Source organism: Corynebacterium ciconiae DSM 44920, from assembly GCF_030440575.1.
Classification (GTDB): domain Bacteria; phylum Actinomycetota; class Actinomycetes; order Mycobacteriales; family Mycobacteriaceae; genus Corynebacterium; species Corynebacterium ciconiae.
Map to the genome: position 1 here is coordinate 575,936 of NZ_CP047189.1, position 57,671 is coordinate 633,606.

Here is a 57,671-nt window from a genome sequence, read left to right on the forward strand (position 1 = left end):
AACTACCCAGGGGAGTATCGACAACAGTGGCACGCAATATTGAGGACATTCAGCGCGACATCGAGCGCACTCGCAAGAACCTCGCGAACACCCTCGATGAGCTTGCCGAGCGCAGCCAGCCTAAGAACCTCGTCAACGACGCGAAGAAGGAAGCTACCTCCAAGCTTCAGGACCCGAAGGTGCAGAAGATTCTCGCCGGTGTCGGCGCCGTGGTCGTTGGAGCGGTCGTGGTTGGCGTACTGCGTTCCCGCAAGCACAACAAGGATCTCAAGGAGATCCAGAAGCTGCTCGCTTCCCGTTAATCTTTGTCGCTTTTCGCTTGTCGACGCCCCGTTGCGCCGAGTCTTCCTCACCGAAGATCGGTGTGGCGCGGGCGTTTTCATGCGTGAGAGCCCAGTGTCTCCTAGGTGCCCATAATGAGTAGCGATCGTCCGGAGCGGCTGACCGTCACCTCCCGCCACTACAACGTGGTGGGGCTGATCGGCGTGGCTCTCTTTTTTGCTGCCGCCTACACGCCGTCGCTGCTGCCGCGTACGTGGTACTACCAGGGCATTGTCTCGGGGCTCACTGCCAATGTGGGCTACTGCGTCGGGCTGGGCCTCAGCCACGTGGGGTGGTTGGTGCTGCGGCGGCTCGGTCCCCGTGTGGCGCCTCTTAAGCTGAGCTATCGGCATCGGCGGATGGTCGACTATATCGGCATCGCTGTGCTGGGGGTGGTGGCTGTAGCAGTGGTGTGGGCGTCGGTGTCTTGGCAGGAACAGCTCGCCGCCGTGCAGGGCTTACCCACCCCGCACCTGAGTCGATTCTTGCCGTTGTCTGCGGCGCTCGGTTTGGCTGTGTGTTTCGGGTTGATCTGGCTGTGGCGGCTGTTGGCCGCGTGGGCAGAGTCCACCGCGGAGGCCCTCGAGCATCGAGGCATGCCCGCTGGGGCGGCAGCGGTGGTGGCCAATGTGTTCGTTGTAGTGATCATGGCGGCCAGTGTGGGCATCATCATCCCGAACACTGGCCTGACCATCATTGAGCGCCAAGCCGCCGACCGCAATGCCACCTATCGCGAGGACATCGCCCCGCCCACGGTGGCATATCGCTCAGCTGGGCCAGGCAGCGATATTGAGTGGGAAGGTTTGGGCTATGAAGGCTCCCGCTTCATCGCCGATGGCGCTACCAAGGAGGAGCTGGAGGCGGTCACCCACCGGCCCACCCGTGAGCCCATTCGCCTCTACGCGGGGGTGGGCAACGGCGCGAATATGCAGGAGCGCGTGGATAAGCTCGTAGCGGAGCTGGACCGTACCGGTGCGGCGGATCGCCAAGCGTTGCTCATCGTGCCAGTCACTGGCACCGGCTGGGCCAATCCTGTTGCGGCCCAGGCCTTTGAGTTGCTTTTCGACGGCAACACCGCGATAGCCAGCGCCCAGTTTGGCGTGCTACCTTCTGCCGTGTCATTCCTCAGCGATTCCGATGCGGCGGCGCAGGCGGGGAGCGAATTGATCCACACGGTGGCTCGGTGGTGGTCAGATCTTCCGGCCGATCACCGTCCCCAGCTCTATCTTTATGGTGAATCTCTCGGCACTAAAGGGGTCGAAGCAGCCATGGAATCCTTGCGGGCGATGAGCGTGGAACCGGACGGAGTCTTCATGGTGGGCCCGCCGCGGAGCAATGAGTTGCACCGCTGGCTCACATCTAATCGCGAACCTCATAGTCCGGAATATCAGCCGGTGATGCCTGATTCATCCGCCGTGCGCTTTGCTGCAACCGGCCGGCACGCTCGCCAGTTAGGGACCGAGTCGAGTTGGGGTGAGCACCGGCTGCTGTATCTGCAGCACGCCACCGACCCTGTGGTGTGGTGGGAACCGAATCTGTTGTGGAAACGTCCTGATTGGCTTCTTGAATCACCAGGACCAGGCCGAGCCCCGCAGATGGCGTGGTATCCCGTGATCACTTTTTGGCAAGTCAGTGCTGACCTCGGTGGAGCGGCTGATGTGCCGGACGGGTTTGGCCATAACTACGCTACAGAGCTTCTCGATGGCTGGATCGCCGTGACCCGCAGTCCTCGATCCAGTGACGCCGACACCGCAGCATTGCGCGCAGAGCTGAACACCCTGCTTGCGGCACAAGGGCCGGAGAAGGGCCATATTAGCCACGTCAGTGGTGAACATTACGCGCGGAATGCGGGCACATCACATTAAGGTAAAAAAACCTTTTTCCTCTAGCATCCCCGTAAGGGGGGAGTAAGGTTTTGGTTATGAAATCTCAGACTCAAAAACTAGCTCCCACGTCCCTCATTGTCGCCTATTGGGCAGCGGCCATCTCGGTGGTGGCATCGATCATCATCATGGTGCTGCTCTACGCGGTAGCCTCCAGCGCTGCTGAAGTCCCCATGTTCATCTCCGTGATTGCGATGAACCTTTCCGCTCTTATTGCCCTCGTTGCCGCGATCGTGGCGGCGGTGCAGTACTCGGGTCCAGTACGAACCCACGCCGTGGTTCTCATCGCGGCCATTGTGCTTGGGCGCATCATTCTCGGCGTTGGCGGGGCCATCGACAGTGCGGGGGTGCTCGCGGCCCTCCAAGTCTTGAGCATCGTGCTCTTGCTGGGTGCGGTGGTGTACTTAAGCTCTGGGCTGAAAAAGGGGATTGCCGCCGCCTAAGAGGGGGCCCGGAGATCATCGCCGGGCTTGCGCCGGGGTGTGACCCGTAGAACGAGACAACCCCCGTTGGGAAAGATCCCAACGGGGGTATACTGTGCGCCATCAGGGACTCGAACCCCGAACCCGCTGATTAAGAGTCAGCTGCTCTGCCAATTGAGCTAATGGCGCAAGTTGTGCGTTCCCGCCGTAGTGGCCGGTGCGCTGTGCAACGAGATGTTATATTACAAACAGTTCTATACCTTGTAAAATCGCCAGCTCACGCACCATTTTGTGGTGCGATGAGTGTAGGTGTGTGGTGCTGGCTTTCTTGTGTGGCTGCGGGGCTACTGGCAGATGTGCGGGCTCGGGCGCGAGGGCGGCGGGTGTCTTAGGCTGCCGAGTAGGGTGGGGCGAAGCGTCTTCTGGTGGCGAGGGCTTCGAAATTGTGTGTAATGCTGCTGACCTCGGTAAATGTGATATATCAACAATCGGTGTCATTTTCGGTGCGCAACAGTTTGGTCACGGTTTTGTGAACAGCACTTTTCGAGGCGATCTAGGTGGGTGGCCCCGTGTAGAATCCAGCGAGACTATGGTTTTTCGACGGAGTGAAATGGTTAGCACAGGACAGTTCTTCTTTGATGGTCAGGCGGGCGCAGTCCGCGGGGGTTTTTCGGCTCGTTCTCGGCTGCTGCGCGCGCTCGTGGCGATGCTCGCCGCGTGTTCGCTGGTTCTTGCGGGATGCACGATTGATGATGGCAAGGCGGATGAGGAAGCAGCGGAATCTTCTCAGGCGGCCAAGGCCCGTGAAGAGGAAAAGCCCACGCTGAATGTGGGGGATGAGGCCACGGATGTTAATCCCACCGATCCCATCGAGGTCACTGTGGAGCACACCAAGCTGAAGTCGGTGACCATGACAAATGAGTCCGGCAAGGTGGTGGAAGCCGAGATCACTGACGGTGGCAAAAAGTGGCACACCACCGAGCCGCTCGGCTACTTCCGTACCTACACAGTGGATGCCAAGGCTGAAAACGGCCAATCCCTCGAGACGAGCTTCACCACCGTCGCTCCCGATGGTCAAGCAGACGTGTACTTGGCCCCGGCTGATGGCTCCACGGTGGGCGTCGGTCAGACCATTTCCTTCCGCTTCAATGCGCCGATTAAGGATCGCCACGCCGCTCAGGATGCGATCACCGTGAAGACCACCCCCGAGGTCGAGGGTGCCTTCTACTGGCTCAACAATTCTGAGCTGCGCTGGCGCCCTGCCGAGTTTTGGCCGGTAGGTACCGAGGTGGAGGTGAAGGCAGACATTTATGGTGTCGATTTGGGCAATGGCATGTACGGTAATGCCGACAACGAGACCTCATTCAGCATTGGCGACGAGATCATCAGTACTGTCGACGACTCCACCAAGACCATGACCGTGACCAAGAATGGGGAAGTGGTGAAGACGATGCCGGTGTCTTTGGGTGATTCTCAGTTCCCCACTCCGAACGGCACCTACATGATCGGTGATCAAAACCCCTCGATGATCATGGACTCTTCCACCTTCGGTCTGGCCGTGGACAGCCCTCGCGGCTACCGGCAGAACGTGGATTGGGCTACTCAGATGTCTTGGTCGGGTATCTATGTGCACTCCGCCCCGTGGTCGCTGTGGGCCCAGGGCAGCACCAATACCTCCCACGGTTGTGTGAACGTCTCGCCGGAAAACGCCAAGTGGTTCCAAGAGTTCGTGAAACGCGGCGACGTGGTGAAGGTGAAAAACACCATCGGCGGCGAGCTCTCCGGCTATGACGGTCTCGGCGACTGGAATATTCCTTGGGAGACATGGAAGAAGGGCAACGCAGACGAGACCTCCGCCTGGTAGCCCAAACCGAGTCGTCGGAACATGCCACAAAGGCCCAGCCATCACGCTTGATGGCTGGGCCTTTGACCTGTGTCGAGCCGCCAATTACCGGGCCGGTGCAGCACCCGGCAGCTGCCAAGCGGTGGAGAGGATCTCCATGGCATTGAGCATTGCCTCGTGCGAAGGGGATTGCAGCGAGATCATCAGCTCATTGGCGCCGGTGCGCTCCTGAAAATCCGTGAGATAGCTGTGTACCTTATCGGCGGTGCCGATCGCGGTATAGCGCATCATGGTGCTCACCTGTTGTCCCGCATAGGATCCCATGAGCTCGTCGAGCTGTTCATCGCTGATCTCACGTCCCCGTGCGGCTAGGGACCTCACGCGACTGCGCCGTACCTGGGCGAAGTCCTCATGGGCGCGGTCGGTGGTATCGGCGGCTGTCACATTGACCGCCGCGATCACGTAGGGCTCGGGGTGCTGCGGGCTGGGCTGGTAGCGCTCACGGTAGACGGCGATCGCCTCATCGAGGTGCTGGGGTGCGAAGTGCGAGGCGAAGGCGTACGGCAGTCCGAGTTGCGCGGCCAGTTGGGCCCCAAAGAGGGAGGAGCCAAGGATGTACAGCGGCACCTCGGTGCCGGAGCCGGGAACAGCCTGCACGCCGGGGATCCGGCTGGCCCCAGAGAGGTAACCCTGCAGTTCGGCGACATCCTCGGGAAAGCGTTCGGCGGAGCGAGGGGAGCGTCGTAAAGCCTGCACCGTGCGCTGATCGGTGCCGGGCGCGCGCCCCAAGCCCAGCCCGATGCGCCCAGGATACATCTCCTCGAGGGCTCCGAATTGTTCGGCGATCACGAGCGGAGCGTGGTTCGGCAGCATCACCCCGCCGGCGCCGAGCTTGATGGTAGAGGTGTGGGCGCCAACATGGGCGATCAGCACCGCAGGGCTAGAGGAGGCGATGCGGGGCATGTTGTGGTGCTCCGCGTACCAGATGCGCTCATAGCCCAGCTGTTCTGCGCGCTGCGCGAGGTGGACCGAACGGGCGAAGCTGTCGCGGGGCCGTTCCCCGTCATAGACGAGGGCGAAATCAATGAGTGACAGCGGAATCATGCGTGCCTTTCTCATACGGCGGTTGTACCCCACCCACTGTAGAGAAAAGGCCCACACGCGGTGGGCCTGTCTCGGTGCTTATCTCCTAGCGCGCGGTGGCGGCGCGGTGCAAGCGTGGGTTTAAGACTTTGTGGACTCCTCGGAGCCGTTATCGAGCACACGATCGGCGTCTTCTTGGCTGAAGTCGATGGAATCGTCCTGCACGAGGGAGTCGGTGACTTCCTCGTTTACTGCATCGGAGAGGTAGCCATCAGAGATCTGGGAGTCACCCACCAGCTTCTTCATCTCCTTGGCGTGCTCGTCGGTGAACTCCTCGTCCGGGTGGTGCTTGCGGTAGGCGAGGGAACGAATCTTGCTGCGTCGCTCAGACTCGGAGGCGATCTTCGAACGATCACGCAGGTAGAAGATCACCAGCACCGCGATGAGGATCAGGCCCAGGTAGCCGAGAATCGGATAGACCTTCGCCATCAAGGAACCGAAACCGATGAAGGAGATGGCATAGCCGATCAGGGTGGCGATGATGAAGTAGAGACGGAACTTGGACTGCTTACCGGCGGATAGGCGGCGGCCCAGGGCATAGAACATGCCGATCGCCGAGTTGTAGATCATGGCGTAGACGATGAACACCGCGATCACGGCCATCACTGGGTGGATGTGCTCGAAGAGAGTGAGGTTGGGTACCGAGGAGCCCTCCACCTTGTCAGCGCCGAGGAAGAGCGTCACCGAGATCATCACCAACAAGATGGTGTAAGTGATACCGCCCACCAGTCCGCCGAGGGAGGACTCGCGCGGGTCGAGGTAGCTGCCGCCGATCACAAGCACCATGGAGATCGCCATGATCTCCACCAAGCCTGCGTAGTTAATAGCCGAGAGCCACCAGGGGTGGATGGGGGACTCTGCCTGCACAGCGACATCGTTGAGGCTGGACATATCGTCCGGCAGGTTGAACATCATGTAGACGAAGGCGATGATCACCGCGATAATCATGGCCGGAGTGAGGGCACCGATCACGTTGGAGACCTTGTTGATGTCCAAGAAGCCGGAGGCCAGCACCAGCACCAGCATGACGGTGGAGCCCACCCAGGTAGGCCAGCCGAATTGCTGGTCGAAGGTGGAGCCCGCGCCGGCGAGCATCACAAAACCAAGGCTGAACAGGGTGATCATCACCGAGATGTCCATGAAGCGGGCTACCCACTTCTTGGAGATGTCTTCAAAGACCTCGTTGTGCTCATCAGCGAGGAAGTAGCTGCCCAGCTGCAGCGAAAGCATACCGCCGACTGAGATCAGCAAACCTGCCAGCACCGCGCCGGCGATACCGATGCCGCCGTGGGAGACAAAGTATTGGATCGTTTCTTGGCCGGTGGCGAAGCCGGCACCCACAAGCAGGCCAATAAAGGCCAGCGTGATGGATATGACGCGTTTAACCATGAATCTGTTCAGTCCTTAGGGGAATACGAGAGTAAAAAATGCGCAACGACGCCGCCTAGGTGTAGAGCTCGGGCGCGTCGTGCGAGTCTCACTAAGACTAAGAAAGCGCTCTCAGCATGCAAACGAGAAGCGGCCCTGAGCAGTGTAAACGCCCATAGTTGTTATAGGATTGTTATTAAACAAGGAGAAAGTGTGACGTGGCTTTCTTGTTAGTTCTGGGTATCTAATAGGCTGCCGACTGTTGGTGTATTAGCTTGCTTCCCACATGCGCAGGCGGGTGCGAAGAAGCACCACCTGTGGGCCTGAAGGGGCGGCGAACGCTGCGGTGAGTACCTCGGCCAGTGACTCTGGAGTGGCCTCGGTGGCGGGGACACCGAAGGATCTGGCGAGGGCGAGGAAATCAGGGCCCGTGAGTTCGGTGGCGGTGCTGCGCCCGAAACGGCCCTCCATGTATTCCCGCAGAATTCCATAGCCGCCGTCATCAATAATCAACCACGTCACTGCAAGGTCGTGCTGGACGGCTGTCGCCAGTTCAGCAATGGAATACATAGCGGAACCATCGCCCGTGACAGCCAGCACTCTGCGGCCGGAGCCGATCGCTGCGCCGCAGGCGGCAGGGAAGGCGAAACCCAGCCCGCCGGCGCCTTGGGCGCTGTGCATCGCGCCCGCGCGAACATCCCAGATATTCCACGCCCAATAGGCGGCGATCGTCATATCCCAGAACGTCTCTGCCGTATCGGGGATCGCTTGCCGAATAGCCGCCATGATTGCCCGCTCATGGGCCAAGTCCTGGGTGTCGAGCCGCGCTGAAACCCGCCGAGACAACGCGGCCACGGTGGCGGCCGCGTTGTGTGAAGCGGCAGGAACGAGCGGCAGCAGGGCCAGGGGGAACTCCGAGATATCCGCACAGATTCCAAGACAAGAATGATTCGAACCTAGCACCAGCGGATCGGCATCCACATGGATGAGCTCTCCTTGCGGGTGGAGTGAGTAGTAATTGGAGCTCACCTCACCCAAGGAAGAGCCCAGGACCAAAAGAGTCTCGGCCTCGGCAAGCAGCGTGCTCACATGCCTATCCTCGATAAACCCCACCCGCAGCGGATGCGCGGCCGGAAGCGCGGACACCCCACCGGCTGTGCACACCACGGGAGCGTCAAGGCGCTCGGCAAGGGTACGTAGGAGGCTCGAAGCCCCGGACCGGCAGACCCCGCCGCCGGCAAGAATCACCGTGGATGTTTCGCTCATGAGTTCCGCGGCGCGCTCGACGAGGCCGGGGAATGGGCGGCGAGGGTCGATGCTCACCGCTAGATCAGTCACCGGCGGCAGTGCGCACGCATAGTCGAGCTCTTCCAGCAGCACATCCTGTGGAATCTCCACCCACGCGGGGCCCTGTGGGGCAGTCAGGGCTGCCGTGTAGGCGTCGACAAGCACGGCAGGAATCGCAGCGGTATGGCGAACGGTGCGCTGGTAGCAGCTGACATTGCGCACAGACTCGAGCTGGTTATCTAACTCATGCAGCATGCCTTTGCGGCGCGCCCCCAGGCCATCACGGGGAATCTGGGAGCAGATCACGAGCATGGGCACCCCAGTGGCATTCGCCTCCTGCAATCCCGCGAGAGCAGTAAGCGCCCCTGGCCCAGTGGAGAGAAACAGCGCCGCCGGCCGATCTGTGCTGCGGGCATAGCCATCGGCGGCGAAAGCGGCACTATTTTCCACTCGGCTGGAGTGAAAGATCATGGGGCCTCGCGCGAGGGCATCGAAAAGCCCTAAAGCATGCTGGCCCGGGATGCCGAAAGCGTGAGTGATACCAAGGGCAGTGAGGCATTCGATCACTACGTCCCCGCCCGTACGCTTCGTCATCATGATGCCCCTTATCCCTCGCCAGCGCTTGCTCGTCGATCCGCCATGAGACAAATGAGGTCATAGACCACATGGGCGGCGGCAATGCCGGTGATGTCCGCGTGATCGTAGGCGGGGGAGACCTCCACCACGTCCGCGCCCACGAGGTTCAAGCCCCGCAGTCCGCGAATGATCTCGAGGATTTCTCGCGAGGTGAGCCCGCCAGCCTCGGGGGTGCCGGTGCCAGGGGCGTGCGCCGGATCCAACACATCGATGTCCACCGAAACATAGAGCGGACGATCGCCTACGCGTTGGCGAAGCAGCTGGACAACCTCGCCCACCCCGCGAGTGAACACATCTGCGCTAGTGATGATGCCAAAACCCAGACGGCGATCATCCTCGAGGTCCTCCGCGCCATAAAGCGGCCCCCGCGTGCCCACATGGCACAGCGCATCGGTATCAATAATCCCTTCTTCCACCGCGCGCCGAAACGGCGTGCCATGGGTATAGTCCGCGCCGAAGTAGCTGTCCCAGGTGTCCAGATGCGCATCGAAGTGCAGCAAAGCCACCGGGGCGCCGGCGCGTGCCGTGGCTGCTCGCAGCAATGGCAGCGCGATGGTGTGATCCCCACCGAGTGCGACCAGCGAGGCCCCCTCGCGGGTCAGCTCCAGCGCATCCTGTTCGATGGATGCAAGGGCGTCTTCGATAGCGAAGGGATTGACCGCCATGTCGCCCGCGTCAGCCACTTGCACCTGCGCGAAAGGCGAGGTGGACGTCGCCGGATTGAAGGGGCGAAGCAAACGAGAGGAGTGGCGAATATGGTTGCAGCCGAAGCGCGCGCCGGGTCGATAGGACACGCCAGTATCAAAGGGCACACCAACGATGGCGATATCGGCGCGCCGCCCCTCGGCTGTCAGATCCCGCAGCCGGGGTAGGAGTGCGAAGGTGGATTCCCCGCCATAGCGGGGAACGCGGGAAGAGTCCACGGGGCCGATGTGTCCCCCGTCATTCACGCGAGGCGAGTCAAGCACAATGATCACGGTCCTTTCCACAACGAGCTCAACCACGTCGGTGCGCGTGAGAGCCGGCGGAGGGGCGGGGTGGATATGCAGGGCACACGACCGATCTATCCCTACACGTGGGCGCCCTCATGCTCACGCTATGCTGCCTTAGAGGCCGCTATGACGAGAGTGTACCTACCTTAAATGTGAGGTGCAGTACATTTTTTGCGCTCACGCGACCCCAGTCACTACCGGGGTGGGCTGCAGGCGGCCGTGTACATACACGCTCCCGCAAGGAAAGTAGCAATGGACTGGATCAACGTCGCGGTGCTTATCGCCTATCTCCTCATCATGATCGGATTCGGGGTGTGGGGTAAGCGACGCATTGCTACCTCCTCGGATTATCTGGTGGCGGGCCGCAACCTCGGCGGCATTCTCTACACCGGAACGATGGCCGCGGTGGTTCTCGGCGGCGCCGCCGCCGTGGGCGGAGTGGGCTTGGGCTATCAATACGGAATCTCCGGCATGTGGCTGGTGATTTCTATTGGTATCGGCGTGGGGCTGCTGTGCACCATGTTCGCGCCTATCATTCAACGCCTGCGCATCTTCACCGTCTCCCAGATGCTGACGCTGCGCTATGGCTCGGAGATCACCCAAGCCTCCTCGGTGGTGATGCTCGCCTACACGCTCATGATCGCAGCCACCTCCACGGGGGCCTACGCTGCGGTGTTCGCCGTGCTCTTCGGGTGGGATCGCTGGCTGGCGGTGCTCGTGGGCGGCTCCGTGGTGCTCATCTACGCCACCGTGGGCGGCATGTGGTCCATCACGCTCGCCGATATGGCCCAGTTTATTCTCATGACTATCGGCACCTTTGGGCTGATGCTGCCGATCTCGCTGCATCACGCTGGGGGATGGGAGGGGCTGAGCCAGCGCCTCGACGCCGAATTCTTCGATATCGGCGGCATGGGCTTGCAATCCATCATCACCTATTTTGTTGTCTACACTCTTGGCCTTCTCATCGGCCAAGACATCTGGCAGCGTGTGTTCACTGCGCGCACCCCACGTATCGCCCAAATCGGTGGGCTTTCTGCTGGGGTGTATTGCATTCTCTTCGGAATAGTGGGCGCGATCATTGGCATGGGCGCCGCCGTGGTGCTGCCTGGAATCGAGGTGCGGGACGACGTCTACGCCCGTGTCGCCCTCGACATGTTGCCCGTGGGGCTCGGCGGACTGGCGCTCACAGCCGGGGTGGCCGCCATGATGTCCACCGCCTCGGGCGGGCTGATCGCCGCGGCCACCGTCATGCAATCGGATGTCATGCCGCTGCTGCGATCGATCGCAGCAGGCAAGCGTCCCAATCACCTCAGCCCTATCGACATCGCCCACATCGCCGACGAAGCTGCCGCCCACACCGAGGTGGCTGAGCAAGACGTGGAGTTCAACCGCCGCTGGGTGCTGGGGCTCGGGGCAGTGGTCATGGTGATCGCGCTCGTCGTGCCCGATGTGGTGGCGGCGCTGACTATCGCCTACGACATTCTCGTCGGCGGACTACTGGTGCCCATCGTGGGCGGTTTGATGTGGAAGCGCGGCACTGGAATGGGTGCCACTTCGGCGATGGTGGCCGGCTCTGTGGGCACGATGCTGACCATGGGGTATCTAGAAATCACAGCGGAACAGCGCTTCGATGGGATCTTTGCCAATGAGCCCATCTATGTCGGACTCGTGTTGTCCTTAGTGGTATTCGTGGGGGTTTCGCTGGCGGGCGCGCCGACTGACCGAGCGGTGATGGATGCGTGGCAGCGTCGCTCCCGCGGTGAGCGCGTCAACTATGCCGAATTGAGCAAGCAATACTCTCAGATACCCGCTGAAGCGCGCCGCTAGGACGAGACACAATCGCCGGCCCGCCTCCGTGACGTAGATCATCCTCGTCAGGGGTGCGGGCCGGCGCTATGCGGGAGTCGGTGATCCTGAAAGCGGTGCTCGCGTGGCCCAAACGATTGTCAGACACGCCCTAGTCGGCGCTGATGTAGTACATCTGCTTATTCACAAACTCGTCCATACCCAGCGGCCCCAACTCGCGGCCGAAGCCGGAGCGCTTCACGCCACCGAAGGGTAGCTCGGCGCCCTCGCCGGCTGGGGTATTCACATTGGCCATGCCGCACTCGAGGCGCTGCGCCACCGCCACCGCGCGTTCGCGGTCCTCGGAGAACACAGCGCCACCCAGTCCGTACTGGGTGTTATTCGCCAGATCCAGGGCCTCCTCATCGCTGGAGACCTTAAACACGCTAGCCACCGGGCCGAACAGCTCCTCGTAGTAGATGTCCGAACCCACGGGAATACCGGTGAGAACGGCAGGGGAGACGTACGCGCCCGTCTCGGAGAGCTCGCCACCGGCGCGCAGCTGAGCGCCTTCCTTCACGGCGCGCTGCAGCTGATCATGCAGGTTTTCTGCCGCTCCACGCGAGGAAAGCGGGCTGTAGGTGCCCTCACCCTCCTCGTCCGGGGTGGAGGGGCGGGCAGCGTCGGCAAGCGCCACGAGCTCCTCAACGAACTCATCGTAGATATCGTCCATAACGATCATGCGCTTATTGGAGTTGCAGGCCTGGCCGGTGTTATACATGCGGGTCTCCCACGCCTGGCGGGCGGCTGCGGCGACATCATCGGTATCCAGCAGCACATAGGGGTCCGAGCCGCCCAGCTCCAGCACGGCCTTCTTCAGATGAGTACCGGCAAGGGCACCCACGGCAGAACCGGCGCGCTCGGAACCGGTGAGCGAAACACCCTGGATGCGTGGATCTGCGATAATCGACGCCACCTGGTCGTGGGTGGCGAAAATGTTGGTGTAGACACCCTCGGGCACGCCGGCTTCATCCATGATCTTCTGCACAGCCAGTGCCGAGCGGGGGCAGATCTCGGCATCCTTCAGCAGGATGGTGTTGCCCAGCACCAAGTTGGGGCCGATGAAACGGGCAATCTGGTAGTAGGGGAAGTTCCACGGCATGATGCCCAGCAGGGTGCCCAAAGGCAGGCGCCGGACCACGGCCTGATCTTTCGACGGGGTGGGCAGGGCGACATCCTTGGTAAATTCGGCGCCGTGATCGCAGTAGTACTGGATGATCTCGGCAGAGAACTCCACCTCTTCGATGCCTTCGGAGATAGGCTTGCCCATTTCTTCCGCGGCAATGCGGGCCAGCTCTTGTTTGCGTTCCTCGAAGAGCTTTGCGGCCCGGCTGACGATCTCGGCGCGCTCCTCGATGGGGCGGGTGCTCCACGCTTGGAACGCGGCGGTGGCGGCGGCCAGGGCGCTTTCGATCTGGGCGTCGGTGGCAAAGTCGAAAGTTTCAACAACCTCGCCAGTGACGGGGTTCTCGACACGATAAGTGGGTGCCACGGTGATACTCCTTCACACGGCTGTGCGTATTTTCTAGAACTATTCCTCTGAGTAATCGCGGCTCGCTTAGCGCGAACTAGGTACAGGCCCAGCCACGGCGCATAGCGGTGGCGCAACCTCGGCCGCTCGTGGCCCAGTGAGCGCGATCACTCAATGGGAGCGAGGATAGTGAAAAAGACAGTCCCGTGACTTAGGCTCCCCCAAGCTAGGTGGGTGGGGTATGAAAAAATCTCCCGAGCAAGGCCCTTGAAGGGTGCTCGGGAGATTTCACTCGGGGTGGCTGACGGGACTCGAACCCGCGACACCCAGGATCACAACCTGGTGCTCTACCAGCTGAACTACAACCACCATCGCTACCGTTTTCAGCAGCGAGAGTTATGGTAGCGCATTGCATAAGAAAAACAAAAACTGCAGCTGGTGTGGGCTTTTAGTAGTCTATAGATGGCGGGTAGTCCGCGCAGACACTTGACGTAGGATGACTCAGTGATACGGTAAGCGGTGTTGAGAGTGTGTGGGCATCCTCTGCCCCTTCGGCCTACGCGCATGCGCGCGCGTGCGCGACACCTCGCCCGCCTTAGTTCATTCCCTCCTTACCTTCTATCTGGGCCCGCAGTCTGGGCCCACGCTCTCCCCCTCAAGGACCCCTCGTGTTCGATTACCTCGCCGCCAATCCGCTGATTGCGCTGATTGCGATCCTCGCCCTCGGTTATCTGCTGGGCAAAGTCAACGTGGCAGGCATCTCGCTCGGCTCCGCCGCCGTGCTGTTTGTGTCTATTGCCTTCTCCGCTATCGAGCCGGATATTCAGCTCCCGCCGCTGCTCTACACCTTCGGTTTGGCGCTGTTTGTCTATGCCATTGGGCTGAGCTTCGGTGCACAGTTCTTCGCCGAGTTCCGCTCCCGCGGCTGGAAGCTGGGAGCGCTTGCAGCCCTCGTCTTGGCCGGGGTGACAATTCTGGCCTATATCGGGGTGAAACTCCTTGGGCTTGATGCCGCCCAGGGTGCTGGCAGCATGACCGGTGCGGTGACCTCTACACCAGGTATGGCGGCCATCGTGGAAACCATGAAGGCCTCGGGTATCAGCGATCCCGATGAACTGGCTCTGCCTGTTATTGGCTACTCCTTGGCGTATCCGGGCGGCGTGCTGGGGCTGATTCTCGTGGCGGCGGTGGGCGCGAAGCTGCGCAAGGTCGATCACATCACCGACGCCAAAGAGGCCGGGGTGATTACCGAGGATCTCCACCTCACAGGACTCGAGCTTGGCCCAGTAGAGCCGGGCACCGCTGCGGAGGTATTGCGTCCCTCTGGCGCGGAGGTGGTGGCCACCCGCCTCATCGATCGCGATGATCCCGAGCACCAAACGCTGATCACCGGGGAGACGGAGGTTCGCACCGGCGATGTGCTGCTCATCCACGGCACCCGCAATGAGCTGACACGGGCAACGCACATTCTGGGCCGCGAGGTGGATTTCCCTATCGATGACGATGCCCTCGACTACCGCCGCTTCAGCGTGTCCAACCCGCAGATTGTCGGCCGCACCATCGGCGAGTTGGGCTTGGCGGAGAAGCGTTTCCTCATCGCCCGGGTGCGCCGCGGTGACTCCGATTTCATCCCCGCCCCCGATACCCGACTCGAGTACTCGGACAAGGTGCGCGTAGTCACCCCCACCCACAAGATGGCCGAGGCCAAGGAATTCTTCGGCGACAGCGAAAATGCGCTCGGCAATTTCGACTTCTTCCCCTTCTTCCTCGGTCTCTTGGCCGGCATTTTAGTGGGCATGATCCCGATCCCCATGCCCGGTGGCCTAACCCTGTCTCTCGGCTTCGGCGGCGGCCCGATCCTCATGGGCCTGATTCTGGGATGGCGGGGACGCACCGGTCGTTTGCAGTGGATCGTGCCTTTCCAGGCCAACAAGATTTTCACCAATATCGGTCTGGCCCTGTTCCTAGCCGGTGTGGGCACGACCGCTGGCGCGGGTTTTGCTGCAGCGCTTTCCGACGTCCAGTCTCTGCTGTATGTGGCCTTCGGTTTGGTGCTCACCCTCGTTGCCGCAATCGCCATGGCGATACTTGGCTCGTGGGTGCTGGGGGCCAAGTGGGATGAAACCATGGGCATGGCCGGCGGTATCTCAACCAACCCGGCGATCATCGCCTACCTCAACTCTCAAACCGGCACTGACCTTGCTGCCCGCGGTTATGCCACGGTGTATCCGGTGGGTATGATCGGCAAGATCATCGCAGCCCAAGTGCTGTTCTTGCTGCTCGTCTAGAACACACCCAGGCCTATACCTAGCGCCCGCCACCGATGTCTGACGGTGGCGGGCGCTAGGTTGTTTTTAGTTCTCGAGATGTTCCCGATAGCGCTCCACGGCCTCGGCCGCGGCGGCACCGCATTCCTCCGAACTGGGTCCGGGATCGGCCACAAAAACGGCGCGGCGGTAGTAATCCAACTCGCGGATAGATTCCACGATATCCGCGAGTGCGCGGTGGGCAAGCCCCTTGTCCGGCTGGTGGTAATACACCCGCGGCTGCCAGCGCCGGGCCAACTCCTTGATGGAGGAAACATCCACCATCCGGTAGTGCAGCGCCTTGTCGAGCTCCGGCATGTGGGCGCGAATGAAGGAGCGATCGGTGGCGATGGAATTGCCCGCCAAAGGAGCGGGGTGCTCGGAATCGCAGTGCTCAGCGATCAGCTCCAGCACCGCTTTCTCTGCCTCGGCGAGGCTCGTGGTGGAGGCCTTGATCTCCTCAGTGAGTCCGCTGGAAGAGTGCATGGTGGACACAAAGTCATCCATGTGTGCCAGCTCCTCCTCGGAAGCGTGCACCACAATGTCCACCCCCTCGCCGAGGATGTTCAGCTGGGCGTCGGTGACGACGGCGGCGATCTCCACAATCACGTGCCGCTGTGGATCCAGGCCGGTCATTTCCAGATCGATCCACACGAGACGATCGTATTTATCGGGTAGCTGCTGCTCAGACATGGCGCACACGGAGCTTTCTAGGGTCGAGGGAGAATGGAATACCTAACCCATTCGAGCATAGAAGGAACCGATCAGTGGCGCGAGCATACCGGTAGGGGCCACCTTGGACACGGCGTTCATCGCCTTCGATAGCGGCCCCGGCACCACACGGCGCCGGTTACGTGCCACGGCCTCGAGGGTTTCCGCCGAGCAGGACTCATAGGTGGTCCACAAAAAGTCCGGCACCACTTTATCCACGATCGTTTTATCCTCTTCGGCGATCACCGCCTCTCGCACCGGGCCCGGTGCCAGAAGGGTGCAGTGCACCCCAGTGCCACGCAGCTCGTAATGCAGTGCCTCGGTGAAGGCATTGACTCCAGCCTTGGTGAACACATAAGTGGCATTGTTCGGAATGGGCACATTGCCCGCGGCGGAGCCCACATTCACGATCGCACCCTCGCCGCGCTGCAGCATGCCGGCCAGCACCGCGTGGGTGAGCTCGAACACCGCGCGGGCATTGAGCTCGAATTGATCCTGTTCATAGCCCCAGTCCTGGTTGCGGAAAGGCCCGAAGCTGGCGATGCCGGCGGAGTTGATGATGATGGAGATCTCGCGTTCGGCGAGCTCTTCCACCAGTGAGGCGCGCTCAGCTGCGTGGGCCAAGTCCACGGCGCGCACCTCTACCTCAACGCCATGCGTGTCGACGAGCTCTGCCGCCAACTCCTCAAGCACAGCTTTACGGCGCGCAACAAGGATGAGGTTGTGGCCCGCCGCGGCGAGATCACGGGCGATGGCACGGCCGATGCCCTGGCTGGCGCCAGTGACCACGGCCCGCTGCTGGGCTTGGGGGAGAGGAAGAGACATGAAAGAGGATGTTCCTAATTAGTTGGACTGGGCGGCGCGATAGGAGGCGAGCACATCATTGCCGATCACAATATCTCCGAGGCCGGAGCCAAGGTTCTGGGCCACCACGATACCCTCGGGGCGCTCGCCCTTGAGCAGATCACCGGTGGCGCCGGTGGCCTTCGGGTAATCTTGGGCAATCTTGGTGGGGCGCAGTGCTTCGTATTGGGTGGGATCATCTGCCACCAAGGTGCCGGCAGATGCCAGTTCCTTGCCCACCACAGTGCCGTAGTCCAGTGGCAGCAAGGTGACATCATCACGCACATGGGCGGAGGTGATCTCTTGGCCGGGCACCCGCATGGCCAGGCCCGTGATGACCACTCCGGCGTCGCGAAGCGCGGCGTCGCGGTCGGTGGTGGGCTTCAACGTGATGTTCGGAGTGTGCTCGGCCGCCCACTCCATGAGTGCATCTAGGGAAGCAGAGCTGCGGCCCCACACGGTCATCTCCTCATAGCCCAAGCCTTCGAGGATCTGGGCGTGAGAGCGGGCCTGCACACCGGTGCCGAGGAAGGTGACATCCCGCTTAGCGCCGCCGTCGATAGCGAGGCTGGCGCCGGTGACAGCAGCGGTGCGAAAAGCGGTCAGCGGGGCGGCGTCCAAAATGGCGAGGGTGGAGCCATCCTCCGGATCAGAGAGCAGCACGCTGCCCTGGACGAAGGGCAGGCCCTTCTCAGGATTGCTCGGGGTGAGGGTGACCCACTTGGTGCCGAAAAGATTGCGGTCCGGCCATGCGGCGGGCATCGAGTTGGAATAGCTGCGGCCCTCGCCGGAGCTCACCTGAATCTTCGGCACGGTGTTGGCCGAGCCATCGGCGATGGCGATCAGTGCCTCTTTGATGGACTCCACGGCGGCGGCGGGGGTGGGCAGATGGGCTTCAACTGTGTCGTGATCAATAATGAGCATGCCGTTGAGCTTACTAAAACACTACGGATACGAAGGTGACACGTATCTCAGCCTGCGGGAATGCTGCCACACAGCCCAGCCGGATCACTGCCGGTGTGTCGTCCTACGGCCCGAAGTGCAACCCGCATCGGGCACAGGCAAAAAAGAAGTACCCCCGGCAGGATTCGAACCCGCGACACATGGGGTAGAAACCCACTGCTCTAATCCACTGAGCTACGGAGGCATATCGCCACACGGCTGAAGCCTCAGCCGCGCGTATCACGACGCCTACGTATGTTAGTCTCCGCCCAGATCAGCGCGCAAAAGCCGCTCAGCTAGGGCCGGCACAGCGGCCAGGATAAGACGGTGAGGCCATGGTCAGTTAACGCGCCATGGGCGGGCGGCTATCCTAAAACCATGGCAGAAGCGACGAGCATCTCCGCTGGTGACACCGCGCCGGCATCCTCGGCCCCGACCTCCCCAGCGCGCCCCAGCTGGGCGCTATACCTGCTGTTTTTTGGTACCGCAGGGCTGGTTGCGGGGCTCATTTCTTGGCAATTCCTCAGCGCCTCCCTCGCGGCGTTGGGCGTTCCCGATCCCGGTCCAGCTACCACCGCTGGGCTACCTTTCTTGCGCGCCGGCGGCATGATGCTGGCGGCATTGGCCGTAGGCTCGTTCTACTTCAGCTCCTTCCTTACCCCGCCGCGCACGCGGCAGGTAAGCGAGATGTATGTGGACACCCGTCGCCTCGACGCGGCTGAGCAGCGCTCGCTGGCCTCCAGCTATGGCTATGAGTTTCACCGCGAATCGGAATTAGCCACGCGGTTGCGCGTCGCCGAGCTGGGCGTGGATGGTTCGCTGTCGAGCCGCACCGGCGCGGTGGCGTCGCTGTGTTTCGGCATGATCGCGGTAGCAATGGTGCCTATGTATCTGTCGGATGTGTCCGGCGAGCCGCTGTGGGAAGCGATGAAACCAGGCAATTGGTCGATCGCGCTCAGCCAAGTCTCCACCTCCTTGGCGTGGTTGGTGGTGGCGTTCATGGCGTTCATTACCGGCGTGGGGGCGCTGCTGAGTAAGAAGTGGATTATGCAGCCGGTCTGGCTGTTGCTGTCAGTACTTATGATCGTGCCGCTCGGTATGGAGGGGCACTCTGCCAGTGGTGGCAACCACGATTACGGCACCAACTCTTACCTGTGGCATTTGCTGTTCATGGTGTTGTGGGTGGGAGGTCTCATGGCGCTGATCGCCCACGGCCGGCGGCGGGGCACGCACATGGACATTGCTGTTCGACGCTACTCGCCGCTGGCGCTGGTAGCAGTCATCGGCATGACCCTCTCCGGGCTTCTCAACGCCGCAGTGCGGATCGACTTCTCGGACTGGTTCACCTCCGGCTATGGCCTGCTCATCACCGCCAAAGCGGTGGGAGTGGTGGTGCTTGCGCTCTTCGGATTTGCGCACCGGCGCATTGCGATTCCGCAGCTGCAGCGCACCCCAGATGATCACCGGATCTTCCGCCGCATCGCCTTTGTGGAGGTGATCGTGATGGCTGCGGTGACCGGCGTTGCAGTCTCGTTGAGCCGCACCCCGCCACCGCCGCCGCTGGTGGCCGATATCAACACCATGGACATTCAGTTGGGCTACAAGCTCTACGAGGAGCCCACTATCTGGAATGTGTGGACGATGTGGCGATTCGATATCGCTTTTGCCACCTTCGGCCTCATCCTGGCAGGGCTCTATATATACGGTCTCATCAAGCTGCGGCGCGCAGGTAAAAGCTGGCAAACCCGCCGCAGCGTATGGTTCCTGCTGGGGTGCGCCACCCTGGTGATCACCATGAGTTCCGGGATCGGGATGAATATCCCAGCGACCTTCTCGATGCACATGGTGGGGCACATGATCCTGTCCATGACAATCCCCGTGTTCTGGGCGCTGGGCTACCCCCTGCAGTTGGCGTTGAAGGCCAACGAGCCGTCGACAAGCGAGATGCCTGGGCTGTATGAGTACGCAGAAATTGCCCTCGATAACCCCGTACTGCGCGTCGTGGTTCATCCCGTGTTTAATACCGTGCAGTTCCTCGTCATCTTCTATCTGATGTATCTGGTGCCGAGCCTGTATGAGGTCGCCATCTCCGAACACGCCGGGCACGTGACGATGAACGTGCTGTTTTTGTGGTCCGGCTACATGTACTACTGGGACATCATGGCCACAGATCCGTTGCCAGTGCAGCGTTCGCCCATGTCGAAGACGGCGTGGCTGACGTTCTCGCTGCCTTTCCACATGTACTTCGCGGTATATCTCATGCAGACCCAACAGGTGATGGGCGAGGAGTTCTACAGCACTCTGGGGCTGCCATGGGAGGTGGATCTGCTCTGGGATCAAACCGTGGGTGGCGGCATTGCCTGGGCATCGGGCGCGTTCCCGCTGGTGATCGTCTACGTCGTGGTGCTGCGCAAGTGGCTCACCGCTGATCGTCGCGAATCGCGCGCCTACGACAAGCGGGCCGAGGCCACCGATGATGAGCAGCTTGAAGCCTATAACCAATGGCTCCAGCAGGTCAGCCGCGGCGAGGACAAGCAGGACGACTACCACAATAAGGACATCTCGCAGCCCCGCCGTCATTAGCTGCGCCACCTATACAGGCCTGTGGATAGCGCCCACCCCGTGGGGGTGAGACGAAGCGCTATGCACAGGCCTGCGCGCTGCGCTGGGTCACAGGGTGGGGGAGTGCAGCACTCTGGTGCTTGCACGTTACGCACAATCACACACCAGAAAGGACCGTGCAGCTATGCCTATGATCCAAACCACCCTGATGGGTAATCTCGGCACCGACCCCGAGTACCGCTTGTTTCCCAGCGGCAAGGAACTCACTAAATTTCGCGTCTGCTCTTCCAAATCCCGCCAGAATGAACACGGCGACTGGGAGCAGATCAGCGAGCTGTGGGTGGATGTCGAATGCTGGGGCCGCCTCGCCTCCCCTGCGGCGCACGCCTTGCGCTGCAGTATGAGCGTGATTCTGGTCGGCCACTTCTACACCGATGTGTGGGAAGTGGAAGACAATGGGGTCAGCTCGAAGCGCAGTCAAGTGCGGTTTAAGGCCCAGTTTGTGGGCAGCGACGTCACCCGTTCACTGCTGCGGGTGGGCTCCAGCGCCGATGATAGCGCAGCAGATACCGCCGCTGATGGGCGTGCCGCAGCCGGTGGCAGCGCCGCAGGAATTGCGCTGGGCGAGGAGGCCGAATCTGTACCCTTCTAGCCTCTGACGCAATGTAGGTGCCCGCACTGGAACTCATGTACCCTTTAAGGCGGCGAGCAGCGTTTTAGTCGTGCCCTCTGGTCAGGCTGGGGCGCTGCGCAAATCTTTTACGTGCACGTCAAAGCTATAGGGAGTTACATAAGTTGGGCGAGTTTATCTACACCATGAAAAACGTCCGCAAGGCGCATGGTGACAAGGTCATTTTGGACAATGTCACCATGGCCTTTTATCCGGGCGCGAAAATCGGTGTCGTTGGTCCGAACGGCGCCGGTAAGTCCTCGATTCTGAAGATTATGGCAGGGCTGGACCAGCCCTCGAATGGTGAAGCCTTCCTGGATTCGGGTGCCACCGTCGGCATCCTCCAGCAGGAGCCGCCGCTGAACGAGGAGAAGACCGTCCGCGAGAACGTGGAAGAGGGCTTAGGCTCCATCTTCGAAAAGAAGCAGCGCTTCGAGGCCATCGCTGAGGAGATGGCTACCAATTACACCGATGAGCTCATGGAAGAAATGGGCAAGCTCCAAGAGGAACTGGACGCAGCTGATGCCTGGGAGGTCGATTCCAAGATCGAGCAGGCCATGGAGGCGCTGCGCTGCCCGCCCTCGGATGAGCCCGTCACCCACCTCTCCGGTGGTGAGCGCCGCCGCGTGGCGCTCGCTAAGCTGCTGCTCTCCGAGCCGGATCTGCTGCTGCTGGACGAGCCCACCAACCACTTGGACGCCGAGTCTGTGCTGTGGCTGGAGAAGCACCTGGCGGATTATCCCGGTGCCGTGCTGGCCGTGACCCACGATCGTTACTTCCTTGACCACGTGGCTGGCTGGATCTGTGAGGTCGACCGCGGCAAGCTGTACCCCTACGAGGGCAACTACTCCACCTACCTGGAGAAGAAGGCCGAGCGCCTCGAGGTGGCCGGCAAGAAGGATGCCAAGCTGCGCAAGCGCTTGAAGGACGAGCTGGCGTGGGTGCGCTCCGGTGCCAAGGCCCGCCAGGCTAAGAACAAGGCCCGTCTGGAGCGCTACGAGGAGATGGCCAAGGAAGCCGAGCAGTACAAGAAGCTCGACTTTGAAGAGATCCAGATCCCCACCCCGCCGCGCCTGGGTAATCAGGTGGTGGAGGTGCACAACCTCACCAAGGGCTTCGATGGCCGTACCCTGATCAAGGATCTGTCTTTCACCCTGCCGCGAAACGGCATCGTGGGCGTGATTGGCCCCAACGGTGTGGGTAAGTCCACACTGTTTAAGACCATCGTGGGGCTGGAGGAGCCGGATGCCGGCGAGGTCAAGGTGGGACAGACCGTGCAGCTGTCCTATGTGGACCAGAACCGCGAGAACATCGACGGCGAGAAGACCGTGTGGGAGGTTGTCTCCGATGGTTTGGACTACATTCACGTAGGCCAGAACGAAATGCCCTCGCGTGCCTACCTCTCCGCCTTCGGGTTCAAGGGGCCGGACCAGCAGAAGCCGGCCAAGGTGCTCTCCGGTGGTGAGCGTAACCGCCTGAACTTGGCGCTCACCCTGAAGCAGGGCGGAAACCTGATCCTGCTGGACGAGCCGACCAACGACCTCGACGTGGAAACCTTGAGCTCGCTGGAGAATGCGCTGCAGAAGTTCCCCGGTTGTGCCGTGGTGATTTCCCACGATCGCTGGTTCCTCGACCGCACCTGTACCCACATTCTCGCCTGGGAGGGCAATATCGCCGAAGGCCAGTGGTTCTGGTTCGAAGGTAACTTCGAGGACTATGAGAAGAACAAGGTGGAGCGCCTCGGCCTCGAGGCCGCCCGTCCCTCGCGCGTGACCCACCGCAAGCTGTCTCGCTAGAAAGACACCGCGCGCCACCTCCTGGCACGCCCTGCATTCTGCGGGGTGTGAGGGAGGGCAGAAGGATTAACCGCCACCGACATCCCCGGCAGGGGAGTGTCGATGGCGGTTATCTGTACATTTGGCCTTAACGTGAAGGGCTAGCGCACTTGGCGGACCTCGAACTGCAGACGCGGATGCGCAAAGGCGTCCTGGGTTTCGATCAGCTGCAATTCGCGGGTGCCGGCAGTGTAGGTGGCCTCCACCAGATCGAAGATGGACGAGGTGGTCTTTGCCAGGGCTGCGGCAGCATCGCGGCTACCGGTGTAGTGGCCGGTGAACAGCGAGGCGGTCACGTCTCCCGAACCATTGATCTTGATCGGCAGCTTCGGGGTGGTCACCAACCATGCCCCAGCGGAGTCCACGGCCAGCATCTCTACTGTGCCTTCCTCCCGATCGGGGCGCTCCACCGAGGTCACGAGCGCAGCCGAGGGGCCAAGCTCGAAAGCAGCGTCCACCGCGGCAAGAGTGGACTCCAGATCCGAGACCTCGCGGTCGACCAAGTAGCCCAGCTCGAACTGGTTCGGCACAATCACATCGGCCTGGGGCACCACCTTGTCGCGGAGCAGCGGCGGGATGGCGTCGGAGACAAAGCAGCCGGACTTAGCGTTGCCCATCACCGGGTCGCACACGTAGATGGCGTTGGGGTTGTGCTTCTTCACCCGAGAGACGGCGTCGAGAATGGCATCTGCAATATCGGGTCCGCCCTGGTATCCGGAGAGCACAGCATCCACCGAGCCGAGTACCTCGCGCTCCTCGAGCCCGGTGACGATGTCGGTGACATCGGAGGCCGGCATCAGCGGCCCGCGCCATGCGCCATAGCCGGTGTGGTTAGAAAACTCCACGGTGTTGATGGCCCACACCTCGTGGCCCATGCGCTGCAGCGGGAACACTGCCGCCGAGTTGCCCACGTGCCCATAGGTGACATGCGATTGAATGGAAAGGATGTTCATGTCCTCTATTCTGCTAGATCGCGCGAAAGAAGAGAAAAATAGGGATATCTCACGCCATCTGGGGGTGAGCGTGCGGCGCTGAGCGGGCATGTTCGCAGATCCTGCCGTGGGGTGGGGGCGGTAGTAGTTGTGGTGCTCGTGCATGCACTGGCTGGCGCTGGCACAATGGCGAAGAGTACGCAGCGAGCGAACGCATATCGTGTGAGAAGGTTATTAAGAGACAATGACGGAAACTGCCGCCCACGTGGAAAGCTCCACCCCAGGCCCCATCCATTCCTGCGCCATCCCGGTCCGCTGGACAGATTTTGACCGCTTCGGCCACATGAGCAACTCGGTGTACGTAGAGCTCGCCCAAGAGGCGCGAATGCGCTTCGCTATCGACGAGTTTCTGCCCCGCGGACTCGAGATCCCCACTGTCTTCGTTCGCCGCCTGGATGCCGATTATCTCGCCCCGGTGCTCACAGATACCACGGCAGTCACCGTGGACACCCAAGTCATCAGCATCGGCCACACCTCCTTCACGTCGCGGCAGAAGCTGAAGGATCGCCACGGCAAGATCTGCTGCATTATCGAAGTCGTGCAGATCGCTATGGACCTGCACACCTCCAGCCCGCGCCCGATCAGCGAGCGGGAAATCTCGGTGCTCACCCGCGCCGAGGAAACAAAGGCGCTGTCGAACGGGTCGAACTAGCGCGGCGGATAACGTGGTGCAGCTTTCTCAAGGACAGCAGGGCATCGTGGCGCTTCTCCGGCGCGCGTTGGCCCTCGACACTCAGGCTCATGCCCGTATCGCCGTGCGCGAGGGCGGTATTGAGTGCTTTGTTACCACCCCCTTCTCAGTGGTGGCGGCCCGCCGCGCCCAGGGAACATTCGGCTCTCACGGCGCGGTGTATCGGGCAGCAGACTTGTTGAATCCCGAGGGATCAGAGCTGGTAGTGGAGCCTCATCCGAGCGCTGGCGGGGCTCTATCGTGGCCGGGGGCGCTTCCTCCGGCCGAGGGCTATGAGCGCGTCGAGTCCATCCCGGGTGCGGCGGTGCGGCAGCTAGTGGATGCCGGTCGGGGTTTAGCTAAACAGTTCTCCACTGCCATGGGGCCGCCGGCCTCCCTGCTGAACTCCACCGTGATCTCGTGCAGCACTGATACCTCGACGGTGGATGTGCCGATGCGGGCGGTCTTCGCCCTCAATGCCTGTGGCTTTATCCCCACGGATACCTCGGAGCCGAGTCGTAATCGTTTGCTGGTGTCACTTTCTGGCAGGTGGGTGCGGATCGACGCCTATTACGGCACGGTGTACTACCGGGCTGGGACGAACAGCCTCACTGACTTGCTTTAGGTGTGATTGACCAGCATGTAGGCCACTCGCACCATGTGCTCCCACAGTGCGGCGCGGTGGGCGTCGCTCAGCGCTGAGGCCGGAAGCTCATCCATCGAGGCCTTCATCAGTTCCAACCAGCGCTCCGCGGCAGCGGCATCGATGGTGAAGGGGGCGTGGCGCATGCGGAGGCGGGGATGTCCGCGCTCTGCGGAGTACTCGCTCGGCCCGCCCCAGAACTGAATGAGAAACATTTTCAGCCGCCACTCGGCGCCCGCCCAATCCTCGGCTGGGTACATCGGGCCGAGAATATCGTCCTCTTTCACTCGGGCATAAAAGCCGGCGACGAGACGATCGAAGGTGTCGTGGCCAATCTCATCGAAGACGCTGCGCGGTTCGCTCATGAATAGTGATTGTAGACATCACGCGCCCGCCGCAATGGTGCGCAGGAGAGAGCGTGCCACGCGGTCACTTTCTTGAATCATCGTTGGATCGGTGCGCGGCATCGGTGAAATCGTGGTGTCGGCGATGAACGCTCCCAAAGGGATGCCGACTGCGTGCAGTCGCGGGTCATGAGCGCCACTGGGGCCACGCAGTTGGCCGGTGCGCGGATCAACCTCCCACGAACGGGAAACGGTGCCATCATCGAAGCGAAACAGCCTGGCCCGATCATGCACGGAGCGCACCAGCGGCGAGGCCGAGCGGCCCATATCGGGGTTATGCACGAAGGCATCGAGCAGCACACGGGCCTCGCGGGTGGTGTTCGTGGTGGGGGAGACCATCCGAAAACCCGAGTCCGTTGGGATGATGTCTGGCGTGGCGCCGAGAAATTCCACGAGCCCGGCGTCGATCAGCGCCAGCAACTGCCGAGTACGAAACAGTGGCGGCCCCGATCCCGCCATCTGGCCCAGCGCCATGAATTCTCGCAGGCTGCTGGTGCGGGAGGCATGCGTGTAGCGGCCATGCTCGCCGAGGATGCCCACAGCCTTGCGGGAAGCTGCTAGCGCCCACATGCCTTGTTTGAAGGCGGATTCGCGGGCACGTTCCGCCTCGTGGATGTCGTGGGTGAGCCCGTCGGCGATATGGGCTGTGAGCGCTTCGGGGTCCAGCTCGAGCCCGGCGAGCGGACGGGAGTAGGAGAAGGGATCAAAGGCGGTGGAGGGCTCATCGAGCAGCGGCGCTATGAGCTGCGGCAGCAGCTGCGGATCGGCGGTGCTATCGATCAGCTGGAGAATCTCTTGCACACGCGCCGGGCGGGCGGTCAGGTAGTAGGCCTCGTGGGCATCGCGCAGCAGCGCAGGGAGTACCTCGGTGCCGAAATCGATGCAGCCGAGGCCGCGGCGCCCAGATAGCTCGGCGATTACCGCGCGGGTGCGCGGATTGTGCGGTGCCGGCGGTAGGGAGTGATAGTCGGATTTGGGTAGATAGGGGTAGCCGCGGCCGCTGGCAACCACCACTGCTGGCTCGCGGCCGCTTGGTTCATAACGCAAGCCCGAACGGCGGTAGGTATCGGAGATAAACCGGCCTCCGCGGCCTTCGCTCAACAGGAGAAGCGAATCGAAGAAACTCATACCCAGCCCGCGCACCAGCACGGTTTCCTTCGCGCGAATGCCGGAAAGGTCCTGATCGATTGGGTTGCCGGGGGCGATCCAGTGGCCGGGCGCTTCGGCGAGGCGCTGCTCCTCAGCGGTGGGGGCGGGGGTGTCCCAGCCAAGGGCGAGCACCGTGGCATCGGCCAGCAGTGAGGAACCATCGGCGAGAGCAATGCGATCCTGGTCGCCCTCGGAGGTGATCGCCGTGGCCGCTAGAGGGTGCTCGCGCACGGTCATGTGTGGCGGGAGGTCTGCGAGTAACTCGGCATAGACCGCCCGCAGATACTGCCCATAGAGTGCGCGGCTCGGATTGGACTGGGGCGTGGTGGCGCGCATCTCCTCGAAGAACTCGCTCGAGCGGACCTCTGGGTTGTGCAGCTGGGAGCGGATCCACTGATACATGGTGGGGCCCGTGCGCGGCGGGATGCTCACCGAGGCATCAGCATCAGGGTAGAGGGTGACGGCATCAGCCAGGGTATTCATGCACATCAGTCGGGTCTGATCGGTGCGCCACACCTGGCCCGCACCGATCTGGTGGGGGTCGATGAGGTGCACTGTGATCGGGGTGGGATGAGCATCGCTGCGCTGAGCGGAAGAGAGCCGCTCTAGCAGGGAGATTCCCCGCGGCCCCGCCCCGATGATGGCGATGCTGCGGGGGTGGGGATGTACCGATTCTGAAGTACCCATAATAGACAGATTAGTGCTTAGTAAATAGAATGACCAGTCTAATTCCATGGTGTGTGCGGCTGCGCGGGCCTTGAACCGGCCTCGCGGGGCGGGTGCGCGCCGCGTCGTCCTCACATAGGAAGGCCACGTCCATGAGATTGCTTCCACGTCCTCGACTCGCCCACCGCGTCAGCGCGCTGAGCCGCCGCACCGGGGCGCTCGCCATCGCGATGCTCATGCTCGCCGGGTGCACCGCGCCACTACAGGCCGATCCCGAGGACCGCGCCGCAGCCCAGGAGCTGACCTATGCGGACTCTGCGCCGTGGACCAGCCTGTACCCGCCGACATCTGGGTTTTATCCCAACGGTGGAATCGTAGGAAACATTACCGATCGCCTGCTGTGGCAGGACCCCGATACCCTCGAGCTGCACCCCTGGATCGCCACCGAACTCCCCGAGGTCAACGAAGACGCCACCGAGTACACCTTCCACCTGCGCGAGGGGGTGACCTATTCCGATGGCAGCGCCCTCGATGCGGCCAATGTGGTGGCCAACTTCGATCTCTTCGGCCTCGGCGATCCCGAACGCACCCTCCCGCCGAGCGAACAAATCAACAACTACGAGCGCGGCGAGGTCGTTGACGAGCACACCGTGCGCTTTTATTTCTCCGCCCCCGCGCCGGGTTTCGCCCAAGCCACCTCCACCCTTAACGCCGGGTTGCTTTCCACCGCCACCCTGCAGCGCGATGCGGAGGGCTTCGGCCCAGGCAATGCGGTGAACGTGGTAGCCAGCGGGCCCTTTGTGATCGACAGCGAGGACCTTGGCACCCAGATCCAGCTGCGCCGCCGCGAAGACTACGACTGGGCACCACCCGCCGCGCCGCATCACGGTCCCGCCCGGTTGAGCATGATTACCATCGTCACCGCCCCGGAGGATTCCGTACGCACCGGCGCGCTGCTCGCTGGCCAGGCGGATGTGATCCGCCAAGTGGAGGCCCCCGATGAGCGCCGCTTCCGCGAGCTGGGGGAGCGCATTCACGCCGCCGGCACCGGCGGGATGAATAACTCCATCAATATCCGCTTCGGCCACCCCTTGCTTGCCGACCAGCGGGTGCGCGAGGCCATCATCAAAGGCGTGGACCGCGAGGAGATCCTGAGCACTTTGTTCACGGATTCTTACCCCCTGGCCACCTCCACGCTGGCGAGCAACGCGCGCGGCTATGAGGACCAGTCCGATCACTATGGCTACGATCCTGATGCCGCCGAGCGGCTTCTCGACGAGGCTGGCTGGCGCCGACCCGCAGAGTCAGGTCCGAGCGCGATCCGCTACAAGAATGGGCAGCGCTTGAGCCTGACGATGAACGAGGCGGTGCCGCAACCGCGCTCGAAGGAGATCTTCACCATGATGCAGGCCCAGCTCCGTCGCATCGGCATCGAGCTCAACCTCTACCCCGGCGACTTCGCAGCGCAGACTGCAGCCGCCAAGGACCTCGACACCATCCAGTTGGCGCACCACATCGTTGGCCGCGCTGATCCGGACGTGGTGACGTCACTCTGGCACTCAGACAAGCGCAACGTGCTGCTCAATGGCGATGCCGAGAGCGGGGAGATTCGCGATCCAAAACTCGAGCGCCTGATGGACGCCATTTCTGGAACGGCCGATCCGGCGGCGCGCGAGCAGTATGTGCGCGAAAGCCAAAACTATGTGTCCGCCAAGGCCTATGCCTTGCCGTTGTTCGAAGAACCCCAGGTCTTTGCCTTGGCTGACACTGTCACCGACTTCACCACTGGGCCCACAGCGCGGCCGTGGTTCTACGCCACAAGCCTCAACGCAGCGAAGGAGAACTAAGCAATGACCCGCGTCGCCGTGCTCTCTCGTATTCTGCAGGCCTTCATCGTGATTCTACTGGTGTTTATCGCCGCCTTCGTTTTGCTCACAGCTCTTCCCGGTGATGCCGTGGAAGCACGCTATGCCAGCCCAGAACTGGGCCTCTCGCCCGAGCAGGTGGAGGATATCCGCCGTTCCTATGGCGCGGATAAGCCGATTGTGGTGCAGTTCTTTGTGCTGTTGGGTGGCTATCTCACGGGAAACTTTGGCACTTCAGTGGCCCAAGGCACCGCAGTGTCCACGCTGCTGGCCGAGGCCCTGCCGCACACTCTGGCCCTAGCCATTACCGGCTTTGCGCTCGGCGTGGTGCTGGCCGTGACGGTGGCTACCGCCGCTACCTTCGGCCCTTTCCGTTGGCTGCGAGCTCTCGCTGGGGCTTTGCCTCCGCTGTTTGTCTCCACTCCGACCTTCTTTGTGGGCATCGTGCTCATTCAGCTGTTCAGCTTCCGTTTGACACTCATCCCCGTGATCGGAGGTTCCCCAGCTCAGGAGCTGGTGTTGCCGGTGATCACCCTCTCTATTCCCGTGGCGGCGCCCCTCGCTCAGGTGCTTATTCGCTCAATTGACGAGGTGGAGGCTAGCCCCTTTGTCACGGTGTTGCGTGCCCGCGGCGCTACGGAAACCTGGGTGCTGTGGCGTGGCGTCATGCGCAACGCCGTGCTGCCCACCCTCACCATTGCTGGCATGATCTGCGGGGAGCTGATTGGTGGATCGGTGGTTACCGAGGCCGTCTTCGGTCGGGCAGGAATTGGCGCGCTCACCGTGAGCGCGGTGTCCAACCGCGACACCCCAGTGCTCATGGCCATCGTGGTGCTGGCAGCGGCGCTTTTTGTGGTGATCAATCTGTTCGTGGATCTGTGCTATCCACTGCTTGACCCACGCCTGCGCACCCTCAAACGCAGCAAGGAAGACAACCACAGCCCCCACGATGGCTCGCAGGCCAGCCCGCACAAGACCGCGGAGAACGCCGAGACCGCAGAGACCGCAGGGAGCCGCGCAGAAAGCGCAGCGGGGTCCGCAGCCTCCCCAGCGGCCAGTACTTTTGCCGCACCGGCGGTATCGGAATCCGCACGTGAAGAGGAGAAACGATGAGCACCACAAGCCCTACTGTGTCGGCGCGGTCTGCGGCAGAGATCACAACCGCTACTGCTCCCGCCGGCCCGAGTCGCCTGAACGACATGGCCGCTGTTGCGGTCGCCGTCGCCTCGAAGGCGATCACGGTGCTTGCGGTTGTGATCGTGGTGGTGATGATCAGCTGGGCTGCGGTGCCTGGGCTGTTCAGTAGCGCCCATCCGCTGGCGGTGACTCCGAATTCGCTGCAGCCGCCATCTGCACAGCATTGGTTTGGCACGGATGCCACCGGGCGTGATGTGTATGCCCGGGTGGTCTATGGTGCGCGCCACTCCCTGGCAGGGGCGCTCATCGCGGTACTTGTGGGAGGCATCGTGGGCACGGCGATGGGGGTGCTCGCCGGCGCCCGCGGTGGGCTGGTGGACACCCTGCTCATGCGGTTAGTGGATGTGCTGCTAGCCATTCCGGCTCTGCTGTTGAGCCTGTCGATCATCATCATCGTGGGCTTCGGCACTATCAACGCCTCGATCGCGGTGGGCGTGACCACCGTGGCGATGTTCGCCCGCTTGGCTCGTTCGCGGGTGCTCAGCGTGATGCAGGCCGACTATGTGGAGGCCGCTTTCGGATCGGGGGCCAGCTTTTCACGGGTGCTGCTGCGCCACGTTCTTCCTAATTCCCTCACCCCCGTGATCGCTGTGGCGGCGCTGCAATTCGGCAGCGCGATTCTGCAGATCTCCACCTTGGGCTTCTTGGGCTACGGCGCCACCCCGCCCACGCCCGAATGGGGATTGCTGGTGGCCGATGGGCGCGACTATGTCGCTACCGCCTGGTGGCTCACTGTTCTGCCCGGTCTCGTCGTGGTTCTCGCAGTACTCGCCGTCACCCGGTTGAGCCGACTCGTGCACAGAAAGGTTGCGGTCTAGATGTCTTCAACCCCGCTTCTCTCCATCGAAGGCCTCAGCGTGTCCTATGGAGATTCCCCAGCAGTTTCGCTTATCGACGCCACCCTCCAGGCCGGAGAAACCCTCGCCATCGTGGGAGAATCCGGCTCCGGTAAAACCACCACAGCCCAGGCCATAGTGGGCCTGCTCGGTGAAAGCGCCCGCATCACCCATGGTTCAATCCGGTTGAACGGAGAGGAACTCGTGGGCCGGCCGGAAAAGTTTATGCGCACGGTGCGCGGGCGAAGGATCGGGTTGGTGCCGCAGGATCCCACCACCTCGTTCAACCCGGTACACACCATTGGTCAGATGATTAGCGAGGCGATCGCTATTCACGATCCCCGCGGTGCCACCCAGCAGCGGGTGGTGGAGCTGCTGGAAAAGGTTGGGGTGGACCGGCCAGAGTTGCGTGCGGGCCAATACCCCCACGAGCTGTCTGGTGGTTTGCGTCAGCGGGCACTCATCGCCGCCGCGATCGCGGGGGAACCTGAGCTGATCATCGCGGACGAGCCCACCTCGGCCCTCGATGTGACGGTGCAGGATGTGGTGCTCGATGTGCTCGCCGATATGACGCGCGAACTCGGCGCTGGCGTGGTGCTCATTACCCACGATTTGGCGGTGGCCGGCGACCGAGCTGATCGCATCATGGTGATGAACAAAGGGAAGGTAGTAGAAACCGGCACCTCAGCGAGGGTGTTGGGCGCTCCGAAAGAAGACTACACGCAGCGGCTCATTTCTCATGCTCCCTCCTTGCACGTCGCAGAGCTTCAAGCTCCCGCGACTGCCGTGGAGCGCGAGCTGGTGCTGCGGGTGGAGGAGCTATCGAAGAGCTTCCCTGGGGTCACCGCCGTGGACACGGTGTCCTTCACGGTGGATCGCGGTACAACCCACGGGCTGGTGGGGGAGTCGGGCTCGGGCAAGACCACGATCGGCCGGATCATCACCATGTTCCAGACTCCCTCCTCTGGACGGGTGCTATTGGGGGGTAAGGAGGTCAGTGCGGCCACACCTGCAGAGATCCGCAGCTTACGCAGGAGAATACAGCTGGTTTATCAGAATCCCTACTCCTCCTTTGATCCGCGGCTGAGCCTCGGCGAATCGGTGGCAGAACCGTTGCGGAATTTCGGGCTAGCGCGGCGCCGTCGCGAGCGGCAGGAACAGGTGGCCGAGGCCTTCGCCAGGGTGCACCTTGATCCCGCGCTGGCTGCGCGGCGCCCTCGGGAACTCTCAGGTGGGCAGTTGCAGCGCGCCGCCATCGCCCGCGCTTTGGTGGTACGGCCCGAACTCATCGTGCTGGATGAGGCAGTCAGCGCCTTGGATGTGACAGTGCAATCCCAAATCCTAGACACCCTGCATGATCTGCAGGAGGAGTTCGGGGTGAGCTACGTGTTCATCTCTCACGATCTGGCTGTGGTGCGGGCGATCTCTTCCACTGTGTCTGTGATGCGCAGGGGCCGGCAGGTGGACTACGGCACCGTGGCGGAGGTGTTTGAGCACCCCACCGATGAGTTCACACAGCGCTTGCTGCATGCCATCCCAGGGTGGGTGTTGCGTGAACGCCTTGAGCAGCAGCGCCACATCGACTACGTGATATAAGCCGCGCTGCCAGCGGCGCAGTGCCTGCGAGGGCTAGGCTTAAACACTCGAGGGCTGCGTCGATAAGCGCAGTGCCGAGAACCGAGAAGGGAAGTGTGGCGGTAGATCGCAATGATCGACGGTGTGATCACTCACGATGGAATCAGAACTCGCACCTATCACTGGCCGGTAGCCAAGCCGCGCTATGTGGTGCAGATCGTGCACGGCATGGCCGAACATGCAGGCCGATATGGCGAGTTTGCCGAGTTTCTCACGAGCCATGGCGTCGCCGTGGTGGCCCACGATCATCGTGGGCATGGGCCCGAGGCCGCTGCGGCGGGGGAACTCGGGCACTTCGCCGATGAAGGCGGCTGGTCGCGCGTGGTGGAGGACATCTCCTTAGTGCGCACGCACTTTCAGAAGAGCTATCCGGGTGTGCCGTGGATCATGCTCGGCCATTCCATGGGCTCTTTTGCCACCCGCGACTATCTCACCCGTGGTTATAAGCCACTAGCCGGCGCGATTCTGGTGGGCACCGGCCGCTGGCCGCGCTACGCCACCCCGGGGCTGATGCTGGCGAACCTGCTGGCTGCCCGCGCATCCCGCAGCACCGCTCATTTCCTCAACACCCTGGTTTTTGCCGGCTATAACAAGGGATTCGAGCGCCGCACCAGCCACGATTGGCTCTGCTCTGATCCGGCAGTGGTGGACGCCTACTGCGCCGACCCGATGTGCGGATTCGTGCCCACCAACCAGTTTTTCGCAGACTTCCTTGGTGCCCACAAGCGGGTGAATACCCGCGCCACGTTCACCGCCACTCCACGGAACCTGCCCATTTTGGTGGTCTCCGGCGCCAATGATCCGGTAGGCGGGGCGAGCGGTGCCACTCGGGTGGCTAACCGTTACGATGCCGCCGGTGTGGAGCGAGTGAGCGCCTTGGTGTATCCGGGCAAGCGGCACGAAATCCTGCAGGAAACAAACAAGCAGCAGGTCTGTGAAGACCTGCTGCTGTGGATGTCTACGCTTTAGACGTGCTCACGGGCACCTGCTGCGGCGCTTGATGGCCTGCTAGTCGAGGCCTTCCGGAGCGCCCGGGGTGCCGAAGCCATAGCCGAAGCGGTAGGGGGCGTGGATATCGGCTGCGTGCATGGCCTTCATAATCTCGGCGGTCATGGCTCGCTCCACAGCCCACTTCTTCGCTGGCATCACCTTGATGTTCACGCGCACCACCATGTGGTCCACGTTGAACTTGGAGATACCCGCCAGCTCCGGATCGCCCAGAATATCGGCGCGGTATTCCTCGGCGGCGGCGGAGCGCTGCACCGTGTCGAAAATGGTTTGCTGGGCGGCATCCACATCCGCAGCCAGCGACACGGGGATCTCAATCCGGGCAATGGAGTAGCCCTGGGAGTAGTTACCCACGGAGAGGATCTCGCCATTGCGCACGAACCACAGCACGCCGTCTACATCGCGCACCGTGGTCACGCGCAGCGACACATCTTCCACATCGCCGGCGATCTCGCCCACGGAAATGGTATCGCCCACTCCGTACTGGTCCTCGATCATCATGAAGATACCGGAGAGGAAGTCCTTCACCAGCGCCTGCGCGCCGAAGCCGAGGGCCACGCCTACCACACCAGCGGAGGCGATCAGCGGGGTCACATTCACGCCCACCTCGTCCAGAACAGCGAGTGCGGCCCACACCCACACCACGATGGACACGGCCGAGCGGCCCACTGCGGCGAGAGTCATCATGCGCGCTTCACGACGCTGCGCTCGGGCCTTATCCTGGGCCGCAATTTGCTGGCGTAGCAGCTCGGCCTTCTTGGGATCTTCTTCCTCTTCGGCGGGGTCGTTATGCGCGGCACCGAAACCGAGCTTGGCGCGTTTGTCGCTCGCAGCGGCATTAGCGGCCACCTTGGTGATGAGCTTGCGCAAGAAATAGTTGAGGGCAATCGCCACCACCACAATGATGGCGATGTGAATCGGCTTCGAGATCAGCCACTCCTGCACCAGGGGCTGATCCCACCATGAGCCGATAGTGTCCACGGTGGTGTCCACCGTGGAACTTACCGCGGCCTGCACAGAGCGGCCGGCCGGCATGGTCATAGAGCTGAGGGAAAGAATGTCTGCATTCACGTCGACCACCATAGGGCAGTCGCCCACGGAACTCCAGATGAAAGAAACCAAGGTGATCAGCCGCTAGCTGTGGTCTTTCTTAAGCCAGCGCAGTCCAATGATGAGCAGCGGGGAGATGAGTACCAGTTGCAGGATGCCCGCGAAGATAGGTATGTCGCTAGCTGGTGTGTCCGGAAGGGTAAAGACACTAGTGAAACTGCCGAGTACATTGAAAATGAAGTGACCAATAATGGGTAACCATAGGTTCCGAGTGCGCAACATAAGTGAAGATAGAAACACTCCGAGTGCGAAAGCGTAGAGCACTTGGCTGGAGGTGGCGATGATCATTTCTGGCGAATGGATTAGGTTAGCGAGATGAGCGAGGGCAAACAATATCGCGCTGACAATGACTGCTCGGGAGTAGGTAATGTCAGGGTTCGAGATCAGGATGTGCTGAACGATGCCGCGAAAAATCACTTCCTCGAAGAAGGCGGTTGCCGCCATGATAAGCACGAGGAACACTAGGCGCTTGATCGACCCTGCGCTTTCCTCCGCAGTTGGCTCTTTCATGAACACTAGGTTCACGGCGAAGAAGACCATAGATACTGTCAATATGGGCCAGCCGAGACGGACCATGCTGGCGGGGCGGAATCCGGCAGGGGAGAGCAGCGAAGTGAGTTTCAACCACCACAGACCAGCGCAGGCGACGATGATCGGAACGATATAAGCAAGCAGAGCGGGGCCGGTGTTCTCGGCGGGGTGGCCAGTGATCACAGCCCCAATCTGGAGGCTGAGGAGGGCAATAACAACAACGCCGATGCTGGCCACGAGCGGGCGCTGCGAGAGTGTGTTCATGGTGTCCTTTCCAGACGAGTGGGTCGCGCGGGATGGGCGACCCTGGTGGATTCAATTTCTAGCGGGATACAGAGAAGTTTCCCAATTCAAAACGAATCCATTAGTGTCCGAAAAGTGACCTTTTTAGCCCTTCCTTAAGAACACAGAACGAAGCCCCATGACACGTGGGATGTCTTTAGCGTGGTCTCAGGTGGACTGTGAGTAAGATCTCGCACTCGTTTAGTGGGCAGCGGGGGCTGCGGAGGCTGCTGCGCCTGCGCTGGCCTCCGCCTGGCGGGGCTGGGAGGCCGGCAATTCGGGGGAATAACTGCGCATCGCCTCCGTACCGATGAGCTTGGCCAAGGCCGCGCGATCCACTCCGCAATCCTGCGGGTGTCGCTCGGCCCATGCAGGCGGAATATAGGCGCAGGTGGGGTCGGAGGCGCGGTAATCGCCCGTCAGGGCGAAGGCCGTCGACCGAGAACCACCACACACTGAGTGGAAATCACACACCGAGCACTTCCCATGCCAATGATCAGGATCGCGCAAGGCCCGGAAGGCCTCGGAGTTGGCATAGATATCGTGAAAGTCTTGTTCTTTCACATTGCCACAGTGCATCGGCAAAAAGCCGCTCGGATACACATCGCCCACATGGTCCACAAAGGCGAATCCAGAGCCGGAATTCACCGCCATGGGAGCACGGGGTCGACGCGGAGCAGTGGGATGCTCCCCGAGAAGCTCGATGGTGCGCTCAGTGAGTTCGCGATAGAGCGGGCCACCCGTGTAACCAGGGCGCCCCTCCTCCTTGGCCTGCTGTGCTTGGAGTACTACGCGGCGATACTGCGGCGCCTCGGTGGTTTTAATGGCGATGCGATCGGAGACATCGTGCAGCCAGTGCAAGGCATCTTCGCGCTCCAGCGGGCTTAAAGAATTCAGGGCCGCGCCGCGGCCGGTGGGCACGAGGAAGAATACGTACCACATCTTGGCCCCCATATCGATCACTCGCTGCAAAAGATCGGGGGCCTCGTGAATATTGGTCTTAGTGAGCGTGGAGTTGATTTGCAGGCGATAACCAAGCTCATTAATAACGGGCGCCATGGCTAGGGTTTGTTCAAAGGTGCCGGAAAATCCTCGAAAGGCGTCGTGCGTTTCGGGGAAGGCACCGTCGAGGGACATGGACATGGCCTTGCCACCGGCCTCCCGCAGCGCGGTGATGCGCTCGCGGGTGAGCTTGGGAGTCACCGACGGAGAAAGCGACATGCTCAACCCAAGCGAGGTGCCATACGCAGTCAGCTCCACGAGGTCCTCACGCTCAAAAGGATCGCCACCGGTGAGTACCACCAAGGGGCGGGGGTGCTCATATGCGGCAAGGCGTTCAAGCAGCGCCTTGCCTTCCTCGGTGCTGAGCTGGCCCGGGGCGGCGTGGTGCTGCGCGTCCGCGCGGCAGTGCCTGCACACCAACCCACAAGCGCGGGTGACCTCCCAGATGACGATGAATGGTTTCTGGTTGATGTCGTGGCGAACGGTACGCACCACCGGCATGCGATGCTTCACAGCGCTGAGCTCCCTTAGAGATCCTTGGCGGTCACGGCTTCTGAGCAGCGACGCGGCCCAGAAGCACAGGTGATTTCAGATTAAGGCAGCTCGCCCACGCCGTGCCAGCACACACAGCTGCTGAGCATGGGAGAGATTGACCACGCTCCGCTTAGCTGTTCCTAAGCTGGCTCGGGTCTAGCTGCGCTGACCAGCGAGCGCGTCCACTTCGCGGTTGAGTAGCGCGCGCTTCTGGGCATCCAAGCTTTCTGCCACTAGGCGCGCCAAAGCAGCCGGGATGTCCGTCTCGAGCAGCTGACACGAGCGCACCACGCCTTCGGGGCTGATATCCCACCGCGGATAGATGCCCTGAAGCAATGGTTGGGCGGTCTCCTGAGACAGCTCACGCCACAGTGTGGGGGCAAGCTCCACGAAGCGCTCATTGAACTGCTGCAGGTTCGGGTCCGAGCCGGCAAAGAGCAAGCCTTCGAGGGTGTGGCGCAGCTCCAAGTTGGAGATCTCTGCTGCGGCGGTGGTGAGGCGCTCGTAGACAGCGGCCTTGTTCTCGGGGGTGTTGATAGCCGCGGTCGCCCGCCACGCGGCCTTTTGCCCCGAACCGGTGGCGTCGCGCTCCTTCTCGGCGGCAATCGCTGCCTCTGGGTCGGCAATATCGCCGCGGGCGATGAGCGCGGTCAGCGCACTCCACCGGATCTCGCTGTCGATGGTCAGCTCAGGCACCGTGCAGTTGCCGTCGAGGATGGAGCGGAAGAACTCGGCTTCGGTATCGCCACATTCCACGTGCGCCAGTGTCTTGAAGAAGGGCAGCTGGGCATCCACTCCGGCAGCCAGATCGTGCGGGTGCGAGAGAGCGTCGAAAAGCGTGCGGGCAAACGCCTGCTTGCCTTCGCGGTCTGCCCACTCGGGATCGGCGTAGGAGTTCAGAGTGATGCGTGCTTGGAGCAGAATGCGCTCGAGCACAGCCAGCTCGGTCTCGGCAGTGATGCCGCGCTCGACCAGAGCAAGGAAATCACGGGCCGGCATGTGGCCATCGCGGGTGGCCTGGCTGGCGGCAGACCAGCACAGGGCACGCGCCATGGAGTCCTCGATCTCATCGATGTGCTCAGAGATGAAGCTCAGGCTCTTCTCATCGGCCTGGTAGAGGCAGTAAGTGAGATCGTCGTCATTGACCAGAACCAGATCGGCCTCTGGCGCACCGATCAACTCGGGCACCTCGGTGCGTTCGCCCTCAACATCCAACTCAACGCGCTGGGTGCGCACCACCGCAGAATCCTTGCGGCTGTACAGCCCCACTGCAAGACGGTGGGTGCGGGTCTCGCCCTCGCCTGGGGCGGCACCGGACTGCACGATGGTGAAGGAATCATAGGCCCCGTCGGTGGTGGTCGCCTCCACCGAGAAAGAATTGATGCCGGTGGTCTTCAGCCACTGGCTCGACCACTCCGAGAGGTCACGCCCCGAGGCCTCCTCGAGGGATGCAAGTAGATCGTCGAAGGTGGCATTAGCGAAAGCATTGCGCGCGAAGTGACGACGCACCCCAGCGAAGAACGCCTCGCGGCCCACATAGGATTGCAGCTGCTTGAGCACCGATGCGCCCTTGGCGTAGGTGATGCCATCGAAATTCTGCTCCACCGTCTCGATGTCGGAGGCGTCCGTAGAGATCGGGTGCGTCGAGGGCAGCTGATCCTGCTTATAGGCCCACGACTTTTCCACATAGGCGAAAGTGGTCCACGCCGTGTCATAGCGGGTCTCCTCCGCCTGGGAGATTGCGGCAGCCCAGGTGGCGAAGGACTCGTTGAGCCAGAGATCGTCCCACCACTCCATGGTGACGAGGTCGCCGAACCACATGTGGGCCATCTCGTGCAGGATCGTGTCAGCGCGACGCTCATACATGTAGTGGGTGACCTGAGAATCAAACACATACTCGTCACGGTGGGTGACACAGCCGGCATTTTCCATCGCGCCCATGTTGAATTCGGGCACAAACACCTGATCGTATTTACCGAAGGGGTAGGCCACACCGAAGTTGCGGTGGTAGAAATCGAAGCCTTGGCGGGTCTCGGTGAAGATGCGTTCCGCATCGAGGGACTCCGCCAAAGAAGCCCGGCAGTACAGTCCCATGGGGATCTCGAGCGTCGTCGGCTGATCGGCGGGGGTTTCGGGGTGGTGGGTGAGCTCGCCTGTCCAAGTCTCACGCACCTCGTGGTAGGGGCCGGCGCAGACTGCGGCAATGTAGGTGGAGATCGGGTAGGGGAAATCGGCCGTGTGCACGCGGCCGCCGTCGGTGTCGGAATAGGTGGTTTCACCATTGGTGATCACGATCCACTCCTGCGGAGTCACCGCAGTGAGATGGTAGGTGGCCTTGAGGTCCGGCTGGTCAAAGCAGGCGTAGACGCGCTTGGCATCGGCTGTCTCAAACTGGGAGTACAGATACACCTTGCCGTCGGCAGGGTCCACGTAGCGATGCAAACCTTGGCCCGAATGCGAATAGGTGCAATCGGCATCCACCACCAGAGTATGCTCGCCGACGCTCAGCCCCCGCAGCTGCAGACCGTGCTCAGAGGAGTAGTCCGGCGTGAACTCTTCGCCATCGAGGGAAGCCGAGTGGATGTGGGCGTCGCGCAGATCAATGAAGGTATCGCCGTCTTGTTTCACCTGGAAGCGCACCGTGGTGGTGGAACGGAACGTTTCTTCAGAGGTGGTCAGGTCAAGCACGATGTCATAGTGCTCGGTTGCTAGCATGGCCGCGCGAGCGCGCGCCTCTTCTCGGGTCAGATTCACACTTGTCATGCGCACCACAGTAGTAGCGTGACCTAGATCGCGTATCCGCTGGGGTAGGTGGCTGCCGCCCCGCGCCTGCGCGGAGGTTTCGGCTAGCATGGGCGGGCATGACTAATCAACGCACCGTGAGCTTTTATTTCGACGTCACCTGTCCTTTTTGTTGGATTACCTCCCGCTGGATCAAGGAGGTGGAGCAGGTCCGCGACATCGCCGTGAGCTGGCAGCCGATGAGTCTGGCGGTACTCAACGAAGGCCGCGAGGAGCTGCCCGAGGACTACAAGGAAATGATGAAGGCCACGTGGGCCCCGGCCCGCGTCTTCGTTGCCGTGGCAGAGCAGTACCCCGAGAAACTCGATGAGCTCTACACCGCCATGGGCACCCGCATCCACCACGGCGGCGAACTCACCGCCCGCGGCTATCACGCCGCCGACGAGGTGATCGCAGCAGCTCTGGCCGAGGTAGGCTTACCCGCCGAGCTTCTCGACGCCGGCCACACCGACGCCCAGGACGACACCCTGCGCGCTTATCAGAAGCGCGCCATGGACAAGGTGGGCGATGAAGTGGGCACACCCGTGATCGAGCTCGGCGATGTGGCCTTCTTCGGCCCTGTACTCACCCGAGTGCCGCGCGGCGAAGAGGCAGGCGAGCTTTTCGACGCCTCCTGCACCCTCGCCGGCTATCCGTATTTCTTCGAACTCAAGCGTTCACGCACCGAGGCGCCTCAACTCTAAGAAGGCTGTGCCATCCCGAGGACCTGGGCTCACGGGGCATGCCTAGAAGAACAATGCGCCGAAGCCTAGAGCGATCAGATTGATCACGATGAAGATGCCGATGATTCCTGCCAGCGTCTTAAACCATGGGCGGGACTGCTCGGCATCGGCAGCTTCCGTGTGGCTAGCTGCTTGTGTGGAGTCGGCGGCCTCTGTGGGGCCGGCGACCTCGGGTATGGACACGGTGGGCTCATCCGCAGCAGGAGTGGAGGGCGGCAGTGGGCTGCGCAGTTGGTCTTCGTGAGGAAACTCGGTGTCCTCACGGGCCACAAATACAGGCACACTGCGAGTGGCCGGCAGGCTATGGGCTGGATTGCGCATGGAGGAGAGGTCGTGGTGTGTCTCGCCGTGGCCGTGCATGCTCGCCAACGTGAATCCTCCCTGCCTTCTTCGTGCTGCACACAGCGGCACGTGATGTGTTCTCACTCAACACTACCCACCGCCCACAGCGGGGAAAAACTCCACGATGATAGGCCTAAAGCTCCCCCACGCTTCCAGATAAGCGGGGTGGGTGAGCGTTGCCGCTATTCACAGGCAATGCCGTCATTATCCCCATCAAGCCCAGGGCGGTAACCCGGCTCGCCGCGGTGTAGCGGTGCGAGCCCCTGAGCCCGAGCCTGCGCACAATTGGCCACGTAGTCTCCTGCATCAGCCGGCGCAGCGGGAACATGCGCTTCATCGCCGGTGATCTGTGGGGCTTGATCAGGGGCGAGCTGCTCGGTTGCAGGCTGCTCGGCTCTCGGCGGTTCGGCTGAGGAGCGCTCGATCTCGCTGGGGCATTGCCGCAAAATGCGCTGCATCGCGTCTTTTTCTGGGGGTGTCACCCACAGGCCGTAGGCCCGTTTCACTTCGATTTGTGAACGGACATAGGTGCAACGAAACGAGGAATCCTTCGGTAGCCACGTAGCGGCGTCGCCGGCGCCTTTTTGCTGATTCTGCCAGCCGCTGACCGCCAAGAGATTACGAGGATCATTGGCGAAGTCGCGCCGAGCCTCCTCGGAGAGCTGCTGGGCCCCAGTCTGCCAGGCGTTGGACAGTGCCACCACGTGATCAATCTGAATCTCGGAGGAGCGTTCGCCGCGTTCGAAGTCCATCCACTGCCCGGTGTAGGGGTCTAGGAGCCTGCCGCGCAGTACCACGCAGTCATGCGTGTTCGGCTTGAGAAAAAGATCCACGAGATCGCGGCGCAAAATATCATTGCGGGTATCGCAGCCGTTGTGGCCGAACTCCACTGACACATCATCGCTCCATCGCTGCCCAAACTCGTCCCTCGAATAGCCGGTGGTGGGGGCCCGGCCTTTGACCTCGAGTTGATCGAGCATCTCTGCAGCGTGGGCGGCGAAGTCCGGAAGCTCGTTGGTGTCATCAACTGCGGCCGAAGGCGTATCGCCTGCCGCGTCCGTGGTGGTGGCAGGGGACGTGGATGTGGCAGGTGGCGTGGAGGTGGATGAGTGTTCTGGCGAGGAATCGGTAGAACAGGCCGCCAACATCAGACAAGCAAGCAGGGCGGCCAGAGATTTTTTCACGGTTGAAGACCTCGTTTTTCGTCTACACTGAACGCCATGCGCGTTTATCTCGGAGCGGACCACGCTGGGTTCGACATGAAGAATATTATTGCAAGCCACCTCGAGTCTAAGGGGCACGAAGTGATTGACTGCGGTGCTCACACCTACGATGCGGCAGACGATTACCCTGCCTTCTGCATCGAGGCAGCGCAGCGCACCGTCAACGACCCGGGCTCGCTCGGTATCGTACTTGGCGGCTCCGGTAATGGTGAGCAGATCGCTGCAAACAAGGTGCCGGGTGCCCGCTGTGCGCTGGCGTGGTCTGTTGAGACCGCGCGGCTCGCTCGCGAGCATAACAATGCCCAGCTCATCGGCCTCGGTGGCCGTATGCACACCGAGGAAGAAGCACTGTCTATCGTGGATGCTTTCCTAGACCAGGAGTGGTCCCAAGAAGACCGCCACCAGCGTCGCATTGACATTATCGCTGACTTTGAGAAGACCGGCGTGGCCCCCGAAGCCTAAAGCCACAGCACACACCCCCGGACCAGATCGCCGGGGGTGTGTGCGTGTTCAAGGGGTGCGGGCGAGGGGATTAGAAATCGAAGTCGAAGCCGCCGCCATCAAAGAGGCCGCCGTCACCGCCATCGAAGAATCCACCGCCATCGCCGCCGGTGTCTCCCATATCGCCGCTATCACCCATGTCGCCGGTGTCTCCCATATCGCCGGAATCATCCATGCCGCCGAGATCGTCACTGCCGTCGGCGGTGCCGTCCTCGAATTGCTCGGCGCCATAGTGCACCCCCGACATGCCTGAGAACAAGGCGGAGAACATCAACACGGATCCAGCTGTCCACACACCGGTGGCTAGTGCAGGTCCCCACCACGCGGTGGAGTACCAGCCTGCGGGAACGGGGCGCCCCGCAACCGTGCCGCCTGGATAGTAGTGAGGCGTATTCGCGCTCGCCTGCGGCGAAGCAGAGATCGTGTTGCCATCGTGAGTAATGGTGCGCGGTTCCGTCACCTTACCGGCAGCACGCTGACCTTCGAGCGGCGGCAACTCAGGGCCGGCGGGCATGCCCATGATCTCGCGGGCGGCGTTGACATAGTGCAACCCTTCGAGGGCGGACTCACGAGCCATCTGGGCCTGTTTCGGGGTGGCTGCGGTCGAAATTTGCGAGCTCGCAGCGTTATAACGCTCCGAGGCATCCGCGAGTGCTTGAGTGGAGGCGGCATCAGAGCCGGTAAGTGACAACACCTGGGAACCGAGGCGCTCAATCCAGCGGCGTGCATCTGCTACCGCATCGTCCATTGTTGTTTGGTTAAGCCTCTGGTTGTGGCTGTGGGTGTTTCGGCTCAGGATAAACACGGCGAGTCCGATGACGACCGCGATCAACAGCAACGCTGACACGAGAGTATTTCACCTAATCTTTCTGCAGAGAGTTCCTTGCTTAAGGGTTCACTGGAGAAAACGATCGGCGCTACGCAGATGTTCCCGCGGGTGTCCCCGCACGATGGGGCGGTGCGCGCAAGGCGCAGGGGTAGCTGGCCAGACGGTGGAGCTTCTCGGCTAGTTCGGCGTTCCAGTTCGCTCTGCCACCCAGGCCTTAACCACGGTGGAATCCCAAAGTGTGAGGCCATGGAGTTTCGCTACGGGCTTCGGGGCGCGGCCTCTCGTGGCGTAGCTGGTAAAGGTGCCACGTGCCGTGCCCGAGTAGTCCGCACATTCCGACGCGGTCCACAGCTCGTGTCCGCTCTCTTCATCAATGATTGTGGGGCGCATACTCACAGCATACGCACACGGTGCGCACAATGTCTGGTAGCTAAGATTGCTCCATTTTGCTTTAAGGCGCCGTAATGCGATAGCATATCTCAGCACTGGGGAACGTCGTATAGTGGCTAATACCTCAGCCTTCCAAGCTGAAGACGCGGGTTCGATTCCCGTCGTTCCCTCTCATTACAACTCCCGCGGTATCACTCATCGATACCGCGGGAGTTGTGTTCTACGCGGGCCGCCAGCTGCGGGCGCGTCGCCCGTGCCAGCGATAGCCGCCAGGGTTGTTCAGGTGCATAGTGAGTCGATATAGGTGGCCTAGCTCCACTCGACCGAATCGAGATCGATGCCCTGTTGAGTTGCTTGGTGCTCCACGCATAGGCGCAGGAAAGGTGCGGCGCCTCGATAGTAGGAAGCGAAGCGCTCATCAGCCTCGTACATGCGGGTGAGCAATACCTGCTTGGCTAAGGTGCACTCGTAGTAGTGGCCGATGAGTTCCGCATGGCGCTCGACCAGCGCTGCAGCCTCGGGTGAGCTCGGGCTCACCGCCGCTTCTGCTGCGGCCACCAGATCCTTAACAAAGCTGTCCATGCTCTTTTTCATGTGCGCCCAGCCGGCCTCATCCATCTGCTCAGCGGCGTCTTGGCTAGCCGACCAGTCTGGCGTGTGGGACCAGCGCTGCTCCGCCTCATCGTGGTGGCGTTCCCACTCGTGCTTCCATGCTGCGGCGTCCTGCGCTAGGCGGGTAGTGGGATCAGATTGTGAGTGAGACATTGAGTCCTCCTCGGATAGGTAGTTCAGTAGGTTGTCCACCGCGCGCACTCGGGCACGCAGTTGGGCTGCATCGGCGGCGAGGTGGCGTCGTTGCGCGCGCAGAGAAGAACGTATCGCCGAGGGATCGTCCATGATGTCTGCCACCGCCTGCAATGACATGCCAGTGGAACGGAGGATCAGGACCGCCATACCGCGTTGCACATCATCAAGGGTGTAGAGGCGATGATCGGCCCACGTGCGCTGGGTAGGGCACAGTAACCCAATATGGTCCCAATAGCGCAGCGTGCGCGTACTCACCCCCAGGATCTCGGCAACATCGCCGACTGTGAACTCATTCATCTGCAGCTGTCCTTTCTCGATCAGTGCCACTGCACGCCGCTGATGCAAGCGCCACCCATCAGCATCGAGGTTGACGCGGCGTCACACGCAAGCAGAGGCTTATCGACGCCACGAACTTCCCCTAACGCGAATCTCACTTCATAAGAAACAGCGCCGAGCAGCTGGTGCTCGGCGCTGTTATGAACAACGTAGGTTCAGTGACTGGTGGGATTACTCCTCGACCCAGCCGATGTTCTCGATCGGCACGTCACCGAAGGCCATGGGGCCGTAGTTGGCCAGGCCGGTCTTCACGGCGGTCACACCGAGAGCGGTGTTCAGCGGGATGATGCCGTAGAGTGCGAGTGCTTCCTTCTCGAGCTCGTTGCCGCGCTCGATCTGCTCCTCGCGGGTCGGCAGCTGCTGCAGCTCAGTGATCTTCTCATCCAGCTCGGGGGTACCGGTGTTGGAACGGTTCAGCTGAGAATCGGAGCGGTAGGTCTGGCCGAAGTAGGCCACACCGAAGGGATCGCCAGAGCTGAAGCCCATCGGGAAGATGTCGTAGTTCTTGCTCTGCAGAGTCTTGGAGAACTCAGAGCTCGGGCGGACGTCGATAGCGATATCGATGCCGATATCCTTCAGCATCTGCTGGGTTGCCTGAGCAGAGGACTTCACCAGATCGGACTCGCCAACCAGCACGTAGCGCAGCTTCAGCTTCTCGCCATCCTTCTCGCGGATGCCATCAGAGTCTTCTTTCCAGCCGGCTTCGTCCAGGATCTGCTTCGCCTCATCCGGGTGGTAGCCGGCGACAGACTCGAAGTTATCCTCGTAATCTTTCTGGAAGGGGTAGAAGATGAAGGAACCGGGGTTTTCCAGCTTCGCGGGCAGACCCTGGTACCAGATATTTGCGAGCTGCTCGCGGTCGAGACCCTTAGCGAAGGCCTCGCGCACCTTGATGTCCTTCAGGATGTCGGACTCACCGTTCAGCAAGAACAGGGTGTTCTTGGGGGCACGGCCCACGTAGATTTCGGTGTTGGGCAGATCCTTCACGGATGCGTAGTCCGAACGGGAGCCAGCGCCCACGGCGTCGATCTCACCATTCTTGAAGGCGTTGATGGCAGCCTGGGTCTCCATCTGGCGCATCACGCGCTTCTCCAGCTTCGGAGTGTCGCCCCACCACTTCTCGTTACGCACGAAGGTGGCATTGCCGTTTTGGAAGTCAACGTCTTCCACCTTGAAGGGGCCTGCTCCCCACTCGGGGTGCACTTCCTTCAGGTAAGAGTTGTAGTTGTCCGGGTTAGCGAGCTCGGGGTGCGCAATGAAGCCGAACAGACCCTGCCACCACGGATAGGCGCGCTCGAAGGTCACCACAGCTTCCTTGTCGTTCTCGCCCTTTTCCACAGACTCGATTTGCTCGTAGCCATCGCTGGAACTCGGGGTGAACGCCTCGTCCTTGCCGTTATTGATCTTCCAGGTGGTCTCCCACGCGCGCCAGTCGATGGGGGTGCCATCGTTGAAGGTGGCATCCTCGTTGATCTCGTAGGTGAGCTTGGTCTTGCCGTCCTCTTCCTCTTCCTTCACGTCGAGGATGTAGTTGGGATCGGCGGACCACTCGCCATCGGGAGAGTAGTGGGTGGTGATGGGGTTGTACCACGACCACACATTGCTGGTATAGGTCGTGCCATCTGCGTGGAAGGGGTTTTGCTGTTCGGAAATCTCACCGATTGCAGTAGTGAGGGTTCCGCCATCCTTCAGGTTGTCGCGGTCTTGCTCATTGAAGTCGGCATCGGGAACGCCGGAGCCGTCCGCAGCGGAACCCGATCCGGAACCATTGGAGCTATCGTCACCACAGGCAGTGAGTGCCAGCGCGGAGACAGAGAGCACAGCCACCAACTTCTTGGTTGGAGTGTGTAGTTTCATGGTGTCACTCATCTCTCTTGAGGGAATGTGAACTAGGGCAGTATGAAATTATGAGCATCCGAGCACTACCGTATGTGGCATGACTGATAGTGATCGGCGCCGTTTACAGAACGCATATCGGGCACCTGCGATTCGCACACCGAACGCTGGGATTCGTCGAGCTCCTCGTAGAGCGGGCAGCGGGTGCGGAATGGGCAGCCGCTGATCTTCTCCGTGGGGGAGGGCAGATGATCCTTCAGCAACGTCCGCTTCCGATTGCGCTGAGCAGTCGGATCCGGCAACGGAATAGCGGAGAGCAGCGCTTGGGTATACGGGTGGCGCGGGTTATCGAAGAGCTCATCGGTATCGCCCTTTTCCACAAACTCGCCCAGGTACATCACCGCGGCGCGATCGGAAATATGGCGAACCACAGACAGGTCGTGGGCCACAAAGAGATAGCTCACGCCGAGCCTGGCCTTGAGATCATCGAGGAGGTTGAGCATGCCGGCCTGGATGGACACATCCAGAGCGGAGACTGGCTCGTCCAACACGATGAGCTTGGGCTCTGCAGCCAAAGCACGGGCCAAGGAAATGCGCTGGCGCTGACCGCCAGAGAAGTGGCCGGGGAAGCGATCCACGTGAGTGGGATTGAGACCCACCAGCTTCATCAACTCGTAGATGCGCTCGTTCTTATCGCCCTTCCAATCCAAGGCGTCGAGCGGCTCACGAATGATATCGGCCACCGTCAGGCGCGGGTCCAGCGAGCCCATCGGATCCTGGAACACAATTTGGATGTCCCGTCGCAGCAGGCGTCGTTCCTTGCGGCCTAGGGTGGATACATCCTTACCGCTAATCGTCACCTTGCTCGGTTCGCTGGGCTCGAGATCCATGATCTCTAGCAGGGTGGTGGTCTTACCCGAACCGGACTCGCCGACAATGGCGAAGCACTCGCCCTCGCGGATATTGAAGGAGACATCCTTCACCGCGTGCACGTCGCCCACCTTGCGCTTGAGTACCGCGCCCTTGATAAGCGGGAAGGTCTTCTGGAGATTCTGAACGTCGAGCACCGTCTCGCGCTCGTCGCGCGGAATGTGAGCCAGCACGTTCTCCGCGATCTCGGGGGCGGGGAAAATCTCCTTGCCATCGATGGTGCGGTTGTCGATCTCCTCGCTGCGCACACACGCTGCATCGTGATTTACGCCAATGGAGCGCAGCTTCGGCTCGGTGGCCAAGCACTGCTCAGTGGCGATCGGGCAGCGGGGAGCGAAGGTGCATTGATCGGGCAGATTGATCGCGATCGGCGGGTTGCCCTCGATCGAGGTGAGCGAGGAGGAATCACGCTTGGCCGCCGAAGGGATAGATCCCAGCAGGCCCACGGTATAGGGCATCTTCGGATTAGCGAAGAGCTCGTGCACAGGGGCATGCTCCACGGGGCGGCCCGCGTACATCACCATCACGTCATCGGCCATCTCGGCGACCACGCCCATATCGTGGGTGATCATGATGGTGGCCGCGTTGGTCTCCTGCTGCACCTTCTTGATCAACTCGAGAACCTGCGCCTGGATGGTCACGTCGAGCGCAGTGGTGGGCTCGTCGGCAATGAGCACCGAAGGGTTATTCGCAATAGCAATAGCGATCACCACGCGTTGGCGCATACCGCCGGAGAACTCGTGGGGAAAAGCCTTGGCGCGGCGCTTGGGATCGGGGATGCCCACGAGATCGAGCAGTTCCACGGCTCGATCCCAGGCCTTGGATTTAGAGATCTTCTGGTGGCACTGCAGGGCTTCAACGATCTGGGTGCCCACATCGAACACGGGGGTGAGTGCAGAAAGCGGATCCTGGAAGATCATGCCGATCTCCTTGCCGCGGATCTTCGACATCTCGGTATCGCTGAGGCCGAGAAGCTCGCGGTCGCCCAGCATGGCGGAGCCACTGATTTTGGCGTAGCTCGGCAGCAGGCCCATCACCGCAAGGGAGGAGACCGACTTACCCGAGCCGGACTCGCCCACAATGCCGAGGGTTTGACCGGGCTTGAGATCGAAGGACACGCCGCGCACGGCGTCCACGCTTCCCGCCTCGGAGGGGAAAGTGACGTGGAGGTCTTTGACTGAGAGGACTGGCGATGTCATAGGTTATGCCTTTCCTGCTGCGGCGGAGTTGGGATCGAGAGCGTCACGGAGGCCATCGGCAACGAAGGCCATCGACACGGTGAGGAGGGTGAGGACCGCGGCGGGGAAGTAGAACTCCCACGGAGAGACCTGCACGGAGGCGGCACCGGTAGAGAGCAAGGTACCGAGTGAGACGTCGGGCATCTTCACACCGAGGCCCAAGAAGGACAGGCCAGTCTCACTCATCACTGCGCTGACCACACCAAGGGTGAGGTTGATAACCAGCAACGAACCAATATTAGGAACCAGGTGGCGGACCACGATGCGGCCATTGGATACACCCATGTAACGGGCGGCCTTAACGTATTCGCGCTCGCGGACGGAGATCGTCATGGACCAGATCACGCGGGCTGGGAACATCCAGCCGAAGGCGATCAACACGACGATGAGGATCTTCCAGTCACCGCCCGAGCCGGAGACCAGCAGGGCCAAGATGAGGAAGGTGGGAACCACCAGAAGGAAGTGAATCAGACCCAAGATAGCCTTCTCGGGGCGGCCACCCAACAGGGCGGCGGTTGTGCCGATCAGCGCCGACAGAATGGTGGTAGCGGTGGACACAATCACGGCGATCACGAGCGAGCGGCTGAGACCCTGGATCACCATGGCGTACATGTCATTGCCCGAAGCGCTGGTGCCGAACCAGTGATCAGAATTGGGGGCAACACCGAGCGCTGCGAAGTCAGAATAGTCGTAGCTGTATTTCGCGGTCAGCGGGCCGAAGATGGCAAATAGTACGAGGAGGAAGAACACAATCGTGCCCACGACTGCCATCTTGTTGCGCACGAAGCGTCGGGCGTAGAGCTTCACGCGGGAGATTGGCTTGCCTCCGGCGAGGTGATCATGCTCGAGCTGGCTCTGAGCGTCGTGGATCTGATCCTCAGTCACCGAGGCGATAGCGCTCTGCGTCGAGGGAGAGCTTGCAGCGGTGAAATCGTTTGTGGGCAGGGCATTGGCGTTGACATCCTCGGAGTGGTCAGCACCCTTGTTTCGGAATTCTTTGCGCATTGTTAGTTCACCCGCACTCGAGGATCAAGAATGACAACTAGGATGTCGGAGAGAATCGCGCCGATGGCGGTCATGAGCGCTCCGAAGGCGGCCACAGCGACAGTGCCGTGAATGTCGTTAGAGCTCAAAGTCTGAAGGAAGTACCGGCCCATGCCGTTCCACGCGAAGATGGTTTCAGTCATGATGGCGCCGGTGAAAATGCCGGTGATGGAGAACGCCACGGAGGTAGCAACCGGAATAGCCGAGGTGCGCAGCGCGTGCCGGCGAATAGCTTGGTTGCGAGTCATGCCCTTGGCGCGGGCGGTACGCACATAATCGGCGTCGATATTATCCAGCAACATAGAGCGTTGCATGAAGTGGTAGCCCGCATAAGAAATGATCACCAACGAGATCGTGGGAAGGGCGAGGTGCTGAGCGGCGTCGATGGCCTTCGGGATGAATCCTTCTGTACCGATAGATGATGATCCCGTGACGTAGAAGATCGTCTTGCCGGCTTTTTGGTTGATCTTCACCGCAGCCCACACGAAGAAGATCGAGGCGACAACCACGTGGATGTTCATGGTGACGATCGAGAAGAACTGGAAGAACCGGTCGCCCGCCTTGTACTGGCGAGAAGCGGTAAACACACCGATGCTCACGCCGATGACCACGGACAAAATGGTGGCGAGGAGCAGGAGTCGGGCCGAGACCCAAATGCGGTAGGAGATCTCATCATTCACCGAGTCTCCGAGCGGGGATACACCCCAGTTCCAGTGGAACAAGATGTCCGACAGCCATGTCCACCAACGTTCCATTATGGGGTCTTTATCGTTGAGGTTCTTCGGAGAGAGGATGGCGTCGATCCTCTCCTCCGGAATGGCTGGGCGCCTGCCTGCGTAGTTCGACCTAGGGTCGAGGAACGCGGAGGCCAAGAAGAACGTGATGTTGACCGCGACAAAGATCATCGCGAACCAACCGGCGATCTTCTTTAGTAGGTACTTCGCCATGGGGTCGCATCCCTTCATTTTCGCTTCGGTACCGGTCTCGGGCAGCGTCGGGCCGCTGCATTGATGTCCTGGCGACATGGAATCCTGTCGATCGAAACCGGACTAAGGAAAATGCTAGACAGACTGTGACGCTACTTACGAACATATTAGCACAAAAGTGACCAGTGTCACATTGGACGTCTGCTGAGAAAGTTCAGAGTGGAGGGGGTAAATGAATCGCACTAGTTGAGGGGTATGTTCTGAGGTAAAACTCGGCACTGTGGGGTGATGGTGCTGGATGTCTGACGCGATAGCTCGCCGCCCAAAAAAGGTCACTGACGTGCGTCGTGGGTCTTCTCTTCTGTTGCAGCCGCGGCGGCGCTGGGATGAACATTAGGTAACGCTAAGGTGTGTGATTGTCGGCTTGAGATAGCGGTCCATGGGTGTAGCTTCAGGGGTGCTGCGCCCGCCCCTGTGGGGACGGTGGTCGTTGATCTCCCCAGAGTGGGTGTGAACCCGTGCCAAAATTCATGGGATGTCGTTCTTTCTCTGTGAGACAGTCGCGATGCGCCGGGCTGCAGATGTCTTAATGAAATCTCAGGTACTTGGGGGTGCTTTCCGTCTCCGGCGGGAGGGTTAGCGGCGGCTGGGCAGTGTGTAGGGGAGTGTGTCCTCGGCGGCGATGAGTCGTGCAGCTATGAGTGGGGTGGCTCCGCAGGGAATGGAATGCCGACGCGGTGGGGGGATGGGCTCGGCGCTGCTCGCTCAGGCAGCGCTCGCATCCAGGCTTGAGCAGTAGTGGTGAAGTAGTGCTGTGCTGTCGTGTGTATATGGCCGGCGTGTGCAGGGATAAAAGCGTAACTAGCGGGATAAATGTGTGTAGGGGCACCCCATTGTGCGCCGGGTGTCGTTGGTACTTGTAGACTACGTAGCAGCTCGAGAGCATCGGGCTTGAAAAATGCACAACGGGACGTGGCGCAGCTTGGTAGCGCACCTGCTTTGGGAGCAGGGGGTCGCAGGTTCAAATCCTGTCGTCCCGACGAGGGATATCCCGCACGTGCAGTGCGAGATACCCGCGAATAGCGACAATGAGGGCTCGTAGGGGCAATACGCTTCGGTCGGTGGAGCACCAACGTGACACCGCGAGAGAGCGCGTCCGCTACGGGCCCTCTGACATAGCAGATCACCATCGTACGCAGTAAGAAAATTCAGGAGAGTGACTCGTGAAGAGTTCCGTCGAAAAGCTGAACGACACCCGCGTTAAGGTTACGGTTGAGGTTCCCTTCGAGGAACTCTCGTCCGAGTTTGACCAGGCTTATAAGGCCATCGCGCAGCAGGTGCAGATCCCCGGCTTCCGTAAAGGCAAGGCGCCTCGCCAGCTCATCGATGCTCGCTTCGGTCGCGGCCCCGTGATCGAGCAGGTTGTCAATGACATGCTTCCTTCCCGTTATGGCCAGGCCGTCGAAGAGAATGAGCTTGTGGTGCTCGGTCAGCCCGAGATTGACATCACCAAGATCGAGGACGGCGAACTCGTCGAGTTCGTTGCCGAGGTTGATGTTCGCCCTGAGATCACCCTCCCGTCCTTCGAGGACATCTCCGTCGAGGTCCCGCCGCTGAAGGTGGATGACTCCGCCGTGGAGAAGGAGCTCGAAGAGCTTCGCTCCCGCTTCGGCACTCTCAAGACTGTTGAGCGCGCCGCCCAGGATGGCGACTTCGTGAGCATCGACCTCCACGCTGAGGTTGATGGCGAGGTAATCGAGGACTCCAAGACCGAGGGAATGTCGTACAACATCGGCTCCGATGACCTGATCAAGGGCTTGGACGCTGCTCTTACTGGGCTGTCCGCTGGCGAGTCCGCCACCTTCACCTCTGAGCTGCACGTGGGCGAGCATGCCGGTGAAGAGGGTGAGATCACCGTTACTCTCCAGACCGTCAAGGAGCGCGAGCTGCCCGAGGTGGATGACGAATTCGCCATGATGGCCTCCGAGTTCGACACCGTTGAGGAGCTTCGCGAGTCGCTGGAGAAGAAGGTGGAAGAGGATGCCAAGGGCAGCCAGGCCGCCGCTATCCGGGATGAGGTGCTGTCTGCAGCCCTGTCTCAGTCCGAGTTCCCGCTGCCGGAAGGCGTGGTTGAGGAGCAGGTGAAGGCTCAGCGTAACCAGCTGCTGCAGCAGGTCGGTGGCGACGAGAAGATTCTCGACACCCTCCTTGAGGCCCAGGGCACTAGCCGTGAGAAGTTCGATGAGGATGCGCGCAACTCTGCTGAGGACGCCGTGCGCAACCAGCTCTTCCTTGACCGCCTGGCCGAGGAGCTCGAGCCGGAGGTCACCGAGCAGGAGATGTCCGATCACATCATGTTCACCGCGCAGCGCTACGGTATGGAGCCGGCCCAGTTCTTCGGGCAGCTGCAGCAGTCCGGCCAGCTTGGCGCTCTCTTCGCTGATGTGCGCCGCGGCAAGGCTCTCGCCGAGGCTATCTGCAAGGTGAGCGTCAAGGACACCGACGGCAACGAGGTGGACCCGGCCCAGTACTTCGGCGATGAGGAGCCGGAGAACGAGTCGGAGACCGACTCCGAGTAGGCATTAGTACAGCCTTGAGGCAGTGCCGCACCGCAATAGGTGTGGTGCTGCCTTTCGCTTTTGCCGCCGCGCACCACTAGTGCTGAGGGCACCCCTAAGCTGTGAGCGAACAAAGCTGACTCGGCGCGGCCCGCGGCGGTAGCCTGAAGTGACGAGATATTGGGATTTCAAAGGAGACAACATGACCAGCCCACACATGACCAATGCAGCCGCAGGACTCAACCTGAGCGATTCTGTGTTTGAGCGCCTCCTCCGCGAGCGCATCATTTTCCTCGGTAGCCAGGTGGATGATGAGATCGCGAACAAGCTGTGCGCCCAGATTCTGCTCCTCTCGGCGGAAGACCCCAACCGCGACATTTCGCTCTATATCAATAGCCCCGGTGGGTCCGTGACCGCCGGCATGGCTATTTTCGACACCATGAAGTATGCCCCCTGCGATGTCGCCACCTATGGTATGGGGCTAGCGGCATCGATGGGCCAGTTCCTGCTGTCGGCCGGTACCAAGGGTAAGCGCTTCGCTCTGCCGCATGCGCGCATCATGATGCACCAGCCCTCCGCTGGTGTGGGAGGTACCGCAGCGGATATCGCCATCCAGGCAGAGCAGTTCGCCTACACCAAGAAGGAAATGGCCGAACTGATCGCCGAGCACACAGGGCAGCCCGTGGAGCAGATTGTGAAAGACTCCGACCGTGACCGCTGGTTCACCGCCCAGCAGGCCAAGGACTACGGTTTCGTGGATCACGTGATCGAGTCCGCCAAGGGCGCTATTAATAACTAACCCACCACCACGAATAAGGAGTTTTTCACTATGCAGATGCCTCAGTCTCGCTACATCCTGCCTTCTTTCTTGGAGCAGTCCGCTTATGGCACCAAGGAGTCGAATCCCTACAACAAGCTCTTTGAAGAGCGCATTATCTTCCTTGGTGCTCAGGTGGATGACACCTCGGCTAATGACATCATGGCGCAGCTTCTGGTGCTGGAATCCCAAGACCCGGATCGTGACATCACGATGTACATCAACAGCCCCGGTGGCTCCTTCACCTCGCTGATGGCTATTTATGACACCATGCAGTACGTCCGTCCGGATGTCTCTACCGTGTGCCTGGGCCAGGCTGCGTCCGCTGCTGCGGTGCTGCTCGCAGCCGGTGCTCCCGGTAAGCGTGCCGCGCTGCCGAATGCTCGCGTGCTCATTCACCAGCCCGCCACCCAGGGCATCCAAGGCCAGGTGTCGGATCTGGAGATCCAGGCCGCCGAGATCGAGCGCATGCGTACCCTGATGGAAGAAACACTGGCACGTCACACCGGCCAGAGCGCAGAGCAGATTCGAATCGATACCGACCGCGATAAGATCCTCACCGCCGAAGCCGCTAAGGACTACGGCATCGTGGATCAGGTTTTCGACTACCGCAAGCTCAACGGCTAAGGATAGCCTCCCGCCGCATCGCTGCGGCTCTCCCGCCTCCTTGGGTATCTGCCCCTTAGGGGCCCGCCAAGGGGGCGGTTGTATTAGTTGCTAGCCGCGATGGCACGCAGAAAAACACCGCTTCCCTTCTCGCATGAGGAGAAGGGAAGCGGTGTATGCATGATCCTCTTCCGAGCGCTAGTTAACAAGCGCCAGACAGGGGAGATGCAGCAGCCTTATAGCTGAAACAGCCTTAGCTGAAGGACTCCACGAAGCCGCCCTCTTCGTTGGGCATGATGTGGATGGTCTTGCCGGTGAAGGTCTGCTCCCAGCCGCCGTCGACCTCGCGCTCAGCCTCGGTGGGCACGCCGATCTCGGAATCCAGGCCGCCCTCGTTCTGCCAGACCTTCCACATGCCGCCGATGACGGGGAAGGTGCCCTCGTCGCTCTTAACGAATGCAGCGTTCTCGTACTCGGCGACGGTCACGCCGTCCTTCTCGTAAGCGGAGACGAAAGCGCCAGCGTTCTCGCCGTACATGTCGTAGGACTCAGCGGCCTCGGTGATCTCGGCCGGCAGGTCAGCCTCGGCGACGTCCTTGGAATCCATGGCGTTCTTGGCGTCGTCCACGGTGTCCTCGGCCTTGTCCTTGGCGTCACCGGCGGCGTCCTCAGCCTTGTCCTTGGCGTCGCCAGCGGCGTCGGTAGCCTCGGATGCGGCGGAGCTCACGGAATCGGTGGCATCGGAAATGGTGTCAGAAGCATCGTCGGTAGAGCAGGCAGCCAGACCGATGAGAAGGGTGGAACCGGCGATAGCGGTAACGGCGCGCAGGGTGTTCTTACGCATTATTAAACTCCTTAAAAATATAGGTTTGTCGAGAAAATGGGCCTGTCCAGCGCAGATGAGCCGTGCAGCAGGCCTTCTGCACCAACTGTAGCGGCCGTAGGACCAATATCAAATTAAGACGAAGGATGTTATAAATATGTGATAATAATGGGACTATTTAGCGATGAACGCACCTTAGAATGGCCTTTATGTGCACATATCTTCATTACTAAGTGGTTGAGCGCACATTAAACAAAGGCTTGCGTTTCTTAACTTCTTAAAGCATTCTCAGGCGCCGGTAGAAGGCTTCTCGCGGGCTATGGGCACGGGGTGGAGGGGGATCCTGGCCCATCGACGTCTCTTCGCAACACGGTTGCGCACCCGCGGGAATAGATAGGTGTGCGCGGTGGTTGAAGCACAAGGCGCTCGGCGCCGCCTTAGGCCTCTTCGGGGCATGGAGGCGCTAGAGTGGAGGGGCGCACATGGCTCCAGCCGCACAACAACGAGATGCAAATGAGGGTTTTTCCAGCTTATGGCACATATGCAAGAGACTGCTGACCTGTTGAAGTGCTCTTTCTGCGGAAAGAGTCAGAAGCAGGTGAAAAAGCTCATTGCGGGTGGGGGAGTCTACATCTGTGATGAGTGCATCGAGCTGTGTAACGAGATCATCGAGGAGGAGCTCAACACCGCCGCTAAGGAGGAGACTCAGGAGAGTCGCCTGCCGCGGCCCCGCGAGATCGCGGAATTCCTCGATGAGTACGTGATCGGCCAAGACGAGGCCAAGCGGGTGCTCGCGGTGGCGGTGTATAACCACTACAAGCGCATGCGCCAGGCTGGTGCCAACTTCGGCTTGGATGAGGACGAGGTGGAGATTGCTAAGTCCAACATCTTGATGCTGGGTCCGACGGGCTCGGGCAAGACCTACTTGGCTCAAACCTTGGCTCGGTTGCTTAACGTGCCCTTCGCTATCGCCGACGCTACCTCTCTTACGGAGGCTGGCTACGTGGGCGAGGACGTGGAAAACATTTTGCTCAAGCTGCTCCAGGCGGCCGAGTTCGACGTGGAGCGGGCACAGACCGGCATTATCTATATTGACGAGATCGATAAGATCTCTCGGAAGTCCGAGAACCCGTCCATTACCCGTGACGTCTCCGGTGAGGGTGTGCAGCAGGCGCTGCTGAAGATCCTTGAGGGCACTGTGGCTGCAATTCCGCCCCAGGGTGGGAGGAAGCACCCGAATCAAGAGTTCATCCAGCTCGATACCTCGAATATCCTCTTCATCGTGGCCGGCGCCTTCTCGGGGCTGGAACAGGTGATCGAGGAGCGCCGTGGAAAGA

46 protein-coding genes, 5 tRNA genes and 1 pseudogene (1 of these 52 cut by a window edge) are annotated in these 57,671 nt (G+C 61.3%); 24 read left to right on the plus strand and 28 right to left on the minus strand.

The genetic code is table 11. The annotated features are described in order from the left end of the window. Nucleotides 1-26 precede the first annotated feature (26 nt). From CCICO_RS02495 to CCICO_RS02505, 3 genes are all read left to right on the plus strand, one after another. A complete protein-coding gene (locus CCICO_RS02495) occupies nucleotides 27-302 on the plus strand; it encodes a DUF3618 domain-containing protein (RefSeq protein ID WP_018018890.1) in 276 nt (91 codons plus the stop codon). Between the two features lie 114 nt (nucleotides 303-416). Continuing rightward, on the plus strand, nucleotides 417-2,186 hold the full coding sequence (locus tag CCICO_RS02500) for an alpha/beta-hydrolase family protein (RefSeq protein ID WP_018018891.1): 1,770 nt from the start codon (nucleotides 417-419) through the stop codon (nucleotides 2,184-2,186). A 56-nt stretch (nucleotides 2,187-2,242) separates the two neighbouring features. Continuing rightward, a complete protein-coding gene (locus CCICO_RS02505; protein WP_018018892.1) occupies nucleotides 2,243-2,647 on the plus strand; it encodes a hypothetical protein in 405 nt (134 codons plus the stop codon). 95 nt (nucleotides 2,648-2,742) lie between these two features. Here CCICO_RS02505 and CCICO_RS02510 read toward each other — a convergent pair. Further along, nucleotides 2,743-2,815: transfer RNA gene (locus CCICO_RS02510), tRNA-Lys, on the minus strand. A 421-nt stretch (nucleotides 2,816-3,236) separates the two neighbouring features. On the opposite strand from CCICO_RS02510, the gene CCICO_RS02515 reads away from it, so the two are divergent. Further along, the gene (locus CCICO_RS02515) at nucleotides 3,237-4,490 is read left to right on the plus strand and encodes a L,D-transpeptidase (protein ID WP_018018893.1); all 1,254 of its coding nucleotides are present in this window, start codon (nucleotides 3,237-3,239) and stop codon (nucleotides 4,488-4,490) included. Between the two features lie 84 nt (nucleotides 4,491-4,574). Here the strand turns inward: CCICO_RS02515 and CCICO_RS02520 are convergent, their stop codons facing one another. The 4 genes from CCICO_RS02520 to speB all read right to left on the minus strand — a co-directional run bounded on the left by CCICO_RS02520 (nucleotide 4,575) and on the right by speB (nucleotide 9,871). Next, nucleotides 4,575-5,573 (minus strand): LLM class flavin-dependent oxidoreductase, encoded by a 999-nt coding sequence (locus CCICO_RS02520; RefSeq protein WP_018018894.1) that lies wholly within the window; start codon nucleotides 5,571-5,573, stop codon nucleotides 4,575-4,577. Between the two features lie 120 nt (nucleotides 5,574-5,693). Next, entirely contained in the window at nucleotides 5,694-7,001 is a 1,308-nt protein-coding gene (locus tag CCICO_RS02525) for a YkvI family membrane protein (protein WP_018018895.1), read from the minus strand. Between the two features lie 249 nt (nucleotides 7,002-7,250). Beyond that, nucleotides 7,251-8,861, minus strand: a complete 1,611-nt coding sequence (locus tag CCICO_RS02530) for a thiamine pyrophosphate-binding protein (RefSeq protein ID WP_018018896.1) — start codon at nucleotides 8,859-8,861, stop codon at nucleotides 7,251-7,253. 11 nt (nucleotides 8,862-8,872) lie between these two features. Beyond that, a complete protein-coding gene (gene speB, locus CCICO_RS02535; RefSeq protein ID WP_026161307.1) occupies nucleotides 8,873-9,871 on the minus strand; it encodes an agmatinase in 999 nt (332 codons plus the stop codon). A 276-nt stretch (nucleotides 9,872-10,147) separates the two neighbouring features. On the opposite strand from speB, the gene CCICO_RS02540 reads away from it, so the two are divergent. After that, complete coding sequence (locus CCICO_RS02540) at nucleotides 10,148-11,722, plus strand: sodium:solute symporter family protein (RefSeq protein ID WP_018018898.1); 1,575 nt, start codon at nucleotides 10,148-10,150, stop codon at nucleotides 11,720-11,722. 130 nt (nucleotides 11,723-11,852) lie between these two features. Here CCICO_RS02540 and CCICO_RS02545 read toward each other — a convergent pair whose 3' ends face one another. After that, nucleotides 11,853-13,232: an NAD-dependent succinate-semialdehyde dehydrogenase gene (locus tag CCICO_RS02545; RefSeq protein WP_018018899.1), complete on the minus strand. Its 1,380-nt coding sequence runs from the start codon at nucleotides 13,230-13,232 to the stop codon at nucleotides 11,853-11,855. Nucleotides 13,233-13,507: 275 nt separating this feature from the next. Beyond that, nucleotides 13,508-13,580 (minus strand) — tRNA-His (locus CCICO_RS02550). A gap of 299 nt (nucleotides 13,581-13,879) precedes the next feature. Here CCICO_RS02550 and CCICO_RS02555 point away from each other — a divergent pair. Next, the gene (locus CCICO_RS02555; RefSeq protein ID WP_018018900.1) at nucleotides 13,880-15,499 is read left to right on the plus strand and encodes an aspartate:alanine exchanger family transporter; all 1,620 of its coding nucleotides are present in this window, start codon (nucleotides 13,880-13,882) and stop codon (nucleotides 15,497-15,499) included. 66 nt (nucleotides 15,500-15,565) lie between these two features. On the opposite strand, the gene orn is transcribed toward CCICO_RS02555, so the two are convergent. From orn to CCICO_RS02575, 4 genes are all read right to left on the minus strand, one after another. Then, nucleotides 15,566-16,210 carry an oligoribonuclease gene (gene orn / locus CCICO_RS02560; protein WP_018018901.1) on the minus strand — a complete coding sequence of 215 codons (645 nt, stop codon included), beginning with the start codon at nucleotides 16,208-16,210 and terminating at the stop codon, nucleotides 15,566-15,568. Between the two features lie 42 nt (nucleotides 16,211-16,252). Continuing rightward, complete coding sequence (gene cmrA, locus CCICO_RS02565) at nucleotides 16,253-17,053, minus strand: mycolate reductase (RefSeq protein WP_018018902.1); 801 nt, start codon at nucleotides 17,051-17,053, stop codon at nucleotides 16,253-16,255. Between the two features lie 18 nt (nucleotides 17,054-17,071). After that, nucleotides 17,072-17,995, minus strand: coding sequence for a hypothetical protein (locus tag CCICO_RS02570; protein ID WP_018018903.1), 924 nt, complete (start codon nucleotides 17,993-17,995; stop codon nucleotides 17,072-17,074). A 149-nt stretch (nucleotides 17,996-18,144) separates the two neighbouring features. Then, nucleotides 18,145-18,218 (minus strand) — tRNA-Arg (locus CCICO_RS02575). A 173-nt stretch (nucleotides 18,219-18,391) separates the two neighbouring features. Between CCICO_RS02575 and CCICO_RS02580 the strand changes: the two genes are divergently transcribed. The 3 genes from CCICO_RS02580 to ettA all read left to right on the plus strand — a co-directional run bounded on the left by CCICO_RS02580 (nucleotide 18,392) and on the right by ettA (nucleotide 23,041). Then, nucleotides 18,392-20,596 (plus strand): bifunctional copper resistance protein CopD/cytochrome c oxidase assembly protein, encoded by a 2,205-nt coding sequence (locus tag CCICO_RS02580; RefSeq protein ID WP_018018904.1) that lies wholly within the window; start codon nucleotides 18,392-18,394, stop codon nucleotides 20,594-20,596. 163 nt (nucleotides 20,597-20,759) lie between these two features. Then, nucleotides 20,760-21,227 carry a single-stranded DNA-binding protein gene (locus CCICO_RS02585; protein WP_083878241.1) on the plus strand — a complete coding sequence of 156 codons (468 nt, stop codon included), beginning with the start codon at nucleotides 20,760-20,762 and terminating at the stop codon, nucleotides 21,225-21,227. Between the two features lie 143 nt (nucleotides 21,228-21,370). Then, nucleotides 21,371-23,041 carry an energy-dependent translational throttle protein EttA gene (gene ettA / locus CCICO_RS02590; protein ID WP_018018906.1) on the plus strand — a complete coding sequence of 557 codons (1,671 nt, stop codon included), beginning with the start codon at nucleotides 21,371-21,373 and terminating at the stop codon, nucleotides 23,039-23,041. 140 nt (nucleotides 23,042-23,181) lie between these two features. Here ettA and pdxY read toward each other — a convergent pair whose 3' ends face one another. Beyond that, a complete protein-coding gene (pdxY, locus tag CCICO_RS02595; RefSeq protein ID WP_018018907.1) occupies nucleotides 23,182-24,033 on the minus strand; it encodes a pyridoxal kinase PdxY in 852 nt (283 codons plus the stop codon). Between the two features lie 223 nt (nucleotides 24,034-24,256). On the opposite strand from pdxY, the gene CCICO_RS02600 reads away from it, so the two are divergent. Continuing rightward, on the plus strand, nucleotides 24,257-24,724 hold the full coding sequence (locus CCICO_RS02600; protein ID WP_018018908.1) for an acyl-CoA thioesterase: 468 nt from the start codon (nucleotides 24,257-24,259) through the stop codon (nucleotides 24,722-24,724). Between the two features lie 13 nt (nucleotides 24,725-24,737). Then, complete coding sequence (locus CCICO_RS02605) at nucleotides 24,738-25,367, plus strand: DUF8185 domain-containing protein (protein WP_018018909.1); 630 nt, start codon at nucleotides 24,738-24,740, stop codon at nucleotides 25,365-25,367. On the opposite strand, the gene CCICO_RS02610 is transcribed toward CCICO_RS02605, so the two are convergent. Then, on the minus strand, nucleotides 25,364-25,750 hold the full coding sequence (locus tag CCICO_RS02610) for a globin (protein ID WP_018018910.1): 387 nt from the start codon (nucleotides 25,748-25,750) through the stop codon (nucleotides 25,364-25,366). The two genes, CCICO_RS02605 and CCICO_RS02610, sit on opposite strands and share 4 nt — an antisense overlap. An 18-nt stretch (nucleotides 25,751-25,768) precedes the next feature. Then, on the minus strand, nucleotides 25,769-27,625 hold the full coding sequence (locus CCICO_RS02615; protein WP_018018911.1) for an FAD/NAD(P)-binding protein: 1,857 nt from the start codon (nucleotides 27,623-27,625) through the stop codon (nucleotides 25,769-25,771). A 131-nt stretch (nucleotides 27,626-27,756) separates the two neighbouring features. Between CCICO_RS02615 and CCICO_RS02620 the strand changes: the two genes are divergently transcribed. From CCICO_RS02620 to CCICO_RS02640, 5 genes and pseudogenes are all read left to right on the plus strand, one after another. After that, nucleotides 27,757-29,451, plus strand: coding sequence for a TIGR04028 family ABC transporter substrate-binding protein (locus tag CCICO_RS02620; RefSeq protein ID WP_018018912.1), 1,695 nt, complete (start codon nucleotides 27,757-27,759; stop codon nucleotides 29,449-29,451). A 3-nt stretch (nucleotides 29,452-29,454) separates the two neighbouring features. Further along, nucleotides 29,455-30,393, plus strand: a pseudogene (locus CCICO_RS02625) (ABC transporter permease); the annotation flags it as partial. Nucleotides 30,394-30,578: 185 nt separating this feature from the next. Continuing rightward, nucleotides 30,579-31,484, plus strand: a complete 906-nt coding sequence (locus CCICO_RS02630) for an ABC transporter permease (RefSeq protein ID WP_018018914.1) — start codon at nucleotides 30,579-30,581, stop codon at nucleotides 31,482-31,484. After that, entirely contained in the window at nucleotides 31,485-33,098 is a 1,614-nt protein-coding gene (locus tag CCICO_RS02635) for a dipeptide ABC transporter ATP-binding protein (RefSeq protein WP_018018915.1), read from the plus strand. A 123-nt stretch (nucleotides 33,099-33,221) separates the two neighbouring features. Further along, on the plus strand, nucleotides 33,222-34,106 hold the full coding sequence (locus CCICO_RS02640; protein ID WP_026161311.1) for an alpha/beta hydrolase: 885 nt from the start codon (nucleotides 33,222-33,224) through the stop codon (nucleotides 34,104-34,106). A 39-nt stretch (nucleotides 34,107-34,145) separates the two neighbouring features. On the opposite strand, the gene CCICO_RS02645 is transcribed toward CCICO_RS02640, so the two are convergent. From CCICO_RS02645 to pepN, 4 genes are all read right to left on the minus strand, one after another. Continuing rightward, entirely contained in the window at nucleotides 34,146-35,216 is a 1,071-nt protein-coding gene (locus tag CCICO_RS02645; RefSeq protein WP_244263966.1) for a mechanosensitive ion channel family protein, read from the minus strand. A 63-nt stretch (nucleotides 35,217-35,279) separates the two neighbouring features. Next, nucleotides 35,280-36,050, minus strand: a complete 771-nt coding sequence (locus CCICO_RS02650; RefSeq protein ID WP_018018918.1) for a CPBP family intramembrane glutamic endopeptidase — start codon at nucleotides 36,048-36,050, stop codon at nucleotides 35,280-35,282. A gap of 219 nt (nucleotides 36,051-36,269) precedes the next feature. Next, nucleotides 36,270-37,571: a TIGR04053 family radical SAM/SPASM domain-containing protein gene (locus CCICO_RS02655; RefSeq protein WP_018018919.1), complete on the minus strand. Its 1,302-nt coding sequence runs from the start codon at nucleotides 37,569-37,571 to the stop codon at nucleotides 36,270-36,272. A 189-nt stretch (nucleotides 37,572-37,760) separates the two neighbouring features. Then, nucleotides 37,761-40,367, minus strand: coding sequence for an aminopeptidase N (gene pepN / locus CCICO_RS02660; protein WP_026161312.1), 2,607 nt, complete (start codon nucleotides 40,365-40,367; stop codon nucleotides 37,761-37,763). Nucleotides 40,368-40,465: 98 nt separating this feature from the next. Between pepN and CCICO_RS02665 the strand changes: the two genes are divergently transcribed. After that, nucleotides 40,466-41,089 carry a mycothiol-dependent nitroreductase Rv2466c family protein gene (locus CCICO_RS02665; protein WP_018018921.1) on the plus strand — a complete coding sequence of 208 codons (624 nt, stop codon included), beginning with the start codon at nucleotides 40,466-40,468 and terminating at the stop codon, nucleotides 41,087-41,089. A gap of 42 nt (nucleotides 41,090-41,131) precedes the next feature. Here the strand turns inward: CCICO_RS02665 and CCICO_RS02670 are convergent, their stop codons facing one another. Both CCICO_RS02670 and CCICO_RS02675 read right to left on the minus strand, forming a co-directional pair. Further along, nucleotides 41,132-41,497 carry a hypothetical protein gene (locus CCICO_RS02670; protein WP_156809800.1) on the minus strand — a complete coding sequence of 122 codons (366 nt, stop codon included), beginning with the start codon at nucleotides 41,495-41,497 and terminating at the stop codon, nucleotides 41,132-41,134. A gap of 155 nt (nucleotides 41,498-41,652) precedes the next feature. Next, nucleotides 41,653-42,654, minus strand: coding sequence for a GmrSD restriction endonuclease domain-containing protein (locus CCICO_RS02675; protein ID WP_244263967.1), 1,002 nt, complete (start codon nucleotides 42,652-42,654; stop codon nucleotides 41,653-41,655). 36 nt (nucleotides 42,655-42,690) lie between these two features. On the opposite strand from CCICO_RS02675, the gene CCICO_RS02680 reads away from it, so the two are divergent. Next, nucleotides 42,691-43,155 carry a ribose-5-phosphate isomerase gene (locus tag CCICO_RS02680; RefSeq protein ID WP_018018924.1) on the plus strand — a complete coding sequence of 155 codons (465 nt, stop codon included), beginning with the start codon at nucleotides 42,691-42,693 and terminating at the stop codon, nucleotides 43,153-43,155. Nucleotides 43,156-43,225: 70 nt separating this feature from the next. Here the strand turns inward: CCICO_RS02680 and CCICO_RS02685 are convergent, their stop codons facing one another. Together CCICO_RS02685 and CCICO_RS02690 are read right to left on the minus strand one after the other, a co-directional pair. Further along, a complete protein-coding gene (locus CCICO_RS02685; protein ID WP_018018925.1) occupies nucleotides 43,226-44,041 on the minus strand; it encodes a hypothetical protein in 816 nt (271 codons plus the stop codon). Between the two features lie 159 nt (nucleotides 44,042-44,200). Beyond that, entirely contained in the window at nucleotides 44,201-44,413 is a 213-nt protein-coding gene (locus CCICO_RS02690) for a helix-turn-helix transcriptional regulator (RefSeq protein ID WP_083878242.1), read from the minus strand. A gap of 98 nt (nucleotides 44,414-44,511) precedes the next feature. Here CCICO_RS02690 and CCICO_RS02695 point away from each other — a divergent pair. Continuing rightward, nucleotides 44,512-44,583 (plus strand) — tRNA-Gly (locus tag CCICO_RS02695). Nucleotides 44,584-44,722: 139 nt separating this feature from the next. Here CCICO_RS02695 and CCICO_RS02700 read toward each other — a convergent pair. The 5 genes from CCICO_RS02700 to CCICO_RS02720 form a co-directional block, all read right to left on the minus strand. Then, a complete protein-coding gene (locus tag CCICO_RS02700) occupies nucleotides 44,723-45,517 on the minus strand; it encodes a MerR family transcriptional regulator (protein WP_018018926.1) in 795 nt (264 codons plus the stop codon). Nucleotides 45,518-45,727: 210 nt separating this feature from the next. Then, nucleotides 45,728-47,413, minus strand: coding sequence for an ABC transporter family substrate-binding protein (locus tag CCICO_RS02705; protein WP_026161313.1), 1,686 nt, complete (start codon nucleotides 47,411-47,413; stop codon nucleotides 45,728-45,730). Nucleotides 47,414-47,478: 65 nt separating this feature from the next. Next, nucleotides 47,479-49,521, minus strand: coding sequence for a dipeptide ABC transporter ATP-binding protein (locus CCICO_RS02710; RefSeq protein WP_026161314.1), 2,043 nt, complete (start codon nucleotides 49,519-49,521; stop codon nucleotides 47,479-47,481). Nucleotides 49,522-49,524: 3 nt separating this feature from the next. Then, nucleotides 49,525-50,565, minus strand: a complete 1,041-nt coding sequence (locus tag CCICO_RS02715; RefSeq protein ID WP_018018929.1) for an ABC transporter permease — start codon at nucleotides 50,563-50,565, stop codon at nucleotides 49,525-49,527. 2 nt (nucleotides 50,566-50,567) lie between these two features. Beyond that, complete coding sequence (locus CCICO_RS02720; RefSeq protein WP_018018930.1) at nucleotides 50,568-51,551, minus strand: ABC transporter permease; 984 nt, start codon at nucleotides 51,549-51,551, stop codon at nucleotides 50,568-50,570. Between the two features lie 945 nt (nucleotides 51,552-52,496). Here CCICO_RS02720 and CCICO_RS02725 point away from each other — a divergent pair. The 4 genes from CCICO_RS02725 to CCICO_RS02740 all read left to right on the plus strand — a co-directional run bounded on the left by CCICO_RS02725 (nucleotide 52,497) and on the right by CCICO_RS02740 (nucleotide 55,532). Beyond that, nucleotides 52,497-52,570: transfer RNA gene (locus tag CCICO_RS02725), tRNA-Pro, on the plus strand. Nucleotides 52,571-52,753: 183 nt separating this feature from the next. Next, complete coding sequence (gene tig / locus CCICO_RS02730) at nucleotides 52,754-54,109, plus strand: trigger factor (protein WP_018018931.1); 1,356 nt, start codon at nucleotides 52,754-52,756, stop codon at nucleotides 54,107-54,109. A gap of 181 nt (nucleotides 54,110-54,290) precedes the next feature. Next, nucleotides 54,291-54,887, plus strand: coding sequence for an ATP-dependent Clp protease proteolytic subunit (locus CCICO_RS02735; protein WP_018018932.1), 597 nt, complete (start codon nucleotides 54,291-54,293; stop codon nucleotides 54,885-54,887). A gap of 30 nt (nucleotides 54,888-54,917) precedes the next feature. Next, nucleotides 54,918-55,532: an ATP-dependent Clp protease proteolytic subunit gene (locus CCICO_RS02740; protein WP_018018933.1), complete on the plus strand. Its 615-nt coding sequence runs from the start codon at nucleotides 54,918-54,920 to the stop codon at nucleotides 55,530-55,532. Nucleotides 55,533-55,764: 232 nt separating this feature from the next. On the opposite strand, the gene CCICO_RS02745 is transcribed toward CCICO_RS02740, so the two are convergent. Beyond that, entirely contained in the window at nucleotides 55,765-56,355 is a 591-nt protein-coding gene (locus tag CCICO_RS02745) for a hypothetical protein (RefSeq protein ID WP_018018934.1), read from the minus strand. A 511-nt stretch (nucleotides 56,356-56,866) separates the two neighbouring features. Between CCICO_RS02745 and clpX the strand changes: the two genes are divergently transcribed. Then, nucleotides 56,867-57,671 carry the 5' portion of an ATP-dependent Clp protease ATP-binding subunit ClpX gene (clpX, locus tag CCICO_RS02750; protein ID WP_018018935.1) on the plus strand. It continues 470 nt past the right edge of the window, so 805 of the gene's 1,275 nt are visible here — the first part of the coding sequence; the start codon lies at nucleotides 56,867-56,869; its stop codon lies beyond the right edge, outside the window.

Bases quoted from the DNA above. Each gene is read 5' to 3' on its own strand.
- CCICO_RS02500 (WP_018018891.1), top strand. From the start codon at position 417: ATGAGTAGCGATCGTCCGGAGCGGCTGACCGTCACCTCCCGCCACTAC.
- CCICO_RS02505 (WP_018018892.1), top strand. From the start codon at position 2,243: ATGAAATCTCAGACTCAAAAACTAGCTCCCACGTCCCTCATTGTCGCC.
- CCICO_RS02515 (WP_018018893.1), top strand. From the start codon at position 3,237: ATGGTTAGCACAGGACAGTTCTTCTTTGATGGTCAGGCGGGCGCAGTC.
- CCICO_RS02520 (WP_018018894.1), bottom strand. From the start codon at position 5,573: ATGATTCCGCTGTCACTCATTGATTTCGCCCTCGTCTATGACGGGGAA.
- CCICO_RS02525 (WP_018018895.1), bottom strand. From the start codon at position 7,001: ATGGTTAAACGCGTCATATCCATCACGCTGGCCTTTATTGGCCTGCTT.
- CCICO_RS02530 (WP_018018896.1), bottom strand. From the start codon at position 8,861: ATGACGAAGCGTACGGGCGGGGACGTAGTGATCGAATGCCTCACTGCC.
- CCICO_RS02540 (WP_018018898.1), top strand. From the start codon at position 10,148: ATGGACTGGATCAACGTCGCGGTGCTTATCGCCTATCTCCTCATCATG.
- orn (WP_018018901.1), bottom strand. From the start codon at position 16,210: ATGTCTGAGCAGCAGCTACCCGATAAATACGATCGTCTCGTGTGGATC.
- cmrA (WP_018018902.1), bottom strand. From the start codon at position 17,053: ATGTCTCTTCCTCTCCCCCAAGCCCAGCAGCGGGCCGTGGTCACTGGC.
- CCICO_RS02570 (WP_018018903.1), bottom strand. From the start codon at position 17,995: ATGCTCATTATTGATCACGACACAGTTGAAGCCCATCTGCCCACCCCC.
- CCICO_RS02580 (WP_018018904.1), top strand. From the start codon at position 18,392: ATGGCAGAAGCGACGAGCATCTCCGCTGGTGACACCGCGCCGGCATCC.
- CCICO_RS02585 (WP_083878241.1), top strand. From the start codon at position 20,760: ATGCCTATGATCCAAACCACCCTGATGGGTAATCTCGGCACCGACCCC.
- pdxY (WP_018018907.1), bottom strand. From the start codon at position 24,033: ATGAACATCCTTTCCATTCAATCGCATGTCACCTATGGGCACGTGGGC.
- CCICO_RS02600 (WP_018018908.1), top strand. From the start codon at position 24,257: ATGACGGAAACTGCCGCCCACGTGGAAAGCTCCACCCCAGGCCCCATC.
- CCICO_RS02610 (WP_018018910.1), bottom strand. From the start codon at position 25,750: ATGAGCGAACCGCGCAGCGTCTTCGATGAGATTGGCCACGACACCTTC.
- CCICO_RS02615 (WP_018018911.1), bottom strand. From the start codon at position 27,625: ATGGGTACTTCAGAATCGGTACATCCCCACCCCCGCAGCATCGCCATC.
- CCICO_RS02620 (WP_018018912.1), top strand. From the start codon at position 27,757: ATGAGATTGCTTCCACGTCCTCGACTCGCCCACCGCGTCAGCGCGCTG.
- CCICO_RS02630 (WP_018018914.1), top strand. From the start codon at position 30,579: ATGAGCACCACAAGCCCTACTGTGTCGGCGCGGTCTGCGGCAGAGATC.
- CCICO_RS02635 (WP_018018915.1), top strand. From the start codon at position 31,485: ATGTCTTCAACCCCGCTTCTCTCCATCGAAGGCCTCAGCGTGTCCTAT.
- CCICO_RS02650 (WP_018018918.1), bottom strand. From the start codon at position 36,050: ATGAACACACTCTCGCAGCGCCCGCTCGTGGCCAGCATCGGCGTTGTT.
- CCICO_RS02655 (WP_018018919.1), bottom strand. From the start codon at position 37,571: ATGCCGGTGGTGCGTACCGTTCGCCACGACATCAACCAGAAACCATTC.
- pepN (WP_026161312.1), bottom strand. From the start codon at position 40,367: ATGACAAGTGTGAATCTGACCCGAGAAGAGGCGCGCGCTCGCGCGGCC.
- CCICO_RS02665 (WP_018018921.1), top strand. From the start codon at position 40,466: ATGACTAATCAACGCACCGTGAGCTTTTATTTCGACGTCACCTGTCCT.
- CCICO_RS02680 (WP_018018924.1), top strand. From the start codon at position 42,691: ATGCGCGTTTATCTCGGAGCGGACCACGCTGGGTTCGACATGAAGAAT.
- CCICO_RS02690 (WP_083878242.1), bottom strand. From the start codon at position 44,413: ATGCGCCCCACAATCATTGATGAAGAGAGCGGACACGAGCTGTGGACC.
- CCICO_RS02700 (WP_018018926.1), bottom strand. From the start codon at position 45,517: ATGAATGAGTTCACAGTCGGCGATGTTGCCGAGATCCTGGGGGTGAGT.
- CCICO_RS02705 (WP_026161313.1), bottom strand. From the start codon at position 47,413: ATGAAACTACACACTCCAACCAAGAAGTTGGTGGCTGTGCTCTCTGTC.
- CCICO_RS02710 (WP_026161314.1), bottom strand. From the start codon at position 49,521: ATGACATCGCCAGTCCTCTCAGTCAAAGACCTCCACGTCACTTTCCCC.
- CCICO_RS02715 (WP_018018929.1), bottom strand. From the start codon at position 50,565: ATGCGCAAAGAATTCCGAAACAAGGGTGCTGACCACTCCGAGGATGTC.
- CCICO_RS02720 (WP_018018930.1), bottom strand. From the start codon at position 51,551: ATGGCGAAGTACCTACTAAAGAAGATCGCCGGTTGGTTCGCGATGATC.
- CCICO_RS02735 (WP_018018932.1), top strand. From the start codon at position 54,291: ATGACCAGCCCACACATGACCAATGCAGCCGCAGGACTCAACCTGAGC.
- CCICO_RS02740 (WP_018018933.1), top strand. From the start codon at position 54,918: ATGCAGATGCCTCAGTCTCGCTACATCCTGCCTTCTTTCTTGGAGCAG.
- CCICO_RS02745 (WP_018018934.1), bottom strand. From the start codon at position 56,355: ATGCGTAAGAACACCCTGCGCGCCGTTACCGCTATCGCCGGTTCCACC.